General features: G+C 68.3%; 53 protein-coding genes and 1 tRNA gene (2 of these 54 cut by a window edge). 24 read left to right on the top strand and 30 right to left on the bottom strand.

Annotated features, from left to right (window positions below):
- A protein-coding gene (locus JOF42_RS01295; RefSeq protein ID WP_210096201.1) for a TetR/AcrR family transcriptional regulator crosses the window boundary here: on the top strand, positions 1–524 show its 3' portion. 37 nt of this gene lie to the left of the window's left edge; 524 of the gene's 561 nt are visible here — the last part of the coding sequence; its start codon lies off the left edge, out of view; it ends in the stop codon at positions 522–524.
- Positions 521–2,413: a glycoside hydrolase family 9 protein gene (locus tag JOF42_RS01290; RefSeq protein ID WP_210096200.1), complete on the top strand. Its 1,893-nt coding sequence runs from the start codon at positions 521–523 to the stop codon at positions 2,411–2,413. Before JOF42_RS01295 ends, JOF42_RS01290 begins: the two co-directional genes overlap by 4 nt.
- 9 nt (positions 2,414–2,422) lie before the next feature.
- Here JOF42_RS01290 and JOF42_RS01285 read toward each other — a convergent pair whose 3' ends face one another.
- On the bottom strand, positions 2,423–3,124 hold the full coding sequence (locus tag JOF42_RS01285; RefSeq protein ID WP_210096199.1) for a winged helix-turn-helix transcriptional regulator: 702 nt from the start codon (positions 3,122–3,124) through the stop codon (positions 2,423–2,425).
- A 90-nt stretch (positions 3,125–3,214) separates the two neighbouring features.
- Between JOF42_RS01285 and JOF42_RS01280 the strand changes: the two genes are divergently transcribed.
- A complete protein-coding gene (locus tag JOF42_RS01280; protein WP_210096198.1) occupies positions 3,215–4,045 on the top strand; it encodes a class I SAM-dependent methyltransferase in 831 nt (276 codons plus the stop codon).
- Positions 4,046–4,073: 28 nt separating this feature from the next.
- On the opposite strand, the gene JOF42_RS01275 is transcribed toward JOF42_RS01280, so the two are convergent.
- Positions 4,074–4,697 (bottom strand): HD domain-containing protein, encoded by a 624-nt coding sequence (locus JOF42_RS01275; RefSeq protein ID WP_210096197.1) that lies wholly within the window; start codon positions 4,695–4,697, stop codon positions 4,074–4,076.
- 60 nt (positions 4,698–4,757) lie between these two features.
- Here JOF42_RS01275 and JOF42_RS01270 point away from each other — a divergent pair, with 60 nt between their 5' ends.
- Complete coding sequence (locus tag JOF42_RS01270) at positions 4,758–5,489, top strand: alpha/beta fold hydrolase (protein WP_210096196.1); 732 nt, start codon at positions 4,758–4,760, stop codon at positions 5,487–5,489.
- 96 nt (positions 5,490–5,585) lie between these two features.
- Here JOF42_RS01270 and JOF42_RS01265 read toward each other — a convergent pair whose 3' ends face one another.
- Entirely contained in the window at positions 5,586–6,308 is a 723-nt protein-coding gene (locus JOF42_RS01265; protein WP_245340688.1) for a FadR/GntR family transcriptional regulator, read from the bottom strand.
- A gap of 127 nt (positions 6,309–6,435) precedes the next feature.
- On the opposite strand from JOF42_RS01265, the gene JOF42_RS01260 reads away from it, so the two are divergent.
- The 9 genes from JOF42_RS01260 to JOF42_RS01220 all read left to right on the top strand — a co-directional run bounded on the left by JOF42_RS01260 (position 6,436) and on the right by JOF42_RS01220 (position 16,235).
- Positions 6,436–8,031, top strand: a complete 1,596-nt coding sequence (locus JOF42_RS01260; protein WP_210096195.1) for an ABC transporter substrate-binding protein — start codon at positions 6,436–6,438, stop codon at positions 8,029–8,031.
- 75 nt (positions 8,032–8,106) lie between these two features.
- A complete protein-coding gene (locus JOF42_RS01255; protein WP_120494495.1) occupies positions 8,107–9,063 on the top strand; it encodes an ABC transporter permease in 957 nt (318 codons plus the stop codon).
- A 1-nt stretch (position 9,064) separates the two neighbouring features.
- A complete protein-coding gene (locus JOF42_RS01250) occupies positions 9,065–11,119 on the top strand; it encodes a dipeptide/oligopeptide/nickel ABC transporter permease/ATP-binding protein (RefSeq protein ID WP_210096194.1) in 2,055 nt (684 codons plus the stop codon).
- On the top strand, positions 11,116–11,916 hold the full coding sequence (locus JOF42_RS01245) for an ABC transporter ATP-binding protein (protein WP_210096193.1): 801 nt from the start codon (positions 11,116–11,118) through the stop codon (positions 11,914–11,916). The genes JOF42_RS01250 and JOF42_RS01245 overlap by 4 nt, the downstream gene beginning before the upstream one ends.
- Before the next feature lie 15 nt (positions 11,917–11,931).
- Positions 11,932–12,879 carry a dihydrodipicolinate synthase family protein gene (locus tag JOF42_RS01240; protein ID WP_210096192.1) on the top strand — a complete coding sequence of 316 codons (948 nt, stop codon included), beginning with the start codon at positions 11,932–11,934 and terminating at the stop codon, positions 12,877–12,879.
- Complete coding sequence (locus JOF42_RS01235) at positions 12,879–13,841, top strand: ROK family protein (protein WP_210096191.1); 963 nt, start codon at positions 12,879–12,881, stop codon at positions 13,839–13,841. The genes JOF42_RS01240 and JOF42_RS01235 overlap by 1 nt, the downstream gene beginning before the upstream one ends.
- Positions 13,838–14,521 (top strand): N-acetylmannosamine-6-phosphate 2-epimerase, encoded by a 684-nt coding sequence (locus JOF42_RS01230; protein ID WP_210096190.1) that lies wholly within the window; start codon positions 13,838–13,840, stop codon positions 14,519–14,521. Before JOF42_RS01235 ends, JOF42_RS01230 begins: the two co-directional genes overlap by 4 nt.
- A complete protein-coding gene (gene nagB / locus JOF42_RS01225) occupies positions 14,521–15,297 on the top strand; it encodes a glucosamine-6-phosphate deaminase (RefSeq protein WP_210096189.1) in 777 nt (258 codons plus the stop codon). Before JOF42_RS01230 ends, nagB begins: the two co-directional genes overlap by 1 nt.
- Complete coding sequence (locus tag JOF42_RS01220) at positions 15,294–16,235, top strand: DUF4862 family protein (protein ID WP_210096188.1); 942 nt, start codon at positions 15,294–15,296, stop codon at positions 16,233–16,235. Before nagB ends, JOF42_RS01220 begins: the two co-directional genes overlap by 4 nt.
- 8 nt (positions 16,236–16,243) lie before the next feature.
- On the opposite strand, the gene JOF42_RS01215 is transcribed toward JOF42_RS01220, so the two are convergent.
- The 5 genes from JOF42_RS01215 to JOF42_RS01195 are packed head-to-tail and all read right to left on the bottom strand — an operon-like array spanning position 16,244 to position 20,879.
- Positions 16,244–17,257: a sugar phosphate isomerase/epimerase family protein gene (locus JOF42_RS01215; protein WP_210096187.1), complete on the bottom strand. Its 1,014-nt coding sequence runs from the start codon at positions 17,255–17,257 to the stop codon at positions 16,244–16,246.
- Positions 17,254–18,405 carry a Gfo/Idh/MocA family protein gene (locus tag JOF42_RS01210; protein ID WP_245340687.1) on the bottom strand — a complete coding sequence of 384 codons (1,152 nt, stop codon included), beginning with the start codon at positions 18,403–18,405 and terminating at the stop codon, positions 17,254–17,256. The genes JOF42_RS01215 and JOF42_RS01210 overlap by 4 nt, the downstream gene beginning before the upstream one ends.
- A complete protein-coding gene (locus tag JOF42_RS01205; RefSeq protein ID WP_210096186.1) occupies positions 18,402–19,343 on the bottom strand; it encodes a TolB family protein in 942 nt (313 codons plus the stop codon). Before JOF42_RS01205 ends, JOF42_RS01210 begins: the two co-directional genes overlap by 4 nt.
- Positions 19,340–19,810 (bottom strand): heme-degrading domain-containing protein, encoded by a 471-nt coding sequence (locus tag JOF42_RS01200; RefSeq protein WP_210096185.1) that lies wholly within the window; start codon positions 19,808–19,810, stop codon positions 19,340–19,342. The genes JOF42_RS01205 and JOF42_RS01200 overlap by 4 nt, the downstream gene beginning before the upstream one ends.
- A gap of 28 nt (positions 19,811–19,838) precedes the next feature.
- Positions 19,839–20,879, bottom strand: coding sequence for a Gfo/Idh/MocA family protein (locus JOF42_RS01195; protein WP_210096184.1), 1,041 nt, complete (start codon positions 20,877–20,879; stop codon positions 19,839–19,841).
- A 139-nt stretch (positions 20,880–21,018) separates the two neighbouring features.
- Between JOF42_RS01195 and JOF42_RS01190 the strand changes: the two genes are divergently transcribed.
- Positions 21,019–22,284, top strand: a complete 1,266-nt coding sequence (locus JOF42_RS01190; RefSeq protein ID WP_245340686.1) for an MFS transporter — start codon at positions 21,019–21,021, stop codon at positions 22,282–22,284.
- Positions 22,285–22,366: 82 nt separating this feature from the next.
- On the opposite strand, the gene JOF42_RS01185 is transcribed toward JOF42_RS01190, so the two are convergent.
- On the bottom strand, positions 22,367–23,404 hold the full coding sequence (locus tag JOF42_RS01185; RefSeq protein ID WP_210096182.1) for a LacI family DNA-binding transcriptional regulator: 1,038 nt from the start codon (positions 23,402–23,404) through the stop codon (positions 22,367–22,369).
- A gap of 77 nt (positions 23,405–23,481) precedes the next feature.
- On the opposite strand from JOF42_RS01185, the gene JOF42_RS01180 reads away from it, so the two are divergent.
- Entirely contained in the window at positions 23,482–23,901 is a 420-nt protein-coding gene (locus tag JOF42_RS01180) for a ribosomal maturation YjgA family protein (protein WP_307803499.1), read from the top strand.
- On the opposite strand, the gene JOF42_RS01175 is transcribed toward JOF42_RS01180, so the two are convergent.
- From JOF42_RS01175 to JOF42_RS01165, 3 genes are all read right to left on the bottom strand, one after another.
- Entirely contained in the window at positions 23,867–24,790 is a 924-nt protein-coding gene (locus JOF42_RS01175; protein ID WP_210096181.1) for a DUF1295 domain-containing protein, read from the bottom strand. The two genes, JOF42_RS01180 and JOF42_RS01175, sit on opposite strands and share 35 nt — an antisense overlap.
- Before the next feature lie 17 nt (positions 24,791–24,807).
- Complete coding sequence (locus tag JOF42_RS01170) at positions 24,808–26,637, bottom strand: AMP-dependent synthetase/ligase (protein WP_210096180.1); 1,830 nt, start codon at positions 26,635–26,637, stop codon at positions 24,808–24,810.
- Between the two features lie 145 nt (positions 26,638–26,782).
- Positions 26,783–26,856, bottom strand: a tRNA-Gly gene (locus JOF42_RS01165).
- Between the two features lie 93 nt (positions 26,857–26,949).
- On the opposite strand from JOF42_RS01165, the gene dcd reads away from it, so the two are divergent.
- Genes dcd through JOF42_RS01150 form a run of 3 tightly spaced genes read left to right on the top strand, consistent with a single transcriptional unit; the run spans position 26,950 to position 28,250 of the window.
- Positions 26,950–27,555 carry a dCTP deaminase gene (dcd, locus tag JOF42_RS01160; RefSeq protein WP_042536862.1) on the top strand — a complete coding sequence of 202 codons (606 nt, stop codon included), beginning with the start codon at positions 26,950–26,952 and terminating at the stop codon, positions 27,553–27,555.
- A gap of 1 nt (position 27,556) precedes the next feature.
- On the top strand, positions 27,557–28,030 hold the full coding sequence (locus tag JOF42_RS01155; RefSeq protein WP_210096179.1) for a hypothetical protein: 474 nt from the start codon (positions 27,557–27,559) through the stop codon (positions 28,028–28,030).
- A gap of 1 nt (position 28,031) precedes the next feature.
- Positions 28,032–28,250: a DUF2283 domain-containing protein gene (locus tag JOF42_RS01150; protein WP_210096178.1), complete on the top strand. Its 219-nt coding sequence runs from the start codon at positions 28,032–28,034 to the stop codon at positions 28,248–28,250.
- A gap of 288 nt (positions 28,251–28,538) precedes the next feature.
- Here the strand turns inward: JOF42_RS01150 and JOF42_RS01145 are convergent, their stop codons facing one another.
- Positions 28,539–29,396: a MarR family winged helix-turn-helix transcriptional regulator gene (locus JOF42_RS01145; protein ID WP_210096177.1), complete on the bottom strand. Its 858-nt coding sequence runs from the start codon at positions 29,394–29,396 to the stop codon at positions 28,539–28,541.
- A gap of 105 nt (positions 29,397–29,501) precedes the next feature.
- On the opposite strand from JOF42_RS01145, the gene JOF42_RS01140 reads away from it, so the two are divergent.
- Together JOF42_RS01140 and JOF42_RS01135 are read left to right on the top strand one after the other, a co-directional pair.
- Positions 29,502–30,071: a MarR family winged helix-turn-helix transcriptional regulator gene (locus tag JOF42_RS01140; protein ID WP_307803498.1), complete on the top strand. Its 570-nt coding sequence runs from the start codon at positions 29,502–29,504 to the stop codon at positions 30,069–30,071.
- Positions 30,072–30,224: 153 nt separating this feature from the next.
- Entirely contained in the window at positions 30,225–31,733 is a 1,509-nt protein-coding gene (locus tag JOF42_RS01135) for an HNH endonuclease signature motif containing protein (protein WP_210096176.1), read from the top strand.
- A gap of 8 nt (positions 31,734–31,741) precedes the next feature.
- Here JOF42_RS01135 and JOF42_RS01130 read toward each other — a convergent pair whose 3' ends face one another.
- From JOF42_RS01130 to JOF42_RS01075, 12 genes are all read right to left on the bottom strand, one after another.
- Positions 31,742–32,716 (bottom strand): cation diffusion facilitator family transporter, encoded by a 975-nt coding sequence (locus tag JOF42_RS01130; RefSeq protein ID WP_210096175.1) that lies wholly within the window; start codon positions 32,714–32,716, stop codon positions 31,742–31,744.
- Positions 32,717–32,743: 27 nt separating this feature from the next.
- Positions 32,744–34,939 (bottom strand): acyltransferase family protein, encoded by a 2,196-nt coding sequence (locus JOF42_RS01125; RefSeq protein ID WP_210096174.1) that lies wholly within the window; start codon positions 34,937–34,939, stop codon positions 32,744–32,746.
- Positions 34,932–35,645, bottom strand: coding sequence for an IspD/TarI family cytidylyltransferase (locus JOF42_RS01120; RefSeq protein WP_210096173.1), 714 nt, complete (start codon positions 35,643–35,645; stop codon positions 34,932–34,934). The genes JOF42_RS01125 and JOF42_RS01120 overlap by 8 nt, the downstream gene beginning before the upstream one ends.
- Entirely contained in the window at positions 35,642–37,426 is a 1,785-nt protein-coding gene (locus JOF42_RS01115; protein WP_210096172.1) for a CDP-glycerol glycerophosphotransferase family protein, read from the bottom strand. The genes JOF42_RS01120 and JOF42_RS01115 overlap by 4 nt, the downstream gene beginning before the upstream one ends.
- Entirely contained in the window at positions 37,423–38,472 is a 1,050-nt protein-coding gene (locus JOF42_RS01110; RefSeq protein WP_210096171.1) for an NAD-dependent epimerase/dehydratase family protein, read from the bottom strand. Before JOF42_RS01110 ends, JOF42_RS01115 begins: the two co-directional genes overlap by 4 nt.
- A gap of 17 nt (positions 38,473–38,489) precedes the next feature.
- Positions 38,490–40,439, bottom strand: coding sequence for a glycosyltransferase family 2 protein (locus JOF42_RS01105; RefSeq protein ID WP_307803497.1), 1,950 nt, complete (start codon positions 40,437–40,439; stop codon positions 38,490–38,492).
- A gap of 17 nt (positions 40,440–40,456) precedes the next feature.
- Complete coding sequence (locus tag JOF42_RS01100; RefSeq protein WP_210096169.1) at positions 40,457–41,929, bottom strand: polysaccharide pyruvyl transferase family protein; 1,473 nt, start codon at positions 41,927–41,929, stop codon at positions 40,457–40,459.
- Between the two features lie 11 nt (positions 41,930–41,940).
- Positions 41,941–43,332: a bifunctional cytidylyltransferase/SDR family oxidoreductase gene (locus JOF42_RS01095; protein ID WP_210096168.1), complete on the bottom strand. Its 1,392-nt coding sequence runs from the start codon at positions 43,330–43,332 to the stop codon at positions 41,941–41,943.
- A complete protein-coding gene (locus JOF42_RS01090; protein WP_210096167.1) occupies positions 43,329–44,510 on the bottom strand; it encodes a CDP-glycerol glycerophosphotransferase family protein in 1,182 nt (393 codons plus the stop codon). The genes JOF42_RS01095 and JOF42_RS01090 overlap by 4 nt, the downstream gene beginning before the upstream one ends.
- A complete protein-coding gene (locus JOF42_RS01085) occupies positions 44,507–45,649 on the bottom strand; it encodes a CDP-glycerol glycerophosphotransferase family protein (RefSeq protein ID WP_307803496.1) in 1,143 nt (380 codons plus the stop codon). Before JOF42_RS01085 ends, JOF42_RS01090 begins: the two co-directional genes overlap by 4 nt.
- Positions 45,650–45,753: 104 nt before the next feature.
- Positions 45,754–47,166, bottom strand: coding sequence for an MFS transporter (locus JOF42_RS01080; RefSeq protein ID WP_210096165.1), 1,413 nt, complete (start codon positions 47,164–47,166; stop codon positions 45,754–45,756).
- Positions 47,167–47,233: 67 nt separating this feature from the next.
- The gene (locus JOF42_RS01075) at positions 47,234–48,136 is read right to left on the bottom strand and encodes a serine protein kinase RIO (RefSeq protein WP_210096164.1); all 903 of its coding nucleotides are present in this window, start codon (positions 48,134–48,136) and stop codon (positions 47,234–47,236) included.
- Positions 48,137–48,418: 282 nt separating this feature from the next.
- On the opposite strand from JOF42_RS01075, the gene JOF42_RS01070 reads away from it, so the two are divergent.
- A complete protein-coding gene (locus JOF42_RS01070) occupies positions 48,419–49,624 on the top strand; it encodes an MFS transporter (RefSeq protein ID WP_210096163.1) in 1,206 nt (401 codons plus the stop codon).
- Positions 49,625–49,719: 95 nt separating this feature from the next.
- On the opposite strand, the gene JOF42_RS01065 is transcribed toward JOF42_RS01070, so the two are convergent.
- Complete coding sequence (locus tag JOF42_RS01065; protein WP_210096162.1) at positions 49,720–50,637, bottom strand: helix-turn-helix transcriptional regulator; 918 nt, start codon at positions 50,635–50,637, stop codon at positions 49,720–49,722.
- Positions 50,638–50,707: 70 nt separating this feature from the next.
- Here JOF42_RS01065 and JOF42_RS01060 point away from each other — a divergent pair, with 70 nt between their 5' ends.
- Positions 50,708–51,169 carry a DUF3817 domain-containing protein gene (locus JOF42_RS01060; RefSeq protein ID WP_210096161.1) on the top strand — a complete coding sequence of 154 codons (462 nt, stop codon included), beginning with the start codon at positions 50,708–50,710 and terminating at the stop codon, positions 51,167–51,169.
- Between the two features lie 13 nt (positions 51,170–51,182).
- On the opposite strand, the gene JOF42_RS01055 is transcribed toward JOF42_RS01060, so the two are convergent.
- From JOF42_RS01055 to JOF42_RS01040, 4 genes are read right to left on the bottom strand one after another with little or no spacing between them, the layout of a single operon-like run.
- The gene (locus JOF42_RS01055) at positions 51,183–51,857 is read right to left on the bottom strand and encodes a hypothetical protein (protein ID WP_210096160.1); all 675 of its coding nucleotides are present in this window, start codon (positions 51,855–51,857) and stop codon (positions 51,183–51,185) included.
- 54 nt (positions 51,858–51,911) lie between these two features.
- The gene (locus JOF42_RS01050; protein WP_210096159.1) at positions 51,912–52,892 is read right to left on the bottom strand and encodes an NAD(P)/FAD-dependent oxidoreductase; all 981 of its coding nucleotides are present in this window, start codon (positions 52,890–52,892) and stop codon (positions 51,912–51,914) included.
- A gap of 49 nt (positions 52,893–52,941) precedes the next feature.
- Positions 52,942–53,721 (bottom strand): uroporphyrinogen-III C-methyltransferase, encoded by a 780-nt coding sequence (gene cobA, locus JOF42_RS01045; protein ID WP_307803495.1) that lies wholly within the window; start codon positions 53,719–53,721, stop codon positions 52,942–52,944.
- A complete protein-coding gene (locus JOF42_RS01040) occupies positions 53,718–54,458 on the bottom strand; it encodes a sirohydrochlorin chelatase (RefSeq protein WP_210096158.1) in 741 nt (246 codons plus the stop codon). The genes cobA and JOF42_RS01040 overlap by 4 nt, the downstream gene beginning before the upstream one ends.
- Before the next feature lie 269 nt (positions 54,459–54,727).
- On the opposite strand from JOF42_RS01040, the gene dnaK reads away from it, so the two are divergent.
- Together dnaK and JOF42_RS01030 are read left to right on the top strand one after the other, a co-directional pair.
- Positions 54,728–56,590, top strand: coding sequence for a molecular chaperone DnaK (gene dnaK, locus JOF42_RS01035; RefSeq protein WP_210096157.1), 1,863 nt, complete (start codon positions 54,728–54,730; stop codon positions 56,588–56,590).
- Between the two features lie 2 nt (positions 56,591–56,592).
- On the top strand, positions 56,593–56,720 hold the 5' portion of the coding sequence (locus JOF42_RS01030; RefSeq protein ID WP_210096156.1) for a nucleotide exchange factor GrpE. The gene runs 490 nt beyond the window's last position; 128 of the gene's 618 nt are visible here — the first part of the coding sequence; it begins with the start codon at positions 56,593–56,595; the stop codon falls past the right edge of the window.

The following is a 56,720-nucleotide window of genomic DNA, read 5'->3' as shown; positions in this document are numbered from 1 at the left end:
CGCGGATCCTCGACGCCGCGCGCGCTCGGCCGTCGGGGGGTCTGCGCCTGAACGACGTCGCGCGCGATGCCGGGCTCGGCGTCGGCACGGTGTACCGCCACTTCCCGTCGGTGCATGCGCTCACCGAGGCGCTCGCGGTCGAGACGCTGGAGCGCATGGTCAAGATCGCCCGTGCGGCGGCCGAGCATCCGGACACCGAAAGCGCTCTGGCCACCTTTCTCGGCGAAGCGCTGGCGCTGCAGCTGCAGGATGGCGGCCTTCAGGCCGTGCTGCTCTCACCCGACGACGAAGAGGAGTCTGTGCGTGCGATGAAGCGTGAGATCTTCGTCGCGTTCGACGAGGTGCTTCAGCGTGCGCGCGACGCGAAGCTCGTGCGCGCGGACCTCTCGATCGGGCAGATCGAGCGGCTCGTGTGCGGTGTCGAGCATGCCGTGCGCATCGGGGAGCCCAGCGACCGGCACCTGTTCCTCGGCATCCTCCTGGCGGGCATCCGCCCGGCAGCGTCATCGTCGGCTCCAGCGTGACCGCGTCGGCTACCGCGGCTCATCGGTACTCCTCCCCTCCGATCCCGATCGCACCCACTGCTTTGCTCGCGGTGGCCGCGCTGCTTCTCACCTCCTGTTCTGCGCCCGAGTCGGCCGACGCGCTGGTTCGGGTCGATCAGACCGGGTACATCGTGGGGGAGTCGAAGACTGCCTACGCGATGGGTGATGCGGGGGCGCTGGACGGCGCCGGGTATCGCGTCGTCGACTCGAGCGGTGACGTGATGCTCGAGGGTGAGTTGGGTGATGCGAGCACGCCGTGGAATGACGAGTACGACGCCGTGCGCCCGATCGATCTCACCGATCTCGACGATGTCGGCGACTACCGCATCGAACTCACCGGGGGCGTCGAGGGGCGTTCGCCGGAGTTCGTCATCGGTTCGGGAGATGACGTGCTGCGCCCGCTCGCCGACCTGACGCTGACGTTCTTCCAGGCCCAGCGCGACGGTGCCGATGTGATCCCCGAGGTCATGGACCGCAAGCCGTCTCACCTTCTGGACGCCGCGGCGACGGTCTACGAGACACCGACCTACGAAGACGGCGGCCAGACACTCGTCGGCGAGCTCGTGCCGTCCGGCCTCCCTCCCTGGGATGTCTCCGGCGGCTGGTTCGACGCCGGTGACTTCCTGAAGTTCACCGGGACGACCGCTTACGCCTCGACGGCGATGATCGTGGCCGAACGCGACGGTGCGACGGCATCCGATGATCTGGCCGCGGAGATCGAGCTCGGACTCGCGTGGCTCGACCGGATGTGGGACGACGAGACGCAGACCCTCGGCCTGCAGGTCGGCATCGGCAACGGCAACGACGCCGTGCGCACCGATCACGACGTCTGGCGTCTGCCGGAAGACGACGATGCGAACGCCGCACCCCAGGATGATCCCGACTACACGATCTCCCACCGACCGATCTTCCTCGCGGGCGAGGCCGGGTCCAGCATCCAGCCCTCCGTCGCCGGGCGCGTCGCCGCCGCCTTCGCCCTCGCATCCCAGCGCGCAGTCTCCCAGGGCGACGAGGAGGCGGCGACGACCTGGCTCACGAAGGCCGCCGACATCTACGCCCTCGCAGACACCGAGCCCGCGGCGAACGCCACGGCGGTACCTGCCGAGTTCTATCCGGAGGACTCGTGGCAGGACGACCTCGAGCTCGCCACGGTCGAGCTCGCGATCGCGGCAGACGCGATAGGCGACGATCGTGCGCGTGGGTGGCTGGACGACTCCGCCGCGTGGGCGACGGCGTACATCGACTCCGATGTGCGGGGCACCCTCGGTGTCGGCGATGTCAGTGCGCTCGCCCATGCGGAGCTCGCCGCACAGGATGAGGCCGTGGCGCCGTTGCTGATCGACGACCTGCGCCGTCAGCTCGACTCGGGCGTCGACGCCGCAGCGAGCGATCCGTTCGGTGCCGGTGTGAGTCTGGTCGAGTTCGATTCGGTGCCGTTCGCGTTCGGGCTGATCGCGACCGCGGGGTACTACGAACGGGTGACGGGCGACGACGGTTATCGCGAGTTCGCCGAGCAGCAGCGAGCCTGGGTCTTCGGCGCGAACGCTTGGGGGAGCAGCTTCATGATCGGCGCGGGCGACACCTACCCGCAGTGTCCCGAGCATCAGGTGGCGAATCTCGCGGACGCGGGCCCGCTTCTCGGCGCGGTCGTGAACGGTCCGAACGCGGCCGAGCAGCTGGACGAGCTCAACAGATTCGCGACGATGGTGCCGTGCGCATCGGATGCCGCCGACGGTGCCGAGTGGGCGCAGTTCGACGGTCGAGGCTCGCGCTATCTCGACGATGTCGGGGCCTGGCAGACCGTCGAACCGGCGATCGACTTCACCGCGACGGCACTGCTCGGACTGTCGGCGAGCCTGCTTCGCTGAGACGGACGCTCAGCGTCCAGGCACACCCGCCAGTGCACCCACGCGCGGAACCGCCGCATACCCCGGCCGCGTGAACCACGAGGGCAGCGCTCGCCGCAGGTGACTCGGCCCGGTCGCCGTGGCGTCCTCCGCGAGCAGCAGCGTCGTCCATTCGATGTCTCCGCGCCAGAACCGGGTCAGGGCGCGCAGCGAGCAGCGCACCTCGATCGCGACCTCGTAGCCGGGGTCGGCGTCGCACACGTCGGCATCCCCGTCGTGGATGACCAGCCACCACCGGCGTCGCGCCGGACTCGCGTCGGTGAAGTGCAGTGCGATCACCGTGCGCGCATCCGGAACGGTCTCATGGTCGATGTTGCGGTGCATGTCCCACAGCAGCAGCTTGGGGTCGAGATCGGCGTCGCCGAGTTCGCCGATCCACCGCACGCCCCACGCGGAGAGCTGCTCGACGACCGGCCGCAGCTCGGCGCCCGCCGGGGTGAGCACGTAGCGCACGTCGGCGCCGTGGGCGATGCGCTCGATCAGACCCGCACGCTGCAGCTGGTCGAGCCGATGCGACAGCAGGGTGGGCGACATTCGGGGGAGGCCCCGGCGCAGGTCGTTGAAGTGCTCGGTGCCGAGCAGCAGCTCGCGTAAGAGGAGCATCGTCCAGCGCTCGTCCAGCAGCTCCATCGCCTTGGCGACGGGGCAGAACTGGTAGTACGGGGCGCCCACGAGCCTCACGATAGACCCGGTACAGATCCGATACTAGAGCGGTCTGTGCGGGCTTCGTAGCGTGAGGATCACAAGGCAGAGGAGCCCATCATGAACAGCACGACAGACCTTCAGACCGATGCGGATCGCGCGTTGAAGGCGAAGCACAGGATCGTCTGGGCGCTCGGCGACTACGCCGCCGTCGCGCGCGAGGTGATCCCCGAACTCGGCAGGGTTCTCGTCGCCGAGAGCGGCGTCGGACCCGGCGATCGGGTGCTCGATGTCGCCGCCGGCACGGGCAACGCGTCGATCGAGGCGGCGCGTGCCGGAGCAGCCGTCATCGCCAGCGACCTCACGCCCGAACTGCTCGAGATCGGGCGCGCCGATGCTGCACGGCAGGGAATCGACCTCACGTTCGAGGAGGCGGATGCCGAGGCGCTGCCCTACGCCGACGACTCGTTCGACGTTGTGCTCTCGTGCGTGGGCGTCATGTTCGCGCCGCACCACGAGGTCGCAGCGCGCGAACTCACGCGGGCCGTGCGCCCCGGCGGCCGGCTGGCTCTGATCAACTGGACGCCCGAGGGTTTCATCGGCCAGCTGTTCGCCACGCTGAAGCGCTTCGTCCCCGCACCTCCCGCAGGCGTCCAGCCGCCGCCGCTCTGGGGCGGAGAGGACCACGTGCGCGAGCTGCTCGGAGCCCGCGTCACCGATCTGACGATGGAGCGCCGCCGGTTGTCGGTCGACAGGTTCGCGTCCGGCGCGGAGTTCCGGGACTTCTTCCGGGACTTCTACGGGCCCACGGCTGCGGCCTATCGAGGGATCGGCGACGATCACGAGCGGCGCGGCGAGCTGGACGATGCCCTGGCCACGCTCGGCGACCGCCACCTCGAGAGCGGCGCGATGGACTGGGAGTATCTGCTGGTGACCGCGACCGTGAAGTGAGCGCCGCGCCGGGTTCGAGCCCGGTGCGTCAGCCGAGCGGGTGGTCCGCCAGCTTGCGGACGACGCCGCCCTCGACCAGCCGGTGCGCCGCGGTGTGCGGCTTGCGCGCCGCCTGGTCGACGACTCCGGTGCCGAACTCCTGGGCGAGGTCGAGGCGCGGGTAGGCGTCGAGCACCTCGCGGATGAAGGATGCGGGAAGCGCATCGGGCCGCGCGCCGGAGATGTCGAGACCCGTCGCGATCTCGAGCAGGTATCCCTCGACGTCGAGGTCGGGGTCGACAGCCGGCCAGTTGTGCCGCACGATCACCTCGAGCGCGCGCTGGCCACGGTGCTCGTCCCATCCGGCGCCCCGGGTGAGCGCGACGGCCACGTGCCCTCCGGACTCCTCATATGAGCGGAAGACGTTGTCGAACTCGGGCACCAGGCCGATGTCGTGCAGCACGGCGGCGACGTAGAGGAGTTCGTGGTCGATGTCCGAGCGACCCTCGACGATCGCGAACGCCTCGGCCCACAGCCATGACCGCAGCACGTGATTCAGCAGGGTCGGGGAGTGGTACTGCGTGGCGAGCGACAGAGCGGCGCGAGCCGCTGCCGAGCTCGGTGCGTCGAATGAGGCCAGTGTCAGGTGGTCGGGCGTCGCATTCTCACTCATGCCGGTCAGCGTATCGCTGCGCCCGCTCACGGCGAGAACGTCGGATGACACAATGACGGAATGCAGCTGCACACGGCGACCTCCGGCTCAGGTGAGCACCATGTCGGACTGATCCACGGGCTCGGCGCCGACGGCACGACGTGGAAACCACTGATCGACCTGATGCTCACCACGGGCCGGTACACCGTGACGACCGTCGATCTCCGGGGGCACGGGCGCAGCGACCGGGCGTCGTCGTACACGCTGGGCGAACTCGCCGATGATGTCGTGGAGTCGCTGCCGCAGGGCCTGCACAGCGTCGTCGGGCACTCGCTGGGCGGCGCCGTGCTCGTCCGTGCAGTCGAACGGCTCCGCCCTGCGCGTGCGATCTACCTCGACCCCGGTTTCGGCCTGGCGCTCCCCACCACCGGTCTGGCGGGGCGCGCCTTCTGGGCGGTTCCCGCGCTCACCCTGGGCGTCGTCGGTCTTCGCCAGTCACGCCGCAGTGCCGCCCAGCGAGCCGCGTACCCCGAGAGCATCCGGGCGTCGATGGCGCGCAGTCAGAAGCTGTTCGACTCGAAGATGGCGATCGGTGTGTTCCGGGAGATCGCGTTCCACCCGGTCGCGATCGCAGCTCCCGCGGTGCCGTCGACGATCGTGCTCTCCGACGAGTCGCCGGCCGTGCTGTCCGACGCGATGGCGGCCGGACTCGAGCACGACGGGTGGGAAACCCGCCGGATCTCCGGCATCCACCACGACATGCACCTGGAAGACCCTGAGCGGGTGCTCGGAGTCCTCGCAGACGTGCTCTGAGACGCGGGCTCGCTAACTCGTCGCGATGCGGCCGACCCGCGGAGCGCAGGGGGCCGCGGTCGGATGCGGGCGGCTCGTCCGCCTGGTCTTGAGGTGTCAGGCCCGCGACTTCTCCGCCTGCGCGAGCACGCGCTGCAACGGCTGGTAGTGCTCGATGACAGCCGCACGGTAGGCGTCGACATCACCGGCGCGCACCGCCGCGAGCATGTCACCATGCGCGACCGCTGTCTGATGGATGTCCTCCGGCTGAGCGATGTCGAGCTGGGGCAGCACCGCCGTGTGCACGTCCCAGAAGGCGCCGACGAGCTGACCGACGAGCCGATTGCCGATCGCCTCGAAGAGCTTGGTGTGGAAGAGTCGGTCGGCTTCGAGGAAGTGCTCGCCTCTGCTCGCCTTGTCGACCATCTCGGCGACGAGTTCGTCGAGTTCTCCGTCGGAATCGACCTGGGCGGCCGCGACGACGCGCTCCGCCATGGAGAGATCGAGAGCCAGTCGTACCTCGACGACCTCGCGCAGCGACTGCAGAGATCCTTCGGGGGACAGGACTCCTCGGAAGACCAGGGCCTCGACCATCGGATCCAGCGACATCGAGCCGACGTAGGTGCCGTGGCCGTGCCGGACATCGACGATGTCGAGCGTCGACAGGGTGCGGATCGCCTCCCTGACCGAAGAGCGCGACACGTCGAGCTCTTCGCAGAGCTCGGCCTCGGTCGGAAGGGGTGCTCCGGGGGTGAGCCCGCGGGCGATGATGAGCTGCTTGATCTGATCCGCCGTCGTCGAGCGCCGCATCCGCGATGCCCTACTCGTGGTGGACTTCATCTGGTCTCCCTCTCGTCCCGACTGAAACGCTCCGATCATCTCACTCTTGTGATCTGGTCGAACCTGTGTTTAGAGTACATCAGACATCAGATGTCCTCAAGATGTCCCCCATCACCCTGGAGCACACATGAACCGACACATCACCCGCCGTCGCGCGGGTCGATTCGCGATGGTGATCGCCGGCACCGTCGCCGCCTCCCTCGCCCTCGCCGGCTGCGGCGGCGCCTCAGCCGGTCCCGACAAGGGCGCGGCGGCTGCCGAGGTCGACCCTGACGCGATCATCGAAGCGGGAATCTCGTACACGCTGAACGGCAGCTTCGACCCGATGGTCGCCTCCGGCGCCGTCACGGTGTCTGCGAACTGGCACGTCTTCGAGGGGCTCGTCGATCTCGACCCCGTGACGCAGAAGGCGGAGCCCGCGCTCGCCGCCGAGATGCCGACGAAGGTCGACGACACGACCTACGAGATCGATCTGCGGGAGGGCGCGACGTTCCACAACGGCGATCCCGTCACCGCGGAGGATGTCGTCTTCAGCTACGAGCGGGTGCTGAACCCCGACAACAACTCGCTGTTCCGCACCTTCATCGACTTCGTCGACACCGTGACCGCGGTCGACGAGGACACCGTGCGGATCACGACCGACTACCCGTTCTCGCTGATCGAGTCGCGCCTCGGCGTCGTGAAGATCGTGCCCGAGTCCGTGGTCGAGGCCGACCCTGAGGGCTTCGGCGCCAACCCGGTCGGCTCAGGACCGTACTCCCTGGTATCGGCCGTGCCCGAGGACAAGATCGTCTTCGAGAGGTACGACGACTACAACGGGCCGCACCCGGCACTCGCGGCGGGCATGAACTGGAACCTGCTGTCCGACGCCTCCGCTCGAGTCACGGCGATGTCGACCGGCACCATCCAGGCGATGGAGGACGTGCCCTACATCGACGTCGACTCCCTGGCATCCGCCGCCGACGTCGAGAGCGTGCAGTCCTTCGGGTTGCTGTTCATGATGTTCAACACGAAGGCAGCGCCGTTCGACGACGTCCGCGTGCGTCAGGCGATGCACTACGCCCTCGACATGGACAAGATCATCGAGACCGGCATGCTCGGCAACGCGACGCCCGCCACGTCGTTCCTGCCCGAGACGTACCCGAACTACAACGAGGCCTCGACGGTCTACAGCTACGACCCCGAGAAGGCCGAGGAGCTGCTGGCCGAGGCGGGCGTCGACGACCTGTCGATCACGCTGCTCACCACCGACACCGGCTGGGTGAAGGAGGTCGCACCGCTGATCAAGGAATCGCTCGACGCCATCGGCATCGACACGACTCTCGACATCGGGCAGTCGGCTGCGATGTACGAGAAGGTCGACTCCGGCGACTACACGGTCGCGATCGCGCCGGGAGACCCGTCGGTCTTCGGCGTCGACCCCGACCTGCTGATGAACTGGTGGTACGGCGAGAACGTCTGGACCCAGACCCGCACCAACTGGGCCGACTCGCCCGAGTACGCCGAACTGCGCACGCTCCTCGACGACGCCGTGCAGCAGCAGGGCGACGAGCAGCAGGCCACGTGGGACAAGGCGTACGACCTGCTCTCCGACCAGGCAGTGCTCTATCCGCTGTTCCACCGCAAGCTCCCCACCGCGTGGAGCAGCCAGGAGCTGATCGGCTTCGCTCCCGTCCCCACCACCGGCCTGTCGTTCCTCGACGTCGGCGTGGCGGCGAAGTAGCCCCGGTCTCCACGGCGGGGATGCGTACCCGAGCGCATCCCCGCCACACCTCCCCGAACCTGGAAGGAGCGGCACGTGTCCAACACGCTCCGCCTCATCGGACGGCGGCTTCTGCAGCTGCCGTTCATGATCCTCGGCATCACGTTCCTCGTCTTCTTCGTGATGTCGTTCTCGCCCGTCGACCCCGCGCGCACTGCGCTCGGAGAGACCGCGTCCCCGGAGGCGCTCGAGGCGTACCGAGAGCAGTACGGCCTCGATCAGCCGCTGCTCGTGCGCTACTTCACCTTCCTGATCGGGCTGCTGCAGGGCAACCTCGGCACATACTCGGCACGGAGTCTTCCGGTGATCGACGAGGTCGTCCGCGCCTTCCCCGTCACGCTGGCGCTGACTTTCCTCGGCCTTCTCATCGCCGTCATCGTCGCCTTCGCGATCGGCGTCCTCGCCGCCGTCTACCGCGACCGCTGGCCCGACCAGCTCATCCGCATCATCGGGGTCGCGTCGCTGTCGACGCCCTCGTTCTGGTTGGCGATCCTGCTCATCCAGCTCTTCACGCTCGGGCTGAACGTGCTCCCCGCATCCGGGCCACTCCCGGACTTCTGGGAGGACCCGTCAGGGTGGCTCGCCCGCATGGCGCTGCCGGCCATCGCTCTCGCCGTTCCCGTGATCGGTCAGCTGTCCCGAGTCGTGCGCACCTCGATGGTCGAGGAGCTCGACCGTGACTACGTGCGCACCGCCCTCGGCGCGGGCATCCCGCGAACCGTCGTCGTCGGCCGCAACGTGCTGCGCAACGCACTGATCACGCCCGTGACCGTGCTCGGTCTGCGCATCGGCTACCTCATCGGCGGGGCGGTCGTGATCGAGATCATCTTCGCGATCCCCGGCATGGGCACGCTGATCCTCAACGGCGTGACCAACAACGAACCCAATCTCGTGCAGGGCGTGACTCTCGCAGTGTCACTGGCCTTCGTGGTGATCAACATCATCGTCGACCTCTTGTACGTGCTCATCAATCCCCGAATCCGGGCGGTGTGACATGCGACGCAAACTGACTCAACGACTCTCGCTTCCGGGCCTCCGCCTGGGCGGCCTGTCCGTCGGCTCCCTGATCTGCATCGTGGTGCTGGCGATCATCGCCATCGCCGCGATCGCCGCACCCCTGGTCGCGCCGTTCGACCCGTTGGCCTCCGGCTCCCCGGTGCAGCCGCCGAGCGCCGAGCACTGGTTCGGCACCGACCGCCAGGGTCGAGACATCTTCTCCCGACTGGTCTACGGCGCCAGGTACTCGTTGGTGATCGGGCTCGGCGCGACGTTGGTCGCCCTGGCCGCCGCATGCGTGTTCGGCACCATCGCCGCGACCGCCCCCCGGTGGATCTCCGAGACGCTCATGCGGGTGATGGACGTCGTGATGTCCTTCCCCGGCATCGCGCTCGCCGCGGTGTTCGTGGCGGTGTTCGGCAAATCGCTGCCGGTGCTCGTCCTGACGATCGCGTTCCTCTATGTGCCGCAGCTCACCCGCATCATCCGCGCGAACATCCTCGACCAGTACGGCGAGGACTACGTCTCCGCCGTGCGCGTCATGGGGGCGGGCACTCCGCGGATCATCGCCAAGCACGTCGCACGCAACGCGATGGCCCCGGTGCTCGTCTTCGCGACCGTGCTCGTCGCCGACGCGATCGTCTTCGAGGCGTCGCTGTCGTTCCTGCAGGCCGGCGTGCCCGACCCCGAGCCCTCGTGGGGCAACGTGATCGCCGCCGGGCGCAACCTGCTGATGAGCGGGGCGTGGTGGGCGACCTTCTTCCCCGGCATCCTCATCATGATCACGGTGCTGTGCCTCAACATCCTCTCCGAGGGGATGACCGACGCGATGGTGTCGCCGCGTGCACGCAAGATCAGCGCGGATGCCGCGAACACCGAGGAGTCGACCCACGAGCTCGAAGAGGCGGCCGCCGGCCCCGACGACACGAATGTGATCGTCACGGTCGACACCGCCGTCAACCTCTCGGTTCCGAGCGGGGTGCCCGACGTGCTGGTGCCCGTCGCTCCCGCAGTGCCTCTCGCCGACCGCCTCGCCGATCTGCGTCAGCGCGAGCTCGCGCGTACCGATCGTCTCGTCTACTCGGGCGACGACACCCCGCTGCTCGACGTGCAGGACCTCTGCATCTCGTTCCCGCGGCACGGTGACGTCGACGTGGTCGACCATGTCAGCTTCACGGTGCGCCCCGGCGAGACCATGGCGCTGGTCGGCGAATCGGGGTGCGGCAAGTCGATCACGTCGCTGGCGATCATGGGCCTGCTCGACCCGAAGGCCGACATCCGCGGACGGATCCTCTTCGACGGGCAGGATCTGCTGCAGATGGACCCGAAGCGGCGCAACGCGCTCCGCGGTCATGACATCGCGATGATCTACCAGGATGCGCTGAGCTCGCTGAACCCGGCGATGCTCATCCGCTCGCAGATGAAGCAGCTCACCTCCCGCGGCGGCACCCGCACGGCGGAGGACCTGCTCGAGCTGGTCGGTCTCGACCCCGCTCGCACACTCGCCTCGTACCCGCACGAGCTGTCGGGAGGTCAGCGGCAGCGCGTGCTGATCGCGATGGCCCTCACCCGTGACCCGCGACTGGTGATCGCCGACGAGCCGACCACCGCTCTCGACGTCACCGTGCAGGCGCAGGTCGTCGAGCTGCTGATGCGGCTGCAGCGCGAGCTCGGCTTCGCCCTCGTCTTCGTGTCGCACGACCTCGCTCTGGTCGCCGAGCTCACTCACCGCATCACGGTGATGTACGCGGGGCAGGTCGTCGAGCAGGGCACGACCAGGGAGATCCTGACCCAGCCGGTGCACGAGTACACGCAGGGTCTTCTCGGCGCTGTGCTCTCGATCGAGGCGGGTTCCGACAGGCTCCACCAGGTCGCCGGCGTCGTCCCCTCGCCGCGCGACTTCCCCGCGGGCGACCGTTTCGCTCCTCGTTCGTCCGACCCGGCTCGCTATGCGGGGGCCGTGCCTGTGCGTCGTCGGATCCGAGGAACCGAGCACTACTACTCGGCGCATCCCGACGATGCGCCCATCGACGCGATCGGAGCAGGACGATGAGCGACACCGTCATCGAGCTCGAGGACGTTCACGTCCGTTACAAGACGCGTGCGTCATCGCTGTTCACCCCGAAGTACGTCGACGCCCTCGCCGGTGTCTCGCTCACCGTGAAGCGTGGGCAGACGCTGGGGATCGTGGGGGAGTCGGGCTCGGGCAAGTCCACGTCCGCCAAGGTGCTGGTCGGACTCGAGAAGCCGACCAGCGGCCGGGTCGTGTTCGACGGCGAGACCGTGACATCGTTCACGCCGGCGGTGCGCCGACGCCTCGGTCGGATCCTGTCGGTGGTCTTCCAGGATCCTGCGACGGCGCTGAACGCCCGGATGACCGTGCGCGATGCGCTGCTGGATCCGATGCAGGTGCACCGGCTGGGAACCCCCGCCAGCCGCGACCGCAAGGTGCGCGACCTGATCGGACTCGTCGGGCTGCCTGCATCGGCACTCGAGGCCCTGCCCAGCCAGCTCTCGGGGGGTCAGCGTCAGCGTGTCGCGATCGCCAGGGCGCTGGTGCTCGATCCGCAGGTCATCGTCGCCGACGAACCCACCTCGGCGCTCGATGTCTCGGTGCGGGCGCAGATCCTCAACCTGCTCACCGACCTCAAGGAGCAGCTCGGCCTGGGCATGGTCTTCATCTCGCACGACATCCAGACCGTCCGCTACCTCTCCGACGAGATCGCCGTGATGAACCGGGGGAGGGTCGTCGAGTTCGGCGACGCTGCCCGCGTGTTCGAGGCGCCCTCCGACGACTACACCAGAACGCTGCTGGGCGCTGCGCCCTCGCTGCTCGAACCGACCAACTGAAACGACCGGAACACAATGACTGCTGCATCCTCCTCCGCCACCTTCACCGGTGTCATCCCGCCCGTCGCCACCCCGCTGCTGCCCGACGGCACGATCGACCACGTCTCGCTCGAGCGGCTCGTCGAGCGGCTCATCGCCGAGGGCGTCTCGGGGCTCTTCGCGCTCGGGTCGACGGGTGAGACCGCCTACTTCACCGATGATCAGCGCGTCGAGCTGCTCACCACGATCGTCAGGGTGAGCGGCGGTCGGGTGCCGATCATCGCCGGTGCGATCGAGCTGACTGCTCCTCGCATCATCGAGACCGCACGGCGTCTGGTGGCAGCCGGCGCACAGGCGATCGTCACGACGGCACCGCTCTACACGCTCAACTCGGCCGTCGAGGTCGCCGATCACTTCCGAGCGATCGCCGCCGCGATCGACGTGCCGCTGTGGGCGTACGACGTGCCGGTCCGCGTGCACTCCAAGCTCGGCATCGACCTGCTCGTGCAGCTCGGGAAGGAAGGCGTCATCCATGGCGTGAAGGACTCGTCGGGTGACGACGTCTCGTTCCGCCGTCTGATCGCGGCCAACGTCGCGGCCGGTCGGCCGCTCCAGCTGCTCACCGGACACGAGCTCGTGGTCGACGCCATGGCTCTCGCCGGAGCCGACGGAGTGGTTCCCGGCTTCGCGAACGTCGAGGCCGAGGGGTACGTCAGGCTGTGGGCTGCCACACAGCGCGGCGACTGGACCGAGGCGCGCACCGAGCAGGAGCGCATCAACCGCGCATTCGACATCGTCTTCGAGCCGCAGGGACTCTCGGGCGACGCGACCGGTGTCGGCGCGTTCAAGGCGGCCATGCACGCCCGAGGCATCATCGATCACGCGACGATGGCCCACACCGTGCAGTCGCTCGACGGCGACACCGTCTCGCGCATCCGTCACATCCTGTCCGAGCAGGGGATGCTTCCGGTCGCCGTCTCCTGATGGCCGCCCGTCCCGTGCATGCACCGCCGCGCGAGGTCGTCCTGGCCGTCGACATCGGCGGAACCAAGACGGCGGCGGCTCTCGTCGATCGTGACGGTGCGCTGCTGCGCACCGAGACGGCGCCGACGAGGGCCGCGGAAGGACCGGTGGCCGTCGTCTCGACCGTCGCGGGACTCGCGCGGAGACTCCTCGCCGGGATGCCGGTGCTGCTCGCCGGCGTCGGAATCGGCACGGCCGGCGTCGTGAACGTCTCGACCGGCACGATCGTCTCGGCGACCGATACCTTCGCCGACTGGCCCGGCACACCCGTCGCCCAGCTCGTGCGAGAGGCGTTGGGTGATCTGCTGGCGCCAGATGCCCCGGTCGTCGTGCAGAACGACGTCGACGCGCACGCCGAGGGAGAGCACCGGCACGGAGCGGCGGCCGGTGCCGCGAGCGTGCTCGTCGTCGCCGTGGGCACCGGTGTGGGTGCGGGGCTCATCCTCGACGGCAACGCCGTCCGGGGAGCCCATCACGTCGCGGGCGAGATCGCCCACCTGCCGACTCCGGGCGCCGAGCACCTGCGCTGCCCCTGCGGGCGCAGGGGCCACCTCGAGGCCATCGGCTCGGGAATCGGCCTGCACGCGCACTTCCGTTGGCTCGGCGGAGACCCGCTCATCGCCGATGCCCGCGGCGTCGCGGCCGCTGCCGCCGACGGCGACCCGATCGCCCAGCGAGCCGTCAGCGAATCGGCCGCCGCCGTCGGGCGTGCGCTCGCCGGCGCCGCCACGATCCTCGACCCGGAGCGCATCGTGATCACCGGGGGAGTGCCGAAGATCGGCGACGCCTGGTGGAAGCCGATGCAGCGCGCCTTCGTCGCCGACGCCATCGATGCGCTGCAGTCCACCCCGATCCTGCCGGGCGTGCTCGGCGACGACGCTCCGCTGCGGGGCGCAGCAGCATCCGCCTGGAGGGCGATATGACATCCACAGACATCCTCGACGAGCTTCGTGGCGGCCTCGTCGTCTCGTGTCAGGCCTACCCCGGTGAGGCGATGCGCGACTCTCGCACCATGGCGCAGATCGCACAGGCGGCGGTGGTCGGCGGAGCCGCCGGCATCCGGGTGCAGGGCATCGACGACATCAGAGCGGTCGCGGGCATGACCGTGCCGGTGATCGGGCTGTGGAAGGACGGTGATTCCGACGTCTTCATCACACCGACGCTCGAGCACGCGACAGCGGTCGCCGATGCGGGTGCGGACATCGTCGCCATCGACGGGACCCGCAGGCCGCGGCCCGACGGGAGGACCTTCGCCGAGACGGTCGCGGCGCTCCGAGAGCACACGGATGCACTGATCATGGCCGATTGCGGCTCGCTCGAGGATGCCCTCGCGGCAGAGCGGGCCGGAGTCGACATCCTGGGCACGACGCTATCGGGGTACACGTCCGAGCGCCCGAAGACCGAGGGGCCCGATCTCGAGCTGATCGCGCTGATCGCGGCACGCTGCACGACTCCGATCATGGCGGAGGGGCGGATCCACTCGCCTGCTCAGGCAACGGCCGCAGCTGCCGCAGGAGCGTTCGCGGTGTGCGTCGGCACCGCCATCACCCACCCCGCGACCATCACATCGTGGTTCGTCGCCGCTCTGACCGAGGAGAACTGATGGACGTCGTCATCGCACGCGAACGCGAACTGGGCGAGATCGTCGCCGACGAGATCGCGACGCTGATCGACGCGCGCCCGGATGCGGTGCTCGGCCTCGCGACGGGGTCGAGCCCACTGCGCATCTACGACGCGGTCGCTCAGCGTGTCAGGGACGGCGAGCTCACACTCGCTCGCGCCCGCGGCTTCATGCTCGACGAGTACGTCGGACTGCCGCCAGGTCACCCCTGCCGGTACAGCACGGTGATCGACGAGGACTTCGTCTCGCGTGTGGACTTCGCTCCCGGCGCGGTGCGCGGACCGGACGGGGACGCCGCCGACCTGACCAGGGCCTGTGCCGACTATGAGGACTCGATACGCGAAGCGGGTGGTGTCGACCTGCAGATCCTGGGCATCGGCACCGACGGGCACATCGCCTTCAACGAGCCCGGTTCGTCGCTGGCGTCGAGGACCCGCGTGAAGACGCTCACCGCGCAGACACGCACGGACAACGCCCGGTTCTTCGGCGGTGACATCGACGCGGTTCCGTACCACTGCCTCACACAGGGGCTCGGCACGATCATGGACGCCCGGCACATCATGCTCGTCGCGACCGGTGACGCGAAGGCGGAGGCGGTCGCGCACCTCGTCGAGGGCCCGGTGTCGGCCCGGTGGCCGGCGACGATCCTGCAGCATCACCCGCGAGTCAGCGTGCTCGTCGACGACGCGGCCGCCTCGCGTCTCGCACTCGTCGACTACTACCGGCACACCCAGGCGCACCGCCACCTGGTGTCATGACCGAGTCGCTCGCAGCGCTGCTGGTCAGCTCCTACGCGGTCTCTCCCGCGCACACGACCTGGGATCCCGATCTCGAGGGTGAGCTCCTGCCCGCACTCTGCGCGCTGCCGGGCGTCGTGGGGCTCGAGGTGCCGTGGATGGGGCGCCTGCATCCTCATGATCCGGAATGGTTCCTGAGCCACGTGCCTGCCGGCGCCGAACTCGCGGTCACTCCGTTGCCGTGGGTCATGAAGAGGTGCGGCACGGATGCGCGTTATGGCATCGCATCGCCTGACGACGAGGGGCGACGTGCCGCCGTCGACGACCTGCGCGCTGTCGCTGGCGACGTCCGGCGGATCGGAGCCGAGAGCGACGCATCCGTGACCCTGGTGGCTCTGCATACGGCACCTCAAGGGAATGCAGCACCGTCACCGCTCGTCGAATCCCTCGCCGAGATCTCGCAGTGGGACTGGGCAGGGGCGCAGCTGGTCATCGAGCACTGCGACGCCGCGATCGCGAGTCACGCATGGGAGAAGGGCTTCCTGTCGCTCGACGAGGAGATCGGCGCGATCCTCGCGGCCGACGCCTCTCTTGCCCTCTGGCTGAACTGGGGACGCTCGGTGATCGAGACCCGAGACGCCGACGCCGTGACCGAGCAGATCGCTCGTGCCGTGGCGACCGGTCTGCTCTCCGGACTGACGTTCTCGGGATCCGCCGCGGTGGACGGACCCTACGGCTCGGCCTGGGCGGACGGTCACCTGCCGCTCGCGACGGCGGATCCCGAATCGGGCTCTCTGCTGGACGATGCTCATGTCGCAGCCGCACTTGCTGAGGCCGGTGATGTCGAGCGGTTCGGGCTGAAGGTGAGCAGGCGCCCGTGCGACCGGACCGTACAGGACCTGATCCGGACCGTCGCAGACAATCTCGACGTCGTGCGAGCCGTGATGGCGGCGGTGTGAACGTCGTCCTACTGGTTGCTGAAGGCGGCGTCGAACGACGCCCCTGGCAGCTTCCACAGCAGTGAGCGGATGTACTGCACCGCCTCGGCGGCGCCGTGCAGGCGGTCCATGCCCGCATCCTCCCACTCGATCGAGATCGGGCCGTCGTATCCGATGGATGCGAGCGCCCGGAACGCATCCTCCCAGGGGATGTCTCCGTGACCGGTCGAGACGAAGTCCCAGCCTCGTCGGGGGTCACCCCAGGGCAGGTGCGAACCCAGGATGCCTTGACGACCGGATGCCGAGCGGATGCGTGTGTCCTTGCAGTCGACGTGATAGATCCGGTCGGCGAAGTCCGTGATGAATCCCACCGTGTCGACGCCCTGCCAGGCCATGTGCGACGGGTCCCAGTTGAAGCCGAACGCCTCGCGCCGGTCGATCGCCTCCAGCGTGCGCACCGAGGTCCAGTGGTCGTAGGCGATCTCCGACGGATGCACCTCGTGGGCGAAGCGCACGCCCTCGGCGTCGAAGACGTCGAGGATCGGATTCCACCGGTTCGCGAAGTCCTCGTATCCTGCGTCGATCACAGATCCCGGCACCGGCGGGAACATGGCCACGTACGGCCAGATCTTCGACCCGGTGAAGCCGACGACCGTATCGGCGCCGAGCTTGCGGGCGACGCGGGCGGCGCGCTTCATGTCGTCGGCCGCGCGCTGCCTGACGCCCTCGGCGTCGCCGTCTCCCCACACGTAGTCGCGCAGGATCGCCTGATGCCGGAAGTCGATCGGATCGTCGCAGACTGCTTGACCTGCCAGGTGATTCGAGATCGCCCACACCGTGAGACCGTGACGATCGAGGATCTCGAGCCGCGACCGCAGGTAGAAGTCGTCCTCATCGGCGCGACGCAGGTCGAGGTGATCCCCGGATGCTGCGATCTCGAGTCCGTCGTATCCCCACTCCGCAGCGCGGCGGGCGACCTCCTCGAACGGCATGTCGGCCCACTGCCCGGTGAACAGCGTGACGGGTGCGCGCCCGGCGTTCATGCCGTCACCTCGGCAGTCTGCTGAGCGTCCGTGATCTCGGTCCAGGAACCCGAGCGGGACGCCCGGAGGAACGCATCGATGATCTCGACCGAGCGCACCCCGTCGGCGATCGTCGGCAGCCCCTCCGGCTGCTCCCCGCGCACGGCGGCGTAGGTGTCGCGGAGGAACGCGGCGAATGCATCCGGCCAGCCCTGCGCGTGCCCCGCGGGCGTGAGGTTGAGCCGCGCCTGATCCGGTGAGACCGCGCCTTCGCCTCGACGGATCACGGTCGCCCCGCGCTCCGAGCCGAACCACACGGCATCCGGTTGCTCCTGATCGAACACGGCGGACTGCTCAGAGCCGTCGATCTCGAGCCACAGCCGATTCTTGCGGCCACCAGACACCTGCGAGATCACGGTGTTGGCGAGCAGCCCGTGATCGGTGCGGAAGGTGACCACCGCGATGTCCTCGGTGCGGGTCTCGACGCGCTCGCCGCCGACCCCGCTGCTGAATGACGGACCGGACGCGGCCGGCCGGGTGGGGTATGCGATCGATGAGGATGCGGTGAGGGCGGCGAAGCGCTCGCCCGAGACGAATTCGGCGAGGTCCGCCCAGTGCGAGCCGATGTCGGCGAAGGCGCGTGACGCTCCACCCGCTTCGGGATCGATGCGCCACGTCGAGGCATCGGCCGACAGCAGCCAGTCCTGCAGGTACGAGCCGTGCACGAGGAGCACGCGTCCGAGCTCGCCGGCGATCCTGCGCTCCCGGATCTCGCGGACCAGCGGGTGGTACCGATACACATAGGGGACGGTCGCGATGGTGCCCGCCCGTTCGACCGCGGCGGCGAGCTCGCGGGCATCCTCGACGGACGTCGCCACGGGCTTCTCGACGACGATGTGCAGCCCGGCGGCGGTGACGGCCTTCGCGTAGCCGAGGTGCGTGTTGTTCGGCGTGCAGATGTGGACGACGTCGGGACGGGCCTCGATCAGATCATCGAGGCTCTCCCAGGCCGAGGCGACGCCCCACGCCTCGGCTGCCTCGCGTGAGCGCTCAGGGCGGGACCCCAGCACCCCGACGACGAGCGCGCCGGCATCACGCGCGGCCCGGACGTGGGCGGTGGCGATCATCCCGGTGCCGATGATGGCGACGCGCAACGGCTCCGTGGTCATTCCGTGGGCTCCGAATCGTTCCGGTCCGAGGAGATGGGGTAGTCGACGAAGGCGAACGCCGAGCCGTCGGGTGCCCAGCTCGGCACGTTGATGGTTCCCTGACCGCCGTCGAGGGTGACGATGGTCTCAGGGTGCGACCAGTCGTCGCCGTGTACGAGTCGCAGCTCGACGGGCAGATCGGCGGGGTGCCCGGTGGTGCCTGCGGGGTAGCTGAGGTAGACCGTCACGTCGCCCGTCGGGGCCGGATGCGGGAACCAGTTCACCCGATCGTCGGACGTGAGCTGCTCGAGCCCGGTGCCGTCGGGTCGGATCCGGGCGATCTGCGCGTGACCCGGGGTGTCCGAGAACTGCTCGGTATTGAAGTAGATCCACTCGCCGTCGGGCGACCACTCGCATCCGTCGGCGGGACCGGGATGCGTCGTGATCGCGACGTCATCCGTTCCCTCGGTCGAGATGGTGTGGATCGTGGCGGAGGCCCACCAGTTCTCACCGTCGGGGTCGAGGCGTACGTACCCGAGCGTCGCGCCGTCGGGGCTGATTCCGTGGAGAAAGTGCAGGCCGCCGTCGTCGGGCGTGACGCGGCGGGCGATGCCGCCGTCGAGCGGCACGGCCCAGATGTGCCAGTCGTTCGCCGACGCATAGACGGTGGAGCCGTCGGGGGAGAGCACGTGGTCGTTGTTCACATCCGGAAGCCCTGTGGCCACGACGCGGGTCGGAGCCGCCGAGCCGTCGGCGGGAAGGGTCCAGAGGTCGCCATCGCCGTTGACGAGCAGACGGTCGTCGTGTGTCCAGTTGGGGGCCTCGAACAGACGCTCGGTGGACTCGAACACGGTGTGCGTCGATCGGTCGCCTCGGTTCCAGACGCGGATGCGGGCCGACTGGCCCTCGGCGAGGATGCGCTGGGGGATCTCGGTCGTCGTGTCAGTGTTCTCGCTCATCGTCCTGCCGCCTCGGCGAGGTGCGCGCGGATGCCCTGAACGATGAGGTCGTGATCGTCCATCGACGAGAGGCCGGAGGCGGTCGCCGCGGCGACCACTCCCGTGCCGCGCACGCGGATCGGGAATGACCCGCCGGTGACGGCGTAGTCGGCGCCGAGCCAGCCGATCGCGGCGGCGTCGATGCCCGCCTCCGACAGCTGGGCGTCGACGAGTGCGCTGCTCTTCTCCATGCGCAGGACGACGTTGGCCTTCCGGGCGATCCAGACATCCTGGTCGGGGGTGATGCCCGGCAGGGCGGAGCGGAAGAGCGTGAGCCCTGGGCGCCGGATGTCGATGCCGACCGCATGGCCGGCCTGTCGTGCCGCTTCGGTGATGCGGCTGCCGAGAAGCCAGGCCTGTTCGTGGTCGAAGAAGTCGAAGACGAGCTCCTCCTCCTGGCGGGTCAGCGTGTCGATGAGGTCTGTCATGGGTGTTCCCTTCGTCGGGTGTTCGTCTTCAGTGTCCGCGTCGCGCCAGCTGGGCGCGAGCCTCATCGATGGTCGCGAGGATCGAGATCGTCTCATCGTGCGTGTGCACGGGCGACTCGATGCGCGCCTCGCCGACGAATCGTGCGAAGGCGTTCGCCTCCCACGAGAGACCGGCGAAGCCGCGGATGTCCGTCGGGTCGCTCCACGTGAGCGGGGTCGAGAAGTAGTCCGCTCCGAGCAGGCTGAAGGTCGTCGGATTGTAGAACGGGCCGTCGAGCACGATGCTCGCTTCGGAGCCGGCGATCACCCCGGCCATCGGGGTGCGCGCCCGGATCGAGGAGTGCAGCGTGGACTGCGCGCCTCCCTCATGGGTGAGCACGAGCGTCGAGTACGCGTCGACGCCGGTCTCGGTCATCCTGCCCGACGCGATGATCTCGGTCGGTGCGCCGAGCACCATCGACGAGAACTGCACCGGGTAGATGCCGAGGTCCAGGAGCGCGCCACCGCCGAGCTCCGGCCGCAGCAGCCGGTGCTGCGGGTCGGTGGTGATGGACTGGCCATGATCGGCGAGGACCGCCGTGATCTCGCCCAGGACGCCGTCGTCGAGGAGCTGCTGGATCACGGACGTCTGCGGAAGGTAGCGCGTCCACATGGCCTCCATCACGAGCACTCCGGCAGCACGTGCGGCGTCGGTGAGCTCGCGGGCTTCCGCCGCGCTCGCGGTGATCGGCTTCTCGATCAGCACGTGCTTGCCTGCGGCGATCGCAGCCAGGCCGGTACGGAGGTGGTCGCTCGGGGGAGTGGCGACGTAGACGACGTCGACCTCGGGGTCGTTCACGAGAGCGTCCAGCGAGGAGTGGATGCGGTCGATGCCGTGCGCTGCGGCGAACTCGCCACCGCGTTCGGCCGAACGGGAGAAGACGGCGACGAGGCGCTGCGCGGTGTGCGCCCGGAGCGCCTTCGCGAACTCACCCGCGATCCATCCCGGTCCTGCGATCCCCCATCGCAGGGAGGGCTCGCCCGCGTTCGCGCTGTGAAGAGTGGGGGTGGGCAGGGAATCGGGGAGCATGTGGTTTCTTCCGTTTCGACATCGTTGTGGATTTTCTACTTAGCACGAGCTAAAGTAGCGGACATCGCTCAGGTTAGCACGTGCTAATCCGTCGACGACAACGATGTTCACAGCGATACACGACTCAAGGAGGCGTCGGATGACCACAGAACTGCCCGCACATCCGTACACGACCGTGACCCCGGTCACCCGGGTGCGACCCATGTACTTCGTTGCTCTCGGACTCGCCCAGTTCGGGATCTTCATCGCGATCCTCGCACCGGTGATCATCAGCATGCAGCTGAAGGCGCAGGAGATGAACCCGGCGGATCCGGCATCCGTCGTCGGAAGCGTGCTCCCGATCGGCGCGCTGGGCGCACTGATCGGAAACCCCGTCTTCGGTGCGCTCAGCGATGCGACGCGCACCCGGTGGGGGCGCCGCAAGCCCTGGCTCCTGGCCGGCATCCTGGGTCTTCTCGGCGGCCTCTTCTGGGTGTCCGTCAGCTCGAGCGTTCTGGAGCTGACCTTCGCCTGGCTGGTCTGCCAGCTCGCGTCCAACGCGGCATCCGCCGCCCTCATCGCGAGCTTCGCGGACAATGTGCCCGAGGACCAGCGCGGTCGCGGGTCGAGCATCTTCGCATTGGCGCAGAACGTGTCGATCCTCGCCGGTATCTACGGCGCGGTGCTCCTGGCCGACAACCTGCCCCTGCTGTTCCTGCTCCCCGGCGTCATCGGGGTCGCGCTCGTCGCCGTCTACGTCTTCATCACGCCCGATCGGCTGCCCGAGGTCGAGCGCCGGCCGTTCTCGCTCACGAGGATCCTCGGCACGTTCTGGACCAACCCGTTCCGGTTCCCCGACTTCGGCCTCGCCTGGTGGTCGCGGTTCCTCATCACCTTCGCCTCGATGCTCTTCACGACCTACCGCTACCTCTACATGCAGGACCACCTCGGCCTCGATGCCGATGTCGCCCTGGCGGCCGTCGCGAACGGCGTGCTCTTCTACACGATCGCGCTCATGGTGGCGGGCCTCCTCTCGGGCTGGCTGTCCGACAGGCTGGGGCGCCGCAAGGTCTTCGTGGCGGCGTCGACGCTCCTCTTCGGAGTGGGACTGGTGCTTCTCGCCTTCGCGGGCACGGTGGAGGCGTTCTACCTCGCCGAGGTCGTGATGGGACTCGCCTACGGCGTGTACACCGCGGTCGACACCGCACTGGTGGTCGATGTGCTCCCCGACCCGAAGAAGCCGGGCAAGGACCTCGGCGTGATCAACATCGCGAACTCGCTGCCGCAGTCGCTCGCGCCCGCTGTCGGACTTCTGCTGCTGGGGATCGGCGGAGGCACCGGCAACTACGTCGCGCTGCTCTGGGGGGCCGGCATCGTCGCGGTGATCGGTGCCGCGGTGGTGCTGCCGATCCGCGGAGTCCGCTGAGCGGACTCCGTCTGCGCAATCCGCTCGGCCTGCGCAATCGACACGGCCGTCGACACCCGATCTCCGGGGTCGGCGGCCGTCGTCATGCCGACGGCGCCGGTCCCGTGGTCGCTCGGACGACCAGTGAGGCGGGGGTCGCGATCCTCGCTGGCGGGCGATCGAAGTCCTCGAGGCGACCGAGGAGGGCGCTGAGCGTCGCATCCGCGGTCGCGTCGACATCCTGATGCACCGTGGTGAGCCGGTTGTAGGAGAGCGCGGCGACGTAACTGTCGTCGAATCCGACGACCGAGATGTCGTCGGGGACGGAGAGCCCGGCCTGGGCGAACACCGCGAGCGCACCGACGGCACTCAGATCGCCCGCGCACACGAGTGCCGTCGGGCGTTCGTCCCGGCTCACGATCTCGCGCGCCGCGGCGGCTCCGTCCTCCTCGAAGAACGATCCGCGAAGGACCTCGCTCCGATCCTCGAGCCCGAAGTCCTTCATGGCGCGCAGATACGAGGCGGCGCGATCTCGCCCGACGATGCCGCCCTCTCCGCCGACATAGGCGATGTCGCGGTGGCCGAGCGAGACGAGATGCTCGACGACCAGTCGCAGCGCCTCGTCGTCGTCGATGTGCACGTTGTCACTGCGCGCGTCGTCGTTCCACTCGCCCAGGAGCACGGTCGGGATGCGGCTCGCCGCCTCCCGGAACTCGGGGGAGTCCGGATCGATGTTGAACGCGAAGAGCGCCTCGACCCGTTCCTCGATCAGGCGGTCGACGACGGCATCCGTCGAGAGGTCCGTTGTGGTCGGGCCGAGGGCGATCCCGTATCCGCGCTCGGCTGCGGCGCTGACCAGCCGTTCGACCACGCGCACCTGGAACGGGCTGCCCATCCAGAAGATCGCTCCGATGAGCTGCGTGCGGTTCCGACGCAGCAGTCGGGCCGACGCATTGGGGCGGTAGCCGAGTTCGCGGGCCGCGGCGAGGATCCGCTCGCGCGACTCCTGCGAGGGGCCCGGCTTGTCGCGCATGACCATCGAGACGAGAGGGCGGGAGACCCCTGCACGCTCGGCGACGTCGGCCATGGTGGGGTGCGCCACCACGCGGGGGCCGGTCGCCGTCGTGCTCTCTTCAACCACAGAAGAAGTCTTGCATGCCGTGCACGTGCCGGTGGCGGGCCGACGAATCGGTGAGCGCGCTGACCTAGGGTGAGGGAGTGCAGCCCTCAGCCGACCGAAACACGACCGTGCGGACGCGTCGCCGACGACTTCTGATCGCCGCCGCGCTCGTGGTCGTGGCCGGCCTCGCCGTGCACCTGCTCGGCAGCGGCCCGGTGGCGGACTTCACGGGCGACGCCCTCTACGCCGTGCTGGTCTACCTCGTCATCGCCGCCGTGTTCGCGCGCGCCGCCTCCTGGGCGATCGGCGCCGCCACGGTCGTCGTCTGCACCCTGATCGAGCTGTTCCAGCTCACGGGTCTCCCCGGAGCGTGGGCAGAGGCGTTCTGGCCCGTGCGACTCGTGCTGGGTACCGGCTTCGACGCGCGCGACCTGATCGCCTACGCGGTGGGCGCGGCCGCAGCGACCGTGTGCGATCTGATTCTCACGCGGCGGTCTCGCGCACGGCAGGCCGCGTGAGACGCGGGATCAGCGACGGGGTGTTCTCGCGGTACTCGATGTAGTCGGCGCGGTCGCCCCACTTCTTCTCAGCGCGTGCCTCGAGCAGCGGGATGCCGCTGACCCTGGTGAGCAGCAGGATCACGAACAGCGGCGACAGGATCGCGACCCACTGCCATCCGGCGAGCACGGGGGCGGCCGTGAGGAACACGCCCACCCAGAGCACGATCTCACCGAAGTAGTTGGGGTGGCGCGAGCGCGACCACAGGCCGGTGCGGATGAACTCGTGCCGGTTGGCCGGGTCTGCGCGGAACGCCGACTTCTGGGCGTCGGCGACGATCTCGATCACGAGGCCGAGCGCCCACACGACGATTCCCACGACGGTCAGCCATCCGATGGGGGCCCGCGCGCCGGCATCCGTGCTGATCGCGATCCACGCCGCGGCTGCCGTGATCGACACCCACGCACCCTGGATCACCCACACCTGCAGGAAGCGCACGGGGGAGCCCTTGATCTCGTCGAAGCGTCCGTCGGATCCGGCTTTGTGCACGCGCATGGCGAGGAACGATCCGAGCCGCGCGGCCCACAGGATGACCATCGCCGCGAGGATCCAGCTGCGTGCATCCGGCATGGGCGTCAGCAGCACGAGAGCGACCGAGATGGCGAGGAAGGTGAGGCTGCCGGTGAGGTCGAAGAACCGCTCGGTGCGCAGGATCATCGCCGGGATGAAGGCGAGGATCTGGATCACGTACGCCGCCGCGACGGCGAGCGCGAACAGCGGGATGCCGCCGAGCGTCGCGCCGCCCTGGCTGCCGGCGAGGGCGACGAGCGCCCCGATGACGAGCGCGACGATGATCGCGATGAGCGAGGCGCGCGAGGACTTGGGCTTCGTGGGGGTGGGGGAGGACATCGTGTTCTTTCCGGTTCTCAGAGGTACAGGTCTTCGACGGTGGCGCCGGCGCGGTCGAGCACCACGCTCCGCTTGAGCTTCATGGTGGGCGTGACGAGCCCGCGGTCTTCGAGGTCGGCGAAGACCACGCTGAAGCGACGCACCTGCTCGCTGCGGGCCACCAGCGCGTTCGCGGCGTCGACGGCACGCTGCAGGTGCGCGCGCAGTGCGGGGTCGGTGATCTCGCGGATGTCGGGCTGGGTGACGGCGGGGATGCTCGTTCCCGCAGCCGCCGCCCAGGCCAGCGTCTGCTCGGGGTCGAGCACGAGAAGCGCGGAGAGGTACGGCTTCCCCTCACCCACCATGACGGCGTGCGAGACGAGTGGATCCGCTTCGACGGCGCTCTCCCAGCGGGTCGGCACGATCGTCTTGCCGTTGGAGGTCACGATCACGTCTTTGAGGCGGCCGTCGAGGATCAGGCGGCCCTGATCGTCGAGGCGCCCGAGGTCTCCGGTGCGGAAGAACCCGTCGACGAAGGCGCCCTCGTCGTGGGCCGGGTTGCGGTAGCCGCCGAAGACGCCGATGCCGCGGGCGAGCACCTCGCCCGCGTCGCTGATGCGCACGGTGAGACCGGGCAGGGGCGAGCCGACGCTGCCCGAGGCGATGCGACCGGGCAGGTTGCCGGTGAGGGGTGCCGTCGTCTCGGTGAGGCCGTAGCCCTCGATGACGGGAACTCCGATGCCGCGGAAGAAGAGCGAGAGGTCGCTCTCGAGAGCCGCCCCACCAGACAGGATGTAGCCGACCCGCCCGCCCATCACGGTGCGGAGGCGGCGGTAGAAGAGCGCGTCGAAGAAGCGGTGGCGCAGGGTGAGCCCGAGGTCTTTCGGGATACGGCGACCGGCGTCCATCCGTTCGGCGCGGATGCCCCAGGCGATGGCCGTCGATCGGGCCTTCGCCCAGACCGCCGAGAGCTTCTTCTCCGCGGCTTTGTCAGCCGCAGCGGCCTGGATCTTCTGCAGTACCCGCGGCACGACGACCAGGAAGGTCGGGCGCAGCGTGTCGAGGGTGGCGACGACCGTCGAGGGGTCGGACAGGTGCGCGATGCGCATGCCGCTGGCGAGGCAGATCAGCTGCAGCCCGCGTGCGAGCACATGGGCGAGCGGCAGGAAGATGACGGTGTTGCCGCTCTCGTTCACGATCTCGTGGTACGCGGCGGCGATGTTGAGAACCTGCCCGAGGAAGTTCCGGTGCGTGAGCACGACGCCCTTGGGTTCGCCGGTGGTTCCCGAGGTGTACACGATCGTCGCGGCGTCGTCCTGCGAGGCCGACGACCTGCGTGCCTCGAGCTCGTCATCTGTGACGGCGACGCCACGCGCGACCAGGTCGGTGAGAGTGCCGGATGCCGCGGCATCCATCGTCCAGGCGCCGAGCGTGCCGGCATCCGTCTTCGCGAGTGCCGCCTGCAGGAGCGCCGCGTGCTCGGTGGTGCCGCCGATCGCGAGGCGCACACCGGCGTCCGCGATGATCGCGTCGACCTGGGAGGGAGAGGAGGTCTCGTAGATCGGGACGACGACGGCCCCGGCGAACCACGACGCGAGGTCGGCGACGGCCCACTCGTAGCGCGTCGGCGCCATGATCGCGATCGGGTCACCGGCCTGGATGCCCTCGGCGATGAAGCCCTTCGCCAGGGCGCGGACTCGGTCTGAGAACTCCCGGGTCGTGATCGGGCGCCAGGGGGCCGCGGCATCCGCTCCCGCGACCTCGAAGGCGACGTGGTCAGGAGCTGAGGTGACGCGCGCGACGAGCAGGTCGGTGACGTTGCGATACCCGTCGAGGTCTGCAAGCGGCGGGGTCGATGACTCGATCATCGTGGCTCCTCTCGGGCGCGCGGAAACGGGCCCATCATCCGGTGTTCGGAGCCGGTGACGATTCGGATGGGATGGATCTGGCAGATCAGCCTTCGTGAGGAACGGGGCTGCTGCCCGGGAAAAGGCGACCGTGGAGTTGGTGATGTGGAGGGGCTGACGGGAATCGAACCCGCGCTATCTGCTTGGGAAGCAGAAGTTCTGCCATTGAACTACAGCCCCGTACCTGCATCCGAGGAGCGGGTGAACGCAAGCCTACCCGCCTGATCCGTCATGGCCAAAGTGTCGGCGGCGTGTGGCAACTAGGCTGGGGCCGTGCTTCTCAGCGACCGCGACATCAGAGCAGAACTCGCATCCGGCCACATCGGCCTGGACCCGCACGAGCCGGAGATGATCCAGCCGTCGAGCATCGACGTGCGCCTGGACCGCTACTTCCGTCTCTTCGACAACCACAAGTACCCGTTCATCGACCCGTCGGTCGATCAGCCCGAGCTCACCCGCCTGATCGAGGTCGACCCCGATGAGCCGTTCATCCTGCACCCCGGCGAGTTCGCGCTCGGCGCGACGTTCGAGCAGGTCTCGCTGGCGGATGACATCGCGGCGCGGCTCGAGGGCAAGTCGTCGCTGGGTCGCCTCGGTCTCATCACGCACTCGACCGCCGGGTTCATCGACCCCGGTTTCACGGGGCACGTCACACTCGAGCTGGCGAACGTCGCGACGCTGCCGATCAAGCTGTGGCCCGGCATGAAGATCGGTCAGCTGTGCTTCTTCCGTCTGACCTCCCCGGCCGAGAACCCGTACGGCTCCGGCCCCTACGGCAACCGCTACCAGGGGCAGCGCGGGCCGACGGCATCCCGGTCGTTCCAGAACTTCCACAAGACCGACGTCGGCACGACCGACGTCGGAGCCGTAGGGGGCTGACATGAGCGGTGACAGCAGAGATCCGTACGACCCGTCGGAGGATGCTGTCATCCCGCCGCCTCCGCTCGCGACGGCGGTTCCGGACGCGACGATCCCGCCGCCTCCGCCCGAGTCGTCGGTGCCGGATGTCGTGATCCCGCCTCCTCCGCCTGAGTCGTCGGTTCCGGATGTCGTGATTCCGCCTCCTCCGCCTGAGGCGATGCTTCCTGCCACTCGCCGTTCGCGGCCGAAGCCGGCCATCCTCGAGGGCGATCAGCCTGCCCCGGTCGCCGATGACTGGGCTCAGCCCTCGGTCGCCCCCGAGGTGCCGACCTCCGGCGGATACCGCGCACTGACCTTCGTGATCTTCGCGTTCCTGCTGCTGCTCCTCGCCGCGGCGATCATCGGCGCGATCTACCTCGGCGTCACGACGTTCGGGATGTCGGGTGTCGATTCTTTCTCTGTCGCAGGCGCCGCGGCATCCTGGACCAGTTGACGTGGGCGACCTGAGGTACGACCCCGAGGTCGATGCGGCCTACGCCACGATCGGGCGACCGATCCGGCCCGGCGAGGCGGTGCGGCAGGTGTCCGTGGAGCTGCCCGACGGCATGACCGGTGAGCTGATCCTCGACTTCGATCGCGACGGTCACCTGCTCGGGATCGAGGTGCTCGGCGCATCCGTGCTGCTCCGGCCGGAGGACATTCGGGGTCAGTAGTGACGCGGGTGATTCTCGCTGGGTGATTCCCGCTGAGTTCTCGCTGGTTCCCGCTGGTTCCCGCTGAGATCAGGAGAACAGCTCGAGGGCAGGATGACTTGCAGCAGTGTCTCCTGAGCTGGGGCTGTCGTCCTGTTCTGGGAGGCTGCATGTGAGCTCCGGGGCGGCCGTCGGCGCATGTCGCGGTCAGCATCCGAGCCTCAGGGGCGACTGCGCCATCCTGGTGACGACGCAAAAACGCCCCGCCTGACCGAAGTCAGACGGGGCGTTCGTACGGAGCGGAGGCCGTCAGGCGTCGCGACCGCGGGAGAACCCGGCGTCGAAGCCGCGCTCGTAGGCGTGCTGCGCCACGCGGGCGGCGCGGTGATCGCCGTGGCCATGACCGAAGTCGCGGCCACGTCCGAAGCGGTGACCAGGGCCGAAGCCGTGGTGGTCGCCGTGCTCGTCGGCGAAGCGGTCGTGCCCGCGGTGTCCGCGGTGCGCGCACGCGCGGTCCGCGAAGTCGGAGTCGGCGCCGAACTCGGCATCCGCACCGTGCTCACGACCGTGCTCGTGCCCCGGACCGAAGCCCGAATCGGCGTCGCGTCCGCGTCCGAAGGGGTGACCGTGGCGGCGACCGAAGCCGCGACCGGGGCCGAAGCCCGGGCCGAAGCCCGGACCGAAGCCGTAGTCGGGGCCGAAGCCGCGTCCGAAACCGCGAGGTCCGAAGCCGTGACGACGGCCGCGTCCGCGGGGAAGAGGGGTCTCTTCGTCCCATCCGAATGCGCGGGCGATCTGCTCGAGCGAGGCGAGTGTCGTCTCCAGGTCTTCAGGTGAGACGGCGTCGGTGACCTTGGCGCGGATGCCGTCGACGATGCCGCTGAGGCGTTCCTTGGCCGAGCGGCCTTCGTCGGTGAGCGTCCAGCCGTCGCCGTCGGCGACGACCCATCCGCGCTCGACGAGGTCGTGCAGCTTGTGGGCGCTCAGCGGTCGGCGCGCAGGTGCCGTGCCGTCGATCACGTTGAGGATCCGCCAGTCGCGGCGGCTCGCGTGCTCGCCCTCGAAGGCCGAGGAGAACTCGGCGGCCATCAGGCGGTCGACCGCCTTGATCCAGAAGCCGAACGGACGGGAGGTGTTGTCTGTGTTCTGAGTGTCAGAGGTGTTCATGAGGTGATTCCTTAGATGTCATGGAGCATGTGCTTGTCACTATGCATGTATATGTAGTGTGACATGCAGTGTGGATGCATGTCAAGTCGCATGTAAAATCGACGGGTGAGTGCCGAACAGAACGACCCCGCCGACGCCATCGCCCGCGCCCTGTCCCGTCTGCGCGGACGCCGTCCGGGCGAGCGTGGTCGCGGGCCCCGCGGGATGGGCGGGCCCCATGGCTGGCATGGTGGCCCGCATCCGGATCACTTCGAGCAGGGCGGTCATGGGCACGGGCATCCGGGGCGATCGGGGATGCCCGGAATGCCGCCGTGGATGAATGACCCGTCCGGACGATTCGGGGGACCGGCACGGATGCGGATGCTCGAAGCACTCGCCGCGGCATCCACGCCCCTGAGTGTGAGCGATCTCGGCGCGGCGATCGGCGTCGATCAGCCTCGTGCATCACGGCTCGTGCAGCAGGGTGTCGCGCACGGATTCGTGCGTCGCGAGGCGGATCCGGATGACGCTCGACGCACGCGCATCGCGCTGACCGATGAGGGCCGCAAGGTCGCGCGCGGCATGCGGGGCGAGCGGCGCGAAGCCCTCGGCAAGGCGCTGGCTGCCTTCACCGATGAAGAGCGCGAGCAGCTCGCGGCGCTGCTGAACAAGCTCGCCGACAACTGGGAGAGCTGAGCGGTCGATCGTTGCGGTCGGTGGTGGCCGCGGCGGAGTTCGCGATCGGCATTCCGGAACGCTGATCCGTAGTTCCGGAATATGCTTCTGATCTGGTCGAAAAGTGCCTGAGATCGCGGTTCGAATGTCGGTGGCCACCAGTTGGATGGAGGCATGTCATCCCGCACTCGCACCCTCATCGATCAGGTCGTCGCCGACCTCGATCGGGTGCTGTCCGACGACGCGCTCGCCGGGTTGACCGATGATGAACGGGTCGAGGTACTGCAGGCCGCGGGCGCTGCCTTCCGGCGGGTCGAAGCTGTGGTGGTCGAGACGATCGCATCGGGGGACGCGGTGGACTTCCCGCACTCCACGGGCTGCCGCACACAGAACGAGCTGCTCCAGCGCACCCTGCTGACAGATGTGCGCGGGGCGACGCGTGTGGGTAAGGTCGTCGACCTCGTTCGACGCGATGTGAACCTGGTCTCCGGAGACCGGCTGCCCGCGCGGTGGCCGGCTCTACGAGAGGCGATGCTCGACGGTGCGATCGGGGTTGCGGGGATGCTCGCGGCGACCGACCCGATCGAGAAGGTGTCGCATCGCATCAGCGTCGACGACCGGCTCGACGCCGACATGTGCCTGGCCCGGGCGGCGCGGGGCATCAGACCCGATCCTGAGGGCGGCCCTGATGCCGAGGTCCAGGGGCCGGCGCCCACTCTCGAAGAACTGAAGCTGCTTGCCGAGACCTTGGTCGCGCTGCTCGACCCCGACGGAGACGAGCCCGGAGACGAGCCCACACGCCGACGGGGAATCACCCTGGGGCGGGTGCGCGACGGATTGCGCTCGATCAAGGGATACCTGACGCCCGAGGTGGCCGCTCAGCTGGAATCGATCCTCGACGCGCAGAACAACCCCAAGGGCGACGGTCCGCCGATGCCGGGCGTGGTGTTCACCGCTGAGGAAGCCGGTTCCGAGGGGCGCGGTGACGACGGGCGCGGTGACGACGAGGACCCCTACAACTCAGATCCGCGTGTCGTGATCGATGGCCGCACGCCGGCGCAGAAGCGGCACGATGCCTTCGCCGCCGCTCTGGCGATCGCCGCACGTCACCGAGACATGCCGACGCTCGGGGGCGCGGGGCCGGTGCTCGTCGTGACGGTGGATGCGAAGGACCTCGTGAACGGCACGGGCCGCGCGAGCGTCAGCGGGGCGGCGGGACAACTTCCGCTCAATGTCGCCGCGCACGTCGGATGCTCGGGAACGATCCAGCGTGTTCTGTTCGATGAGGGGCGGATCATCGGGATCACGACCACCGACCGGATCTTCACGGTGCACCAACGGCGGGCGATCATCGCCCGCGACAAGGAGTGCCTTATCCCCGGGTGTCACGTTCCTGCGTCCTGGTGCGAGATTCACCACGTCACCGAACACGCGAGGGGCGGGCCGACACATACGGACAACGGTGTTCCGTTGTGCTGGTGGCATCACCGATCTCTCGGTTCTTCGGGGTGGGAGATCCGGATGAACGAGGGTGTCCCGCAGGTGCGGGGGCCGCGATGGTGGGACCCCGAACAGCGGTGGCGCACCCCGAGACTCAGCGTTTCAGCGCCGGGGCGAGAATCAAGGCGAACGCGCGAGTCGAGGCAGGCGCAGAGCCCGCCTCTCCTTGCGCACGCAGGATGACGCGGCGACTACGGCTGCGCAGGCGCGCCTGCGCCCGTGCCGGTTCCTGCGCCTGCGGGTGCGCCTGCGGCTGCGCCGAAGACGAGAGACTCCTCGTCATCGACCGAGAGCGACAGCACCACGGTCTCGACGACGGGGTGCGCCTCGATCTGCTGTTCGATCTCACGCAGCCGTCGGGCCACATCGTGTTCGCGGGCGTCGCCGGCCAGGTCGACCTCCGCGACGATGAACAGCCGGTTCGGCCCGACGTACTCGATGTGCAGGTAGGTGAGGCGCTGGATCTGCGGCGACCCCAGCAGTGCACGCCCGACGCGGTCGCGCAGGGCCGGCGATGCGTTCGAGCCGACGAGGAACGCGATGTTGCGTCCGATCAGGATGATCGCCACGACGCCGAGCAGGATGCCGACGAGGATCGATCCCACGGCATCCCACGCGGCGACCTCGGTGATCTGATGCATCGCGATCGCCCCGGCGGCGAGAACCAGACCGATCAGAGCGGCCATGTCTTCGAAGAACACCGCGCGGAGCGTCGTGTCACTGGTGTCGAGCACGTAGTCCCACGTCGACGATCCGCGCTCACGCGCGAGCCGCCGCGACTTCACCATCGCCTGCGTGAACGATGCGCCCTCGAGCACGAAGGCGATACCGAGCACCGCGTATGCGACGGCAGGGCTCTCGACCGGGCCCGTCTCCGACAGCTCCTGCACACCGTGCATGATCGACACGATCGACCCGGCGGTGAAGATGCCGAACGCTGCGATCAGCGACCACACGAACGCCGCACGACCGTAGCCGAGGGGATGCCGCTCATCCTTCTCCCGCGCACCGCGGCGGTCGGCGATGAGGAGGAAGATCTCGTTCCCCGCATCCGCCCACGAGTGCGCGGCCTCCGCCACCATCGATGCCGACGACGTGAGCACCGCCGCGACGGTCTTGGCGATCGCGACGAGGATGTTGGCGAGGAAAGCGATGATGACCGTCACGCGGTCAGGCTACTCCCGCTTCGCAGGTCACGTCGAAGGAAGGGCGTCCTCCACCGCGTCGGTGAGCAGGGGGATCATCGACACGGCGAACGAGTCCGTGAGGTGGTGGTCATCCGAGTACGCGATGACGTTGCCGATCACCGGCTTGCAGATCTCGTCATCGCAGAACACGTCGGTGAAGTCCGCGACCGCGACGTCGGGAGCTGCGGCGACCGCTTCGGCGAACAGCGCAGCCCCAGGGAGGGCGTCGTCACGGTCACGAGCGCAGACGTCGGGATCGTCGTAGTGCTCCGCCACACAGTCGGGGATGTTCTCATCCATGCGTGGAACGTCCCTGAGCACGAGGACCTCGATGCCGGCGTTCTCCAGGGTGTTCCAGTACGTCGCGAAGCCATCCGCGCCAGGTACACCGGGTGCATCGTCGTCGAAGAAGGTGACCGCGAACGACCAGGTCGTGATCACGAGATCAGGCGGGTCGGCGAGCAGCTCGTCCAGCACCTCGGCGTTCGGCTCGGTGCAGCTGAGCTCTTTCTGCACCTCGCTGTCGCGCGGCACAGGCGAGAACGGGCATGCATTGCGAAGGTGCGTCGTCAGAAGCCAACCCTGCTTCTCGGCCATGTCGGCGAGCGCCGTCGAGTACATGCGAGCATGCGAGTCTCCGACCAGGGCGATGGTCGTCGCAGCGGACGTGTCTCCCGCGGTGCACGTCGGCGTGTCGACGTCGCGGCCCTCCGCCACGCATTCGTCGGCGGTGAATGCGATGTTTCGATCCTCATCGGCCTGCAACGGGTTCGGGGTCACCGCGGCCTCAGACGTGGTGAACGTCGGAACAGTGTCATCGGAGACAGCCTGTGCTCCGACGGCAGGAAGCGAGCGCGACTCGGTCGCCAGCGCATCCCAGTCGCCCGCGGCAGCCGCCTGGGCGGTCGACCAGGGGTAGGCGAACGTCATCAGCGCGACGAGGATCATGGCGATGCCTGCGGCGCTCAGAGACCGACGAGTCGACGAGCGGAAGAATGCCGCCTGCCGTGTCGGCTGCTCGATGAAGCGGTAACTCAGATGGCCGGCGACGACGGAGATGACCGACATCGCGATGATGTCCAGGTAGTCCGGTTTGCGATCGGCGACCATCATCCACAGCACGATCACCGGGAAGTGCCACAGATAGAGCGAGTACGAACGATCACCGATCCACTGCACGACGCTCAGACGCGACACCCACGTCCACGGGTCGAACCGGCCCGGTCCGTCGATCGAACCGTCTGTCGAGGGAGACCCGGCGAAGATGATGGCACAGGTGCCGAGGATCACCGGGATCGCGGCGAGCCCGGGGAACGGCGTCTCGTTCGTCAGCACGAAGGCTGAGTAGCCCACGAGCCCGATGCCGAGGTAGGCGATGACCGCACGCCAGACGGACGCCAGTCGGCGGACGCTGACGAGCGCGAGAAGTCCGCCTGCTCCCAGCTCCCACACTCGGGTCGTGGTGACGAAGTAGGCGTTCGCCTGGCCGTCCGCGACGGCCGAGACGGAGAACGCGAGCGAAGCGAGCACGACCGCACCGAAGAGGGCCGCCAGCATCCAGCGGAGGTTGCGCTCCCGTGTGGCCGGATCGACTGCGTGAGCTGTCGACGTGAGTCTTCTGGTCACGAGCCAGACGGCGAGGAGCACGATCAGCGGCCAGAAGACGTAGAACTGCTCCTCGACCGACAGCGACCAGAAGTGCTGGAATGCTGTCGCCTCATTGTCGGCGGCCGAGTAATCGACGGCATCTGCCGCGAGCACCCAGTTCTGGACATAGAAGATCGACGCGAGGGCTTGACGCTGCAGGTCGGCCAGCAGAGTGACGGGAGCGACCCATGCGGTGAGTGCGATCGTCACGGCGATGGCGACGAGGCTCGCGGGCAGGATGCGCCGTGCACGGGCCGCCCAGAACGCGCCGAGCTTCACTGTGCCGCTGCGGGATGCCTCGCGGACGAGGTGGCTGGTGATGAGGAACCCGGAGATGACGAAGAAGACGTCGACGCCGATGAATCCACCGGGGATCCGGTTCGGGCGCAAGTGGTAGACGACCACCAGCAGCACGGCGACGGCTCGCAGCGCCTGGATGTCGGTACGGAACACCCGCTTGTCGCGGCGCGCTCGAAGCGCGGCTCGGGACGTCGGGCCGTCGGAGAGCAGATTCTGGGACGACTCCACTGTCGTCGTCGACGAGGGCTCAGCCACCGATCTGACGGTGTTCGATGACATCGAAGAACGCGCGGCAGATGTAGTAATCCTCCGCGGTGGTGATCTTGATGTTCGACCTCGGCCCATCGACCCGATACAGCGCATGTCCGTAGCGCCGGAGCAGGCTGCACGTGTCGATCGAATCGTTCTCGCCCTCGGCGACCGCGCGGTCGTAGACGTCCATCGCCACATCGAGACGCGCGCTCTGCGGCGCCTGGGCGACGTACAGGTTGTCGCGCGGATAGACCTCGTCGACCAGCCCGTCAGATGACGAGATCGCCGTCTCGTTGAACTTGGTGGTCGTGATGGCCGGTCCATGCTCCCGCACGGTGCGGATGTTCTCACTGATCAGATGGGCGTTGATCAAGGGGCGCACTCCGTCGTGCAGAAGGACGACGGAGTCGCTCGGGCACTCGTTCGCGATCGCGCGCAGCGCGCGGTGACGGGACTCCTGTCCGGTGGCACCGCCGTCGACGATCCAGTTGACCTTGGTCAGCTCGTAGCGGGCCACGAGACGTGCGAACCGATCGCGCCATTCGGGCAGGATCGAGACGGCGATGCGGTCGATCTCAGGGTGATCCTGAAAGTGCTGGATCGTGTGGACGATCAGCGGGGTCCCATGGATCTCCAGGAACTGCTTGGGCAGGCTCGCCGAGCTCATACGTGAGCCGATCCCCCCGGCGAAGATCGCGGCGATGTTCATCGGGCGGCCTCCTCTTCCTCTTCATGCTCTTCAGCGACGGGCTCGTGGTGCTCTGCGGCGACCGGGACTTCTTCCGACGTGTCGACCGTGAGCGCCGAGGGCGGCGCGTCTCGCAGAACGAGCCAGTCGATGACGCGATCCGCGGCACCGGTGTCGATGCGGTCGAAGTTCTCGGCACGGAACTGCGCGACCTTCTCGACCTCGAATTCGCCGGTCGAGATCGCCTCGAGCACCTCGGGGAACGTCGAGCACACTCTTCCGGGAGCGGTCTCGTCGTAGTCCCGGTGGAACCCGCGGGTCGCGGCATAGTTCACCCGGTCGGGTGCGTAGAACATCATCGGCCGGTCGAGGAGCGAGAACTCGTAGATGATCGACGAGTAGTCGGTGATCAGCAGGTCGACGACGTGCAGCAGGCTCAGACCGTCGGGATAGTGCGTGAAGTCGAAGAAGCGATCCCGGTACTGTTCGGGGATCGGCACGGCATCCTTCACGAAGTGGTGCATGCGGAAGAGCACCACCGTGTCGGGTCCGACAGCCTCGTAAAGCGCGTCGAAATCGATCCAACTGTAGTCGTAGAACGCGGTGTAGATCGATCGACCGCGGAACGTCGGGGCGAAGAGCACGACGCGCTTGCCGGCGATCTCGGGATGCTCCTGCGCGAAGTCCTCGGTGAAGCGCCGCGTCCGCTCCTCGTCCAGGAACCAGTCGACGCGAGGGAGGCCGGTCGGGATCACCGCGGCCTCTTCGATGCCGAACGCCTCGGCATACACCGGGACGAGATGCTCCGAGCCGGTGATCGCGTAGGTGTACTGCCGGTGCGGATGCCACAGCTTCGGCGAGCCGATGTTGCCGAAACGGCTGTAGCCGACCGACTTGAATCCGCTTCCGGCGTGCCACAGCTGCACGACCCTGCTTCGCTCCGTGTCGATCTTCACGCTCTTCAGCAGGCCGAAGTAGTCGTCGAGGAGGATGACCTCGCTCGTCGCCATGAGGTAGAGGATGCGGATCGTCGTGCCCCAGCCGCCGGACTTGGGCAGACGGAACGAGTACTTGAAGTCGAGTTCCTTGTCGAGGCCTCGCTCGACCAGGCGATCGCGGACGCGAAGCAGGTTGCCGGCGATCGTGAGGCGCTGGTCCGACGCGAAGAGGATCTGCCCCTTGCGCACGCCGACCAGCCGGTTGATCCACTTGTAGATGAACGCCGCTCGCTTCATCATGCGAGGCTCGTTGAGGTACTTCCGCTTGAACCACTTGACGGGCCCGACTCGCTTGGGCTTCGCCCCGGAACGGTTCAACTGGTAGCAGCGCATGACGAAATCGAGAGCATCGATGTTCTCGGCGATGCCGAACGAGACGGTCACGACGGAGCGGTTCTTGTTGTACAGGAACACCCGAGAGGCCTCGTCGAGCTTGGCGAGCTCGGTGCCGTCGTAGCCGGCGATCACCGGGCCTGCGTCCTGAGACTGCGATCGGATGCGCCACGTGCCGTTGGGGAACTGACGTCGTGCCCCGAAGCGGGTGATGTTGACGTCGATCCGGTACCGCCCGTCGCCGACGTACGTGCTGTCGACCGGGTAGGCGCGTTCCAGATCGACGACCTCGAAGGCGAGGTCGTCGGGAACGTTACTCGCCGCGTCCGGTCCCGACAGCGGAGTGACGCGCAGATGCAGGGTGACGAGCACGCGCTCCCACACGATCCGCTCGACCGTGAGTGCGAAGGGCGGCGCCCCCTCGACAGTCTCGATATGCCCCGTGGAAGTGTCCTCGGAAGCTTCGCTCATGGGGTTCTCTCTTCGTGCCAGATGATCGTGCGGTCGACGCCGGCTTCGAGGCCGACGGCGGGAGCCCACCCCAGGTCGCGCAGTCGGGTGTCGTCGAGACCCTGTCCGCGCACCGGGTTGTACGCCGAGGTGTCGACGCCTTCTCCGAAACGGACGGTGAGGGCCTTCTCCGGGCGAGCCCGGGTGAACGTCTCGGCGAGGTCGCGGATCGAGATGAACCCCCCACGATCGGCGACGTTGTACGCGGTGGACTCGCCTCGGAGCATCGCGTAGAACATTCCGGCGACCGCGTCGGCGACGTACGTGTAGGTGCGGCGGGCGCTGCCGTCGCTGTTGAGCGTGATGTCGCGACCTGCCAGCACGTCGGCAGTGAAGTCCGCCTGCACTCGACCGTCGTCCAGAAGCATCCCGGGGCCGAAGATGTGACCGAATCGAGCGATCGTCACCGGGATGCCGTACTGGGCGTGATAGCTGACCGCGATCGTCTCGGCCGCGCGCTTTCCCTCGGTATAAGACGAACGGGGGCTCAGGATGTCGACGGCGCCGTACTGGTCTTCTGCGACGAGTGACCCGCCGTCTGCGCGCTGGCCGTAGACCTCGGCCGACGACATGAGTACGAAGCGACCTGAGGGCACGCACAGATCGAGCAGGTTGAACGTGCCCTGCACATTCGCGCGGATCGTGGTCACGGGGGTCGCTGCGTGCAGCGAGGGGCGGGCCGGTGAGGCGCCGTGGATCACGACGTCGACGGGGCCATCGAGGTCGAGCGGTGCGGTGACGTCCTGGGTGATCAGGGTGAAGTCGTCGCGATCGATCACGTCGGACAGGAGAGCCCTGGCCTTCTCGGCGTCGCGCACCAGACCGAGCACGCGGATTCCGGCATCGCGCTGGTCGTTGAGCGCGAGCAGGACCCGCACCGCATACGACGGGATCATTCCCGCGGCGCCCGTGACCAGGACGGTCCTGCCGTCGAGCTCATGCCAGGGGAGATCGTTCGAGAGGATCTCGAGCACGTCGCCGTCGACCACGCCGGGACGGGAAGTCATCGGGTCGTTCCTGGTGCTCATCGAAGTCCCCATCTGCGTAGTGTTCGGCCGGCCCGGCGTTTGATCCGGGCGAAGAGTGGTCTGTCGCCCTGCGACGCATCGGTCGTGCTCCGCGGTGCGGGCTCGCGTGGTGTGGGTGGTGTGGGCGGCGGCGGCGGGAGCTCGGGGTCGAGGTCGACGCCCGTGTCGGTGACCCGCACTCTCCACGCCGTCGGTCGAGAGGCGGTCCGATCCCCGACGCGCAAGCGGAACGTCGACGCGGGGGGACGGAGGGTGAGGGTCGCGACGCCGTCGGCGACCCGGATCGTCGCGGGGACATCCTGGAAGTCGCCGTCGCCGTCGACGGTCTCATCCAGTCCGGCAACCGTGTCGACGACACCGGAGCCGTCGTGGTCGCCGTCGAGGGTGATGACGATCTCGTCGCTCTCCGTGCTCACCGCCGAGACAGGGCTGAGACGGCGCACGGCTTCGCGGTGTCCGTCCGGGATGACGGTGGCATAGCCGCCGTCGTTCGGGTAGACGATGTGCAGATGGCCGTCCGTGATCGTCAGGCTCGCAGGGATGTCGCTCAGCATGTTCCGATGATTCACCGAGTTCATCGCCGCCGTCAGGACGAGGATGTCCCAGTGTGTCGAGTTCAGGCGAGAGCCGAACGCCGCGCTCATCGGGTCGATCGTCCCCACCAGGCGACCCGAGATATCGACGCCTCCGTCGGGTGCGTCGGCGATCGTGATCTCCCGAGACGAGTCGGTGTGCCAGACGATCCGGGACGATCGCGAGCGCACCGAGAGCTGAACCGTGGCATCCGTCACCTCTGACGTCACGTCGCGGTATTCGTCGGGAACCCCAGACGTGACCGCGGGCGAGAACCGCTTGAGTATCCGATCGCCCTCGCGTTCGAGTGCGTGACGCCGGCCGTCCTTCTCCGACCAGTCCGCCTCCGCCTCGACGTGCAGAATGCCGTTCCGCCATCCCAGCGACCGCGCTCGCGACCAGCCCGTGATCGGCACGTCTTCGCGGCAGACCTGCTCCAGCCGCGCACGATCGTTCGCGGCGAGGAGGTGCGCTCTGATGCGCCTCGAAGAACTGAGCTGATCGTCGAAACGGGTGAGTCCGAAGTCGGTCTGGAGGGCTCGGGCATGGTCGAAGAGGAAGACGCGCGCCTCTTCGGGCCTCTTCATGAACTTCTGATCGAAGACACCGACGACACGGGCCTCGTACTGATGACGCAGCAGCTGCATGCGCTGAGGCTCGAGCGCACTGCCGGCGAGTTCGCTCTCCGTCGCCTCGAGCACGCGCCGCAGCATCGTCCAGTAGTCTTCGGCCCATTTCAGGAAGGTGGTGGAGCCGCTGCCGGGAGTGACGACCCAGTGATAGTACGGGACGCTCGAGAGCGTGGAGATGACCTCGGCGTGACGAGCGACCTGGAGGTTGAAGAACGCGTCCTCCCACATGACCTTGCGGCCCTCGGGAAAACGGATGTCGTGATCGCGGAGGAACGCGGCGCGGTACAGCTTGTGGGGGTTCATCGGGATCAGCGGATGCTGATCCCGCCGCCCGATCACCTGAGGGAGGTCACCTGTGTAGGTCTTCAACGCCCAGTTCGGTGTGTGCGTGTACGCCTCTTTGCCGTTCACGACATCGGATCCGTGCGCTTTCGCGAACTCGTACGCCCCGCGGAGCGCATCGGGGTAGAGCTCGTCGTCATGATCCATGTAGGCGATGTACTCGCCTCGCGCGACAGAGGTGCCGACGTTGCGCGGTTTCGACGGCCACCCCGAGTTCTCGATCTGCTCGATGCGCACGTGCGGGCGGGTCGACTGGACGTCGCGGAGCCTGTCGATCGTGCCGTCCGGAGACCCGTCGTCGACGAAGATGATCTCGAACTCGTCCGTCGCAAGGGTCTGCCGGTCGAGCGACGCGACCAGCCTGCGCAAGCCGTCTGGCGGCGTCGCGTACGTGGGCACGATTACCGAAACTTTAATCATCGAATGGGGTCGCTGTCCGTGTTCTCGTCGCGCTGAGCGCTCTTCTTCTCGCTCGCGGCGGAGCCGCTGAGAAGACGTCGGAGGCGGCGGGCGACTCGTGTCGTGAGGCGCATGTCGAGCTCCCGCTTCTGCCGGCGGATCTGCGCCCTCTGCTCCTCGAGCTTGTCACGAAGAGCTGCGGAATCCTGGAGAAGTCCCGATATCCTCTGATCCCTCTCAGCAGAACCCCTGGTCAACTCGGAGATCTTCTTCTCATGGCTGCGAATGGTGATGAACCGCCCGAGGTACGCACGTTCGGCCTTCCCCATCTTGAAACGAAGGTCGTTCTCATCCTCGTCGATCAGATGCGAGCGGCGTACGAGAGCATCCGCGACTCCGTCGAAGTCATGTCGTGGCGCGCCGACCAGGGAGCGATCCTTCAGCACGTGAGTGCCGACCGCCTCGTGGATGTAGTCGTAGGTGGACATCAGGTAGTCCCGGTACCCGGGGTCCGCCTCCGGTGCGGAACCTGCACGTCGCAGTGCCTCGACGGACCGCTCGCCTGACCACTCGCCGAAGGGGATGACACGCTCCGGGTGCCCGATGGCCTCGTAGAAGTGCGGGAGCTTGTCGTTCCATTCGAGCGCGATCGACGGGATGCCGAACGAGTAGGCGATGATCGACGAGTGCATGCGGATCGAGGCGATCGCCGAGCGCGACGCGATCGCCTCGATCACCTCGCGCGTCGTCTGCGGGAGGATCACCTGATCGACAGGAACCTTCTTCTCCCGGGCGAAGAACCGCAGGGTGTTGTTGTCGTCCAGGCTGCCGTTCGTGTAGAGCTGCGTGTTCTGGCCCGCGGCCTCCGCGATTTCCATGACCTCGGAGAGATACGTCATCTCGGCGGTCAGCCCCCACGCACGGTCATTCGCCGCGAACAGGCCGCCTCGGACGACATTGATGCCGAGACTGCCGTCGGGGACCACGTCCGTCATGCCATAGAGGTACTTGGTCCATACGGCGGGGTCCGCGACCTGCCGGACCTCGAAAGGGAGGCCCGTCACGAGTTCGCGGAACAGCGGGAGGTTCTCTCGCACCGCTACGGCTTTGACGGAGCGTCGGCTCACGATGCCTCGAATGGCGTCGACGCTCCCGTTCTCCGCTCCCATGTTGTTGAGGCCCATCGATGAGAACACCACGGGGATGCCGTGGTTGTCGGTGATGTCGACGATCTGCTCGAGGTGGGTGAAGAAGTCGAGGTACGACAGGCCGAAGAGCCCCCCGCCCGCGAAGAACACGGCATCCGCGCCGGCGATCAGGTCGGCATCGACGCTCTTCAGCGGCATCGGCACGAGTTCGAAGTCGTCACTCGTGAGCCCGTGGTTCTCGAGGGCGACGTGGAGCAGGCCCTGGAAGCTGATGCGAATCAGATTGTCGCCGAAGTTGTCGTCCACGAACGAGACGATGACGATACGAAGCGGGGGTGCCATGTCGGTGTGTCTCATCCCTCGGGTTCGGGTTGTTCGACCCGAACGGTGACGATCTGGCCGGTGATCGCGCTGGCGAGGACGCGCAGACTCACAGATGCCACGATATCGGCGTCGAGCAGCGTGCCCGCGGGTTCGTCGCCGAACGCCGCCTCGCGCATCGGCGTCTTCGTGCGCTGCGGATTGATGCAGTTGATCCGCACCTCGTCGTCGGCCCACTCTTCGGCGAGGGCCTGAGTGAGATTGACCACGGCCGCTTTGCTGGCCGAATAGACGCCGTAGTTCGCCCGCCCGCGGGTATACGAGCTCGAGGTGAAGAGCAGCACCTGTCCGTGTGTCTCGCGCAGGTACCTGTGGGCGGCGCGCGACACGATGACGGGGGCGAGGAAGTTCGTCTCGATACTGGTCTCGATGTCGCGCACCTTGGTGGTCGCGAGCGGGCCGACCCGCAGCACTCCGGCCGACATGATCACCGCATCGATCTTGCCGGTCTTCTCGTACACCGACTTGAGGGCCTTCTTGACCCGGCCCCGGAACCGCACGTCCGTGCCGGTGCTGGACCGGCTGAACTCGTGGACGTCGGCCCCGGCGGCACGGGCGAGCTCGACGATGCTCGCGCCGATGCCGTAGCTGCCGCCGAAGACGACGATCGTCTTGCCGGTGAGATCGGGCGACTCCGGCGAGGCGGAGAGGCTCTCGGACTGGAGCTGGAAGAGCTTGTCGGCGATGTGCACGTCGATCGGCTCGGTCACCTTCATGTTCTCCGGTGTGCCGTCGACCACGTAGATCGGCACGTCGGGCAGATAGGTGAACACGACACCGCAGTCGTCGGTGGCGTGGAAGGAACGGTCCTGGTTGGCGAGCTCATACGCGTGACGGATCGTTCCGAGCCGGAATGCCTGCGGCGTCTGCCCGCGGCGCAACTGCGAACGGTCGGGGATCCGGGTGATGTGCGACGCCGAGTCGACCTGGATGATCGTGTCCGCCGACGGGATCGCGGTGTCGACGGCCTCGTAGTCGTCGAGGGCGTCGACGCAGTCGCGCAGGATGCGGTCGTCGACGAACGGTCGCACCGCGTCGTGGAACAGCACCTTGGTGCGCGGGTCGTCGCCCAGCACGGCCAGCGCCGCCTGAGTCGAGTCGTTCCTCGTGTCGCCCCCGGGAATGATCCGGGTGAGCTTCGGGAACCGTTGCGGATCCTTCAGCTCGTCGAGCTCACGCAGCGACCCCGCGTTCATCACGATCAGGATCTCATCGATGTGAGAGCTGGCTTCGAGCACTTCGAGTGTGTGCTCGACGATCGCCTTGCCGGCGATCTTGATCAGCTGCTTCGGGATGCCGAGGCCGACCCGTACGCCGATCCCGCCCGCCAGGATCACAGCTACCGTGCGAGTGTTCGTCGTCATGGCCTCTCCTTGCGTCGTGCGCGCGCGTCGTCCCATTCGAGGATGATCCGCGCGAGCGCGTCGGCCGCGAGGCCCTGCTCGGGCATCTGCACCCAGTCGTCGCGGAGTCGGGTGGCATCGGCTGTCGAGCCCGCGTCCGCGTGCACCTGCGTGACGAGTTCGGTCACGTCCATCGCGAGCGGGAGCCCCAGCGCATCCGGGTATCGGACGTAGAAGTCTCGCTTCGCCGAGTACTGATCGAGATCCGGCGCGATCAGATAGGAGGGCACGCCGGCGACAGCGGCTTCGAAGACCGCCGACGAGTAGTCGGTGATGAAGATGTCTGCGACCAGGAGCATCTCCTGCGTCGACATCCCCGGTGCCGTGCGCAGCTTCGGGTGGCGCGGCGCGGGCAGCAGGGGGTGGAGCTTCGTGATGGTGGCGTACCCGGCCTCTTCGAGCGCGAGCGTGAGTTCGACCGGGTCGACGGCCTCGGTGAGGCCCTCGGTGCGGAACGTCGGAGCGAACACGGCGATGCGCTGCCCCGCGAGCTGGGGGTAGAGGTGGTCGAAGGTCGCGCGGGCCTTGAGCTTCTGCTCGGGATCCACGAGGCGGTCGACGCGCGGAAGCGGAGCGGCCACGACCTTGTCGACGCTCACCCCGAATGCGTCGGCGAAGGGGGCGCGGCATCGCTCGGCGCTCGCGATCACGAGGTCGTAGCCGGCGTGCATCCTCATCGCCTTCGCGAGCTTCGGATCCCGACCGCCCGGCTGACCGAGGATGCTCAGCCCGAACTTCTTCAGCGATCCGAGCGCGTGCCAGACCTGCACGATCATGAGGCCCTCGGAGTGCCGCGCGGCGGAGGCGATGATCGAGTACCCGTCGACCACCAGCACGCGGGAGGTCTGCGCGTGATACATCTCGGTCACCAGATGTGCGGCGTAGGCGACTTTGCGTACGATTCCCGGCGGCACCATCTTCGCGACGATCACGACGTCGAGCGAGGGGTCGGCGCGCGTCAGCGCCTGGCTCAGCAGGATGAAGTCGGAGGGAGGCCTCGAGCTCTGCCGCGTCAGAAGCGTCACCTTGTTGCGTCGGGGCAGGGGAGAGAGCACGACGCCGACGAGGGCCAGGGCCAGCCTGGCGGCGTACGCCGCGATGATGTCGAGGCGCACGCCCTGGATCAACCGCCGGATCACGCGGTTGCCCCTCGAAGGAGTTCATCAGCGATCCGGTCGCTGGAATTCCCGTCGAGCGCCCCGCAGAACTCGGCGAGGAACCGGTCGAGCCGCACATCGTCGACGAGGGCGTCGGCGATGGCGGCGGCGAGCTCCCCCGCATCGCTGACGACGGGGCCGACCGCGTAGTCCGAGAACGGGCGATAGAACGACCGAGCCTCGGTGTAGTCCTCGAGGTCGGGAACGAAGAACACGATCGGGCGCCGCAGCAGCGCATACTCGAAGATCGCCGACGAATAATCGGTGATGAGCACGTCGGTCGCCATGAGCAGGTCGTTCATGTCGGCCTCGGCTGAGGCGTCGATGATCCCCGCGGCGAGGCCGGTGGTGCGGACGAACGGATGCTGGCGCACGCCCACCCGCCAGTCGTCACCGAGCGTCTGCGCGATGGCGGCCCAGTCGGCGACCGGCGCGGCCTTCGCGGAGAGCTGCCCGTTGCCCCGGAACGTCGGTGCGTAGACCACGAAGCGCTGATCGTCGCGGATTCCGAATCGCTCGCGGACCCTCGTCCGGATCTCCGTTCGTGCGTCGTCATCGAAGAAGACGTCCGAGCGCGGCATCCCCCAGGCATGCACGCGCTCCCGCGCGATTCCGAAGGCCTCTGCGTAGTCGTCGACGATCCCCTCGGAGCTCACGGCGGCGTCGGTGTAGTTCCGGTGGATCCGGCTGCCCGGAAGCGGCCCGCCCGGCAACCCGGCCCGGCTGTGGCCGACCTGTTTGAAGGCGCCAGCCGCGTGCCAGATCTGCACGAGACGGTTCCTGCGTCGCATCCAGAGCTGGTAGATCAGCGGGTAGAAGTCGTCGAGGACGATGATGCCGCTGGTCGCGATGAGGTACGGGAGCCGCACGAAGTCGCGCACGGAACGGCGCGCGGAGAGGCGGGGCTTGAACACCCCGACGATCTCTGCGTGGGGGTGGCGCCGCGCGATCGCGTCGCGCAGGAAGGCCATGTTCCCGGTGAAGCCGTCATGGGAATCGGAGAGGAAGAGAACTCGCTCCGCTCTCACCGGCCGGAGGATCCGCCAGAAAAAGTGAGGGATCGAGTAGGGAAGGAACCGGGCCGCCTGCAGAACTCGGCTCCCGCGAAGCCGCTCGCGCACGAAGGGTTCCCCATTTCTTCACTTCGGTGTTGTTTACGCCAGATTATCCGAGGTGTATAGGGGATGCCAAGGTGGGGTGCTCGGGTCGGCCGTCAGCGGGCCGCTCAGACGCGCTGCGTCGCCTTCACCGGAAGCAGTAGCAGGAAGCCCGCGATCAGCACGAGCACGATGCCCAGGATGCCGTAGGCCGTCGACCCCGACAGCACGATCAACAGCGTCCATGCGCCCGATGCCATCCAGCTCGCCGCCCGCCCGGTCGTGGCGTAGAGGCCGAAGATCTCGCCCTCGCGCCCGGCCGGGGTGATGCGGGCGAGGAACGACCGCGATGCAGCCTGGGCGGGGCCGACGAAGGCGCAGAGCAGCAGGCCGCCGATCCAGAACACGATCGTGCCCGCATCCACCAGGAAGAACACGGCGAGACCGGCGATCACCATGGATGCGAGGGAGACGAGGATGATCCGCTTCGGGCCGAACCGGTCGTCGTAGCGTCCGGCGATGATCGTCGAGACTCCCGCGATGAGGTTCGCCGCGATGCCGAAGATCACGAGGTCGAGGAAGGCGAAGTCGAACACCTGGCTCGCGATGACCGCGCCGAAGGCGAAGACGCCGCCCAGGCCGTCGCGGAACACCGCGCTCGACAGCAGGAACCAGAACGTCTGACGGGTGTCGGGGTTGCGGTGCAGGCCGACCACGTCCTTCACGAGCAGTCCGTACGACGCGAAGAAGCCGACCTTGCGCTCGGGGCGGCCGAGCGATGGCTCGGGCACGTTGAGGAAGATCGGGATGGAGAAGACGATCGCCCAGATCGCGCAGCCGACGGCGATGATGCGGAACGGCAGTCCGCCGTCCTCCGGCAGGCCGAACCAGTCGAGCATGTAGAAGACGACGACGAGGACGAGCGCGATGATGCCGCCGATGTAGCCGAATCCCCAGCCGAGGCCCGAGATGCGGCCGACGGTCTTCGGGTTCGCGATTCCGATGAGCATCGCATTCGAGTTCACGGCGGCGATCTCGCCGAAGACGGATCCGGCCGAGATCAGTGCGACACCGAGCCAGAAGAGCGTCGGCGTCGGCTCGACGAACCACAGTCCGAGCATGCAGGCGACGAGCGCACCGGTGCCGATGCCGAGCCAGAGCTTCTGACGCCCCGCGGCATCCGCGCGCTGGCCGAGCACCGGGGCGATCAGAAGGATCGCGATGCCGGCGATCGTCGAGCCGAGTCCGAGGCCCGACGCGAGGTCGGCCTCGGCGGCTTCGCGAATCGGATCCTTCGCGTCGAGTCCCGCGATCGAGGCCGGCAGGAACGCCTCGGTCGTGAGGTACAGCGCCGTGAAGATGAAGGTGAGGATGACGGTGTTGAAGGGCTGCGTCGCCCAGTCCCACAGCGCCCACGAGTAGACCTGCTTCTTGGGGGCCGGTGTCTCGCCACGCAGGTCGAGGCCGATCACTCCGACCGCGCCGCTGTTGGCCGTCGCGGCGGGCTCGGGCACCGCGCCGCTCTGCGGGGATTCACTCATGCTCGAAGTCTGGCGGCGTGGAATGAACGGAGGGTGACGGCGCGCCGTACGAGTGAGCTGAGGCCGCTCACTCGTACGACGCCGCGAGCATCTCGGCGAACAGCTCTTCGGCATCCCGTTCGACGCGGCGGCGGGTGAACCAGTCGCAGATGTTGACGCAGTCGCGGTGCAGCAGGTCGAGGCCCTGCGGGTTCGCGATGATGTCGACGATCTGCGGCAGGTCGATCACCCGCACGCGCCCGTCGTGCACGAGCAGGTTGTAGGCCGAGAGGTCACCATGGGCGAAGCCGGCCGCGGCGAAGATGCGCATCAGGTCGACGATCTGGTCGTACAGATCCGCCAGCTCGGCGCGGTCGCTGCGCACCGCCGCGAGCCGGGGAGCCGCGACGCCATGCGCATCGCCGACGAATTCCATGAGCAGCTCGGTGCCGTTGACCTGCACGGGGTAGGGCACCGGCGCGCCGAGTTCCCACATGCGGCAGAGTGCATCGAACTCGGCGAACGACCACTGCAGGGCGGCGACCGCCCGGCCGTGCTCGGACTTCTTCGCGAGCGCTCTGGTGTCGCGTGTGTTCCTGGTGCTGCGGCCCTCGGTGTAGACGCCCGAGCGGTGGAAGCTGCTGTGGTCGGTGTCGCGATAGCGCTTGGCGGCGAGCAGTGTGCGCTGCGCAGGGTCATCCGGCACCGCCCGTTCGAGCAGGAACACGTCGGCCTCCTTGCCGGTCTTGAGGATGCCGAGCTCGGTGTCGAGCGCGCCGGCGCTCGTCACGACCCAGGCGGGCCAGGGCAGGGGTCCGCGCTCCGACGGGGTGATCGCGGGCCAGGTGGTCCAGCGCTGGCCGTCGCCGGGTTCGACGTCGGCGAAGGTCGGGACGGATTCGAAGGGCGAGGCGTCGAACGTCGACGCGGCCGACGAACGGGTGGAGGGACGGGAAGAGGATGCTTCGGACGAAGCGAAGAGATCAGACACGGTGTGGCTCCGAGAGAGGGAGGCCACCGCGGATCAGGAGCGGGTGGCCTCGAGAGGAAGGAAGTCGGCGAGGGGCGCGACAGAGACTGCGTTCATGTCATCCACTCCTCTCGCTCGGGCCTTCCGGGAGAACCCCGGTGCGACGTCGAGCCTAGAGGGCACGGGCGGATGCTGTCCAGAGCCCCTCCGATGCAGAGGGAGAGGCGTCCGGTCCGGACGAATGGTCGGATGCCGTGGACGCCGCGTCGGGCACGGGGGCTCCACGCCTGCGAGTGTTGAACCATGACCACGACCGCGCCCGTTCCCGTGACGACCGCCCGCACCGAGAGCATCCGCTACGGCGGGCTCATCGTGCTGATGCTGATGGGCTTCCTGCTCGTCACGGCGGAGTTCCTGCCCAACGGCGTGCTCACCGAGATGGCCGACGCCCTCGGCGTCACGCCGGGGCAGGCGGGGCAGACCGTGACGGTCACCGCACTCGTCGGCCTGATCGTCGCCCCGACGGTGGGCCTGATCTTCCCCCGCCTCGACCGGCGGTCGCTGCTCATCTGGATGGCGCTCGCCGCCGCCGCGTCAAACCTCATCGTCGCGATCGCGCCGAACCTCATCATCGTGCTGCTCGCACGGTTCCTGCTGGGGGCGGCGATCAGCGCGTTCTGGGCCATGTCGATCACGGTCGCCGTACGGCTCGCGGGGCCCGAGCACCTCGGACGCGGCGTCATGTTCACCTCCGCGGGTGTCTCGCTCGCCACGGTCGCGGGAGTCCCGCTCGGCGTCATGCTCAGCGAGATCGTCGACTGGCAGACGGTCTTCGCGATCGCCGGCGTGCTCATGGTGGTGCTGGCCGTGGCACTGCGATTCATGCTGCCGTCGGTCCCGGCCGAGCAGGCGTCGAGCATCCGCCTTCTCGTCGACACCCTTCGTCGCCCGGGCATCGGACTCGGCATGGTCGGACACGTGCTCGTCGTTCTCGGACACTTTCTCGCCTACACGTACGTGCGACTCGCGCTCGAGCGCATCCCCGAGGTCGAGCCGTCGACGATCATCCTGCTGCTCGCGCTCTTCGGTGTCGGAGGTCTTGCGGGCAACCTCGGGCTCGGGTTCTTCATCGACCGCACCTTCGCGTTCTTCGCGGTGTTCGCGCCGCTCGTGATCGCGGTGTCGGTGCTGTCGATGATCTTCCTCTCGGGGTCCGTCCTGGGCATCGGGATCGTGGTGCTCGTGTGGGGCTTCTTCTTCTCGTCGTGGCTGCTGGTGATCAACACCTGGGTGGGTCATCGCACGCCCGACCGGCTCGAGGCCGGCGGCAGCCTGGTCGTCGTCGGATTCCAGGGCGCGATCACGATCGCGGCGGGCCTCGGAGGACTGCTCGTCGACACCCTCGACGTCGAGTTCGTGTACGTGCTGGGGGCCGTCTCGCTGCTGGTCGGTGCCGTGCTCTTCGGAATGTCCAACCGCAGGAGCACCGCGGCGGCGGCCGTCGCCTGAGCGGCGGTTCCGGCAGTCTCGAACCGGGTCGCCGGGCTCAGGGCTGCCGAGCTCAGGGCTCCGAGCTCAGGGCAGCCGCGCTCCGCGCTCCGGGCTCAGGCGGGAACGGCGGTGAGTTCGGATGCACGCCAGGCGGACGGGGTCATGCCGGTGCGGCGGCGGAAGGCGCGGCTGAATCCCTCGTCCGAGGCGTAGCCCAGTTCGCGCGAGGTCTCGCTGACGGACCGGCCCGCGCTCAGCATCCGCTTGGCGGCGTCGATGCGCACTTCGGTGACGTAGTCGGCGGGGGAGCGGCCGATCGCGCTGCGGAAGCGCTCGGCGAAGACCGAGCGCGACATCGCCCCGACGCTCGCGAGGCGTTCGACGGTCCATTCGCGACCGGGCTGCTCGTGGATCGCCTCGACGACGCGATCGAGGAACGGATCCTTCGAGACGGACGGCCATCCGGCGGGAGCGCAGCCGTTCGCGGCCCAGGCGCGGATGACGCTCAGCAGCACGGTCTGCGCCATGATCCGGCAGATCACGGGATCGCCCTGCCGCACCGGGTACGACGGCGGGTCCGTCGGCCCCATGCTGCCGGCGAGGGCGGCCGCGGCGGGCTCGAGGGCGTCGAACGACATGACGGTGATCGGATCGGGGAGCACGGCGGCGAGCATCGACGCGCTGTCCGAGAACTCGAGGTCGACCACCACGAGGTCGGTCGCAGACCCTGCTTCGAGAGCGATCGGCGCGCGGCCGAGCGTGAGGAAGGCATCGCCCCTGACGAGGTTCGCGCTCAGCGGTCGGTCGTCGACGGCCACGATCTGCGCGGTGCGGTCGACGTCGAGGCGGCATCCGGTGGTGAGGGGCGGATGTCCGCTGACCGAACCGTCGGCGATGTAGACGAGAGTGGCGGCGCCCGAAGGCAGCGGCAAGACCCCGCCTGCGGCCAGCGCGACGCGTCGAGCGATTCCCACGCGCAGGTCGACGGAGTCGAGCACCTGTCCGAGGGCTGCGGAATCGACGGTCACCATGCCTTCGGCAACGCCCAGGGGCGCATAGGTATTCCGGATACGCTGGAAGGACCCCCACCCGAGGAGTCCCGTGTTCCGCACACCCGACCGCCTGTTCCGAGTCCTCGCGATCGCGGAGGCGATCACCTGGACGATCCTCATCTCGGCGATCATCGCCCGCGCCGTCGGCGCCCCCGGCATCGTCGTGACGATCGGCGGAGGCATCCACGGCTTCGTGTTCCTCGCCTACGCCGCGACCGCTGTGCTCGTCGCGCTCAACCAGCGCTGGAACGTGGGCGTCGCGATCCTCGCCGTGGTGAGCGCGATCGTGCCCTACGCGACCATCCCGATGGAGATCTGGCTGCACCGCACCGGCCGACTGGCCGGTGACTGGCGTCTGGAGCAGACCGCCGACCCGCGCGACGCCCGCTGGTACGACCGCCTCATGCGATGGTTCCTCCGTCGCCCGTGGGTGCTCGCGATCCTGCTCGTCGTGGGCATCGTGGCGCTGTACGTGATCCTGCTGCTGGTCGGGCCGCCCGGCGGCAAGTGACGCCCGACGGGCGTCACTGCACGACGACGGCGTTCTTGTCGATGACCTCGGCCATCGTCGCGTCGATGTCGCCGCCCGTGCAGTCGACGATCACGTAGAGTCCGACCCCGGTCGCCGTGAATGCCCGCGCGGCCATGCTCCAGGTGCGCTCGCCGGCTTCGCCCTCGACCTGCCGGTTCTCGACGTCCGCGTTGCCGCCGGTCTGGTAGCTGAACGCGCCGGTCGTGGCGAGCGGAGTGATGGCCGCCGCGTCCGTCTCGCCCAGGATCACGGCGAGCATCGCGTCGGAGCTGACGCTGTCATCGCCCGCGACCGTCGGCACGTCGGGGATCTGCCCCTGCCAGAACTGTGCGGTGCAGGTGTCGTCCACCGTGCCGTAGGTCCAGCCGCCGTTGCCGTCGTCGGGCTTGACGATCTTCCAGCCGTCGTCGACGACGAAGCCGTCACCCCATTGGATGTACGCCGACGGGGCGAGCGCGGCGCCCTCGTCGAAGGTCAGAGTCGACGGCAGATCTCCGGAGGCCTCTTCGGTCGGGCTGGCCGTGGGCGACGGGTCGGGTCCGTCGCCGTCGGGCACGTCGGCCGGGATCTGGGCATACAGGCAGCCGCTCAGCGGCAACACGGCCAGCGCGACGACAGAGACGGCGGCGAGGCGGACGAGCGGCGAGACCTGCGAGATGCGCGTCATGCCGGTCAGCCTAGTCGGGGCCCACGCGCGCTCGCGGGACGGATCCGGCGGCTGTCAGTGCGCCGATGCGATGCCGACGGCATCCTGCACCATCACCGACGCCACCCGCGCACCGGCACCGGCCGCGACGATGAGCTGCTGCGGGCCGGGGATCGCGGCGTCGCCTGCCGCGTAGAGCCCCGGGACGTCGGTGCGGCCCGAGCGATCCGTCACGAGGTGTCCGTCGTGATCGACCGACGGGGCGAAGTCGCGCAGGAACGACAGGTCGGTCTCCCACTCCGGGCGTACGAACCCGCCCTCGACCGGGACGACCGTTCCGTCGCTGACCTTGATCGCCTCGATACGGCCCCGGTCGCCGACGAGTTCGGTGATCGGATGCCGCACGATCGCGACGCCTGCGGCGGTGAGCTCGGCCTCCTGCGCGGTCGACACGGTGTCGGCGCCGAGCGTGAACACGGTGAGCTCGTCGGTCCAGCGCGCGATGAGCCGCGCGCGGTCGGCGAGGTCAGGCGTCGTGCCGATGAGCGCGAGTCGTCTCCCGCGCATCTCCCACGCGTCGCAGGCCGCGCAGCTGAACAGGCTGATGCCGTAGAAGCCGCGCAGGTTCGGCACGTCGGGGAGGGTCTCGCGGAGGCCTGTGGCCAGCAGTACGGAATGCGCGGCGACCACCTCGGACGGGTCCTTGCGGCCGATGGATGCCGTGAAGCGGGAGTGCTCTCCGCCGACATCCGTCCCACTGCCGGCATCCGACTGCCCACCGGCATCCGTGCGTTCGAGCTCGAGCACCCGCACGCGGGTGCGCACCTCGATGTTCGGGTAGGCGGCGAGCTCCTCGCGGGCGATGCGGCGCAGTTCGTGCGGCGGCACCCCGTCGCGGGTGAGGAACCCGTGCGAGTTCAGGGTGGCGGCGTTGCGCGGGCGATCCGCGTCGACGACGAGCACGCGCATGAGGGAGCGGCCGAGGTTGAGGGCGGCGGAGAGCCCGGCGGGGCCACCGCCGATCACGAGCACGTCGTAGGCGTCCGTGTCAGTCATCAGTGCCCTTCCGTCGCATCCAGTCTGCCACCTCGCGACTGAGGGTCACCTAACTCGGGGCGATCCCGGCGTATGGGCTGAGGGCGACGACGTCGCCGATCACGACGACCGCGGGGGATCGCACCTGCCGAGCCGCAGCGAGGTGGGCGATCGTCTCAAGCGTGCCGACGGTCACACGCTCGCGTGCGCCGAATGCGTCTTCGATGATCGCGACGGGGCAGTCGCCTCCGCGCGCGCCCGAGGCCAGGACATGCGCGGAGTGACCGAGGGTGTTCACGCCCATCAGCAGCACCACGGTGTGGTCGCGCCCACCGCCGAGCGCCTCGATCTGGTCGTGGGCGCTGGCGACGGTGAACGTCTCGGCGACGCCGCGCTGTGTCAGGGGGATGCCGGCCAGCCCCGGCACGGCGACGGCGCTCGTCACGCCGGGGATCACCTCGACGGGGATGCCGGCCGCTTCGCAGAACAGCTGCTCTTCCCGTCCCCGGCCGAAGACGAACGGGTCGCCGCCCTTCAACCGCACCACGCGGCGCCCCTCGTGGGCGAGCGACACGAGCAGCTCGTTGATGCCGTCCTGGGGCACAGGATGGTGACCGGGGAGCTTGCCGACGTCGACGACCTCGGCATCGATCCGTACGCCGTCATCGGCGAGCTGGGCGAGCACGGCTCGCGCCCCGAGTCGGTCGGCGACGATCACCTCGGCCTCCTGCAGCGCACGGAGCCCCCGCACGGTCAGCAGCCCGGCATCGCCGGGGCCGGCGCCGACGAGCGTGACGGATCCGGCGGTCGTGACGGATCCGGCGGTCGGGTCGATGCCGTCGGCTGTCACGATCGTGCGGCTTCGGTGATCGGGCCGACGGGGGAGAGCAGTCGCGCCGACGCCTCGTCGTAGCGGGCGACGATGAGGTCGATCAGGGGCTGCGGCACGGTGGTTCCGTCGAGCAGGGGCAGGGTGACGGTTCTGCCGTCGGCCTGGCTCACGGTCATGTCGAAGAAGAACCCCTGAGCGAGCAGATAGGTCGAGACGACCGCGTCCGGGTGCGCGGCGACCGCCGTGGGCAGATCGGGCTGACGGGCGGCGAGGTAGGCGAGCTCGACCCGCGCGCCGAGGCGGAGGGAGAGCAGGGACGCCATGGCCTCGGCATCCGTCAAGGAGTCGGCGTCGCGAGAGCCGGCGACCGCGAGAATCACGGGCTCGCGGGCTCCGGTGTCGGCGGAGGGCGTATCGGCCGATGCGTCGGCGAGGCGATCCGCCAGCACCTCAGCGAGTCGAGGGTCGGGTCCCATCGGGTTGCTGACGACGGCATCCGCCTTCTTCGCCGCCATGCCGTGCAGGTCGTGGTGCACATGGAAACCGCGTGACAGCAGCAGCGGCACGATCACGACCGGGCCCTCGATCGTCGGCAGGAGGTCGGCCGCGTCGGGCTGCTGCACGTCGACGAAGGCGCTGCGCACCTCGACGTCGGGGACGGCTGCCGCGACGGCGTCGACCAGGTCGGCGATCGCTCGGGCGCCTTCGGCATCCGAGGTCCCATGTGAGACGGCGAGCAGGATCGGGCGGCGCATGCTGAGACTGTAGGCGAGCCGTGTGACGACGGTGTTTCGAGCATCTCGCTCCGGCCCGGGGCGGATGTGCGGGCGCGGATGTGCGGGTGCGGATGTGTGGGCTCGTAGGTCCGGTCGGAAACGCGGCCAGACCAAAGTTGAGCCGATTCATATCAACTTTGTTTGACAGCATCCGGACGTCGGAGTACAGTTGAGTCATCGCGACTCAGGTTTCCCTGATCGCCCCGGATTTCCAGACCACATCAACCTCAGCAACAAAGGAGAATCACATGGCACGTGCTGTTGGAATCGACCTCGGTACGACGAACTCCGTCGTCAGCGTCCTCGAGGGTGGCGAGCCGAAGGTCATCGCCAACGCCGAGGGCTTCCGCACGACCCCCTCGGTGGTCGCCTTCACGAAGGACGGCGAGGTGCTCGTCGGCGAGACCGCGAAGCGCCAGGCCGTCACGAACGTCGACCGCACCATCGCATCCGTCAAGCGTCACGTCGGCACCGACTGGACCTTCGACGTCGACGGCAAGAAGTGGACGCCGCAGGAGATCTCCGCGCGCATCCTCCAGAAGCTCAAGCGCGACGCCGAGTCCTACCTGGGCGACACGGTGACCGATGCGGTCATCACCGTCCCCGCGTACTTCAACGACGCCGAGCGTCAGGCCACGAAGGAGGCCGGCGAGATCTCGGGCCTCAACGTCCTGCGCATCATCAACGAGCCCACCGCTGCGGCCCTCGCCTACGGCCTCGACAAGGGCAAGGAAGACGAGCTCATCCTGGTCTTCGACCTCGGTGGCGGAACGTTCGACGTCTCCCTGCTCGAGGTGGGCAAGGACGATGACTTCTCGACCATCCAGGTGCGCTCGACCGCCGGTGACAACCGCCTCGGTGGAGACGACTGGGACCAGCGCCTCGTCGACCACCTGATCAAGCAGTTCAAGGAGACCACGGGCGTCGACGTCTCGGGCGACAAGATCGCCCTGCAGCGTCTGAAGGAGGCTGCAGAGCAGGCGAAGAAGGAGCTCTCCTCCTCGACCTCGACCAGCATCAACCTCCCGTACCTGTCGCTGACCGAGTCGGGCCCCGTCTCGCTCTCCGAGACGATCACCCGCGCGAAGTTCGAGGACCTCACCAAGGACCTGCTCGACCGCACCAAGAAGCCGTTCGAGGACGTCATCCGCGAAGCCGGCATCAAGGTCGCCGACATCGACCACATCGTGCTCGTGGGTGGATCGACCCGTATGCCGGCCGTCGCCGAGCTCGTCAAGCGCGAGACCGGCAAGGAGGCCAACAAGGGCGTCAACCCCGATGAGGTCGTCGCCGTCGGCGCCGCTCTCCAGGCAGGTGTCCTCAAGGGTGAGCGCAAGGACGTGCTGCTCATCGACGTCACGCCCCTCAGCCTCGGCATCGAGACCAAGGGCGGCATGATGACCAAGCTCATCGAGCGCAACACGGCCATCCCGACCAAGCGCAGCGAGACCTTCACCACGGCAGACGACAACCAGCCGTCCGTCGCGATCCAGGTCTTCCAGGGCGAGCGTGACTTCACCCGCGACAACAAGCCGCTCGGAACCTTCGAGCTCACCGGAATCGCCCCGGCCCCCCGTGGCATCCCGCAGATCGAGGTCACGTTCGACATCGACGCCAACGGCATCGTGCACGTGTCCGCCAAGGACAAGGGCACGGGCACCGAGAAGTCGATCGTCATCTCCGGCGGCTCGTCGCTGTCGAAGGAGGACATCGAGCGCATGGTGCGCGAGGCCGAGGAGCACGCGGCGGAAGACAAGGCGCGCCGCGAGGCCGCCGAGGTCCGCAACCAGGCCGAGACGCTCGCGTACTCGATCGACAAGCTGATCACCGAGAACGACGACAAGCTGCCTGAAGACGTCAAGACCGAGGTCAAGGCCGACGTCGACGCACTCAAGACGGCTCTGGCCGGCGAAGACGACGAGGCCGTGAAGACCGCGTTCGACAAGCTGAACCAGTCGCAGGGCAAGATCGGCGAGGCCATCTACGCACAGTCCCAGGCAGAGGGCGCTCCCAGCGCCGACGCCGCGGGCGAGGCTCCGGCCGATGACAGCTCCTCCGACGAGGACGTCATCGACGCCGAGGTCGTCGACGACGAGGACGAGAAGAAGTAATCATGACGGACAAGAACTTCGAAGGTGACGACGAGGTTCGCGGCGAGGGGTCGGATGCTCAGGCATCCGGCCCCGCGCCGCAGAACCCGGACTCCGATGAGGCCAGGGCCGCGGAGGGTTCCGACGCGGA

The organism is Microbacterium phyllosphaerae, assembly GCF_017876435.1.
Lineage (GTDB): Bacteria > Actinomycetota > Actinomycetes > Actinomycetales > Microbacteriaceae > Microbacterium > Microbacterium phyllosphaerae.
Note: the sequence above shows the minus strand (reverse complement) of the source record. Positions and strands in the feature narration are given on the sequence as shown.

Coding starts and splice junctions, on each gene's coding strand:
- JOF42_RS01280 (WP_210096198.1), top strand. CDS start 3,215: ATGAACAGCACGACAGACCTTCAGACCGATGCGGATCGCGCGTTGAAG.
- JOF42_RS01275 (WP_210096197.1), bottom strand. CDS start 4,697: ATGAGTGAGAATGCGACGCCCGACCACCTGACACTGGCCTCATTCGAC.
- JOF42_RS01270 (WP_210096196.1), top strand. CDS start 4,758: ATGCAGCTGCACACGGCGACCTCCGGCTCAGGTGAGCACCATGTCGGA.
- JOF42_RS01265 (WP_245340688.1), bottom strand. CDS start 6,308: ATGAAGTCCACCACGAGTAGGGCATCGCGGATGCGGCGCTCGACGACG.
- JOF42_RS01260 (WP_210096195.1), top strand. CDS start 6,436: ATGAACCGACACATCACCCGCCGTCGCGCGGGTCGATTCGCGATGGTG.
- JOF42_RS01250 (WP_210096194.1), top strand. CDS start 9,065: ATGCGACGCAAACTGACTCAACGACTCTCGCTTCCGGGCCTCCGCCTG.
- JOF42_RS01245 (WP_210096193.1), top strand. CDS start 11,116: ATGAGCGACACCGTCATCGAGCTCGAGGACGTTCACGTCCGTTACAAG.
- JOF42_RS01240 (WP_210096192.1), top strand. CDS start 11,932: ATGACTGCTGCATCCTCCTCCGCCACCTTCACCGGTGTCATCCCGCCC.
- JOF42_RS01235 (WP_210096191.1), top strand. CDS start 12,879: ATGGCCGCCCGTCCCGTGCATGCACCGCCGCGCGAGGTCGTCCTGGCC.
- JOF42_RS01230 (WP_210096190.1), top strand. CDS start 13,838: ATGACATCCACAGACATCCTCGACGAGCTTCGTGGCGGCCTCGTCGTC.
- nagB (WP_210096189.1), top strand. CDS start 14,521: ATGGACGTCGTCATCGCACGCGAACGCGAACTGGGCGAGATCGTCGCC.
- JOF42_RS01220 (WP_210096188.1), top strand. CDS start 15,294: ATGACCGAGTCGCTCGCAGCGCTGCTGGTCAGCTCCTACGCGGTCTCT.
- JOF42_RS01215 (WP_210096187.1), bottom strand. CDS start 17,257: ATGAACGCCGGGCGCGCACCCGTCACGCTGTTCACCGGGCAGTGGGCC.
- JOF42_RS01210 (WP_245340687.1), bottom strand. CDS start 18,405: ATGACCACGGAGCCGTTGCGCGTCGCCATCATCGGCACCGGGATGATC.
- JOF42_RS01205 (WP_210096186.1), bottom strand. CDS start 19,343: ATGAGCGAGAACACTGACACGACGACCGAGATCCCCCAGCGCATCCTC.
- JOF42_RS01200 (WP_210096185.1), bottom strand. CDS start 19,810: ATGACAGACCTCATCGACACGCTGACCCGCCAGGAGGAGGAGCTCGTC.
- JOF42_RS01195 (WP_210096184.1), bottom strand. CDS start 20,879: ATGCTCCCCGATTCCCTGCCCACCCCCACTCTTCACAGCGCGAACGCG.
- JOF42_RS01190 (WP_245340686.1), top strand. CDS start 21,019: ATGACCACAGAACTGCCCGCACATCCGTACACGACCGTGACCCCGGTC.
- JOF42_RS01175 (WP_210096181.1), bottom strand. CDS start 24,790: ATGTCCTCCCCCACCCCCACGAAGCCCAAGTCCTCGCGCGCCTCGCTC.
- JOF42_RS01170 (WP_210096180.1), bottom strand. CDS start 26,637: ATGATCGAGTCATCGACCCCGCCGCTTGCAGACCTCGACGGGTATCGC.
- JOF42_RS01155 (WP_210096179.1), top strand. CDS start 27,557: ATGAGCGGTGACAGCAGAGATCCGTACGACCCGTCGGAGGATGCTGTC.
- JOF42_RS01145 (WP_210096177.1), bottom strand. CDS start 29,396: ATGAACACCTCTGACACTCAGAACACAGACAACACCTCCCGTCCGTTC.
- JOF42_RS01135 (WP_210096176.1), top strand. CDS start 30,225: ATGTCATCCCGCACTCGCACCCTCATCGATCAGGTCGTCGCCGACCTC.
- JOF42_RS01120 (WP_210096173.1), bottom strand. CDS start 35,645: ATGAACATCGCCGCGATCTTCGCCGGGGGGATCGGCTCACGTATGAGC.
- JOF42_RS01115 (WP_210096172.1), bottom strand. CDS start 37,426: ATGAGCGAAGCTTCCGAGGACACTTCCACGGGGCATATCGAGACTGTC.
- JOF42_RS01110 (WP_210096171.1), bottom strand. CDS start 38,472: ATGACTTCCCGTCCCGGCGTGGTCGACGGCGACGTGCTCGAGATCCTC.
- JOF42_RS01100 (WP_210096169.1), bottom strand. CDS start 41,929: ATGGCACCCCCGCTTCGTATCGTCATCGTCTCGTTCGTGGACGACAAC.
- JOF42_RS01095 (WP_210096168.1), bottom strand. CDS start 43,332: ATGACGACGAACACTCGCACGGTAGCTGTGATCCTGGCGGGCGGGATC.
- JOF42_RS01080 (WP_210096165.1), bottom strand. CDS start 47,166: ATGAGTGAATCCCCGCAGAGCGGCGCGGTGCCCGAGCCCGCCGCGACG.
- JOF42_RS01070 (WP_210096163.1), top strand. CDS start 48,419: ATGACCACGACCGCGCCCGTTCCCGTGACGACCGCCCGCACCGAGAGC.
- JOF42_RS01065 (WP_210096162.1), bottom strand. CDS start 50,637: ATGGTGACCGTCGATTCCGCAGCCCTCGGACAGGTGCTCGACTCCGTC.
- JOF42_RS01055 (WP_210096160.1), bottom strand. CDS start 51,857: ATGACGCGCATCTCGCAGGTCTCGCCGCTCGTCCGCCTCGCCGCCGTC.
- JOF42_RS01050 (WP_210096159.1), bottom strand. CDS start 52,892: ATGACTGACACGGACGCCTACGACGTGCTCGTGATCGGCGGTGGCCCC.
- JOF42_RS01040 (WP_210096158.1), bottom strand. CDS start 54,458: ATGCGCCGCCCGATCCTGCTCGCCGTCTCACATGGGACCTCGGATGCC.
- dnaK (WP_210096157.1), top strand. CDS start 54,728: ATGGCACGTGCTGTTGGAATCGACCTCGGTACGACGAACTCCGTCGTC.